We start from the raw sequence: 57,671 nt of genomic DNA, 5'->3' as shown, positions 1-57,671 counted from the left end.
TAGATCATTGACAATAAAATCATGGATTTGTGCGGCTTTTGCAGCCCGTTCAACAGCCTTGTCATCAACATTGGCGCACGTGACGCCGAATGCAATGTTTGCAGCTACGGTGTCATCTGCCAGATAAGTCGCCTGCGGCACGTAACCGATGTTCTTCTGCCACCCCCGCAAATTGGAGCCCTGCAAGAGCTGCCCATCGATCAGAATTCGCCCTTGCGACGGTTGCAAAAGGCCGAGAATAAGGTCGACCACGGTGCTCTTTCCAGCTCCAGTGCTGCCGACAAAGGCTACACTGGTTCCGCGTGGAATCGCCAAATTAAGTTCATAAACTGCCGGCCGGTCCATATTGGGATAAGAAAAGCTTACTCTCTGCAGATTGACAGCCCCATTTAAGCGAACAATCGAAGTTTTCGCTTTCTCCTCAATCTCAGTAATCTGCGCTTCCTTAGTGTTCATATCCTCGTAAAGGACTTCAAGCGCAGGCATAGCAAACCGGATTTTTGTCAGATTGCTGAATATTAGTTGGAATGCCGGCATCAAACGGTAACCCGCGAGGGCATATAAAGAAATCAGCGGCAAAGCTTCTTCAAGGCCGCCGCGCGTCGCCTTTAAATAGATCACGGTCAACAAACCACCACCAAATGCCAGCGCCTGTATCCCAAATTGCGGCAAATCGCTAATCAGCGTGCTTGTCGCTTGGTGGCGGGCAAAACGCTCGGACGGTTCACGAAAGCGCTGGAGGTAGGTCTCTACTCGCCCCATCAGCCGGAGTTCTTTAATTCCACTCAGCGCTTCATTTGCAAGGACAAAGCGTAGTTGGTTGGCGTTGACCCTATCATTACCGATTTTTTGAAGCATTTGGCGCGAAGTCATATATACAGCAGTAAATGCACCGCCAAGAACAAGTGCAACGGCCAAGGATAGCCAAGGTTCCAAAAACAGCAGTAACGTAAGAATCGCGATTGCCACAACGGCCCCAGACAGAAGGCGAAGCATTGGCATCAAAATGCCACTTGTCACTCGATTCACTTCGGACAGCACAGATTTGCCAAGGTCGGCGGTGTTTCGCCCAAGGAAAAAAGAATAAGGTTGCCGGAGGTAGGCACTTAACAAACGGCAGGAAATAGTGTGGAGCCGCATGGTGGTAAATCGCACCAACACATAAGTCGTCACAGCCCTGACCGCCATGGAAAACAGGAAAATACTCAGAGTCGCGCAGCCCAGAAGAATTAGAAACTTGTCAGGGCTGACAAATCCCAAAGTGTTGTAAACAAAAGAAAAATAGCTATTACTCTCAATGACTCCGGGACTAGCCAAAACAAGAACAAATGGCATTATCGACGCGACACCCAAGGTCTCAACCAGTGCCATCAACAGCATAAGTGCGAACACTTGAACAGCCCGACGCCGCTCGTGATAATTAAGCAGCGCATTGACCATCCGAACCGTACGTATCATTTCCTACTAACCTATAGCTGACAGAGCACCGACTGAAGAAGAACATCTTCTCAACACGGCCCTCACAAATTTGTCCGCCGACTTAGAAAAACACTCCGCAACTTTGTCTATCTCCATATGAAAACCGAAACCAATTGAAACAACGTCTTTGAGGCATTCCTTATCGCTGCAAAAATATCCGAAACAACTAGTGATCTCTACGTGTCGGAATATCACGAATGCCTATTATTGCGACAACTGAATTTCGTGCGCGCTCAAGCAAATAAAGGATCTTCGGCACTTCAAGAGGTCAAAGCAGTTCACCACCGCCCTGCATGAATGTCGCGCTTAAAAACAAGGGCAAGATAAGACTAGCGCCTGAATAGACGCTGGCACCCAAAACCGTCAAGGATTCACTTGTTCAAGGTGCTTGTGCACGTGAGCAATGGTTACGCCAATTTAGAACGTCGACTTGCTATAAGACCGTTAGGTTGAGAACACATGAACCTACACACAGAGACAAGCAGACTCAGCCTACAAATATGCTGAACCATACTGATTCATGAGCGCTGCACCATCACCGATAAAAATATACAAAAATCCAATATCATTGTAAAATTCGACCAAAATAAAAAAAGGAAAATACAATAGATTATTTAGAACCAATCAACCATCAGTATTTTTAATACAGTTTTACACATAAACAATATGTTTGTTTGTATAATTTTTACTTTTACCCATTGTTCATCTTTCGCTGAAATTCTGCGCCTCCTCTCAAAAGAACCGCGAGCGCAAAGAGATGTTTACATTGTCAGCCGGGGGGCTTAAATGGCTTCAACAGGCCGCCTATACATTCACCAAAGACCGTAAGGGCGCAGTCTCAGTTTTGTTCGGTTTTTCCGTCATCGCCGTGATTGGTTTTCTCGGCTTGGCAACCGACGCTGGCCGTGGATACATAGCTAAGGCACGCCTGGGTCAGGCTGTTGACGCAGCTGCACTCGCGGGCGGCAAGGCTATAAATCAACCCTATCGCGACGCGGAAATTCAAAAGTATTTCCAAGCAAATTTTCCCAACGACTACATGGGCTCGGTCCTAATCGACTTTGAAATCGAGACCGGAGAGGGGAATGAACAGCTGACAATTACTGCCACAGCCCGAATTCCAACGACCTTTATGCGCGTGTTGAGCGTTGACGACATGGAAGTTTCTGCCCGTTCCGTCGTGAAACGCTCGGTGCGCGGGCTGGAACTGGCTCTGATCATGGATAACACTGGCTCTATGCGGAGCAGCCAAAAAATCCAGACCATGAAGGCGGCGGCCACTGACCTCGTTAACATTCTGTATGGTGAGAAGGAAACAATTAACAATTTTTGGGTTGGTCTGGTCCCCTTTGTTGCAACCGTCAATGTAGGAAACCAGCATGTTGATTGGCTGCACGAACTTGCACCCACGACGACAATTGACGGGAACAAAGTCGTCATCGAGGACGGCACGTCTTTTGGAAACACGACAAGCGGGGGTGGCGTACCTGCGGTTTTCGATGGCAACAGAAATCAACTCATCCCCGACAGCGGCTACAGGCAAATCTTTCGCAAGGGATCATTCGAGAAGCGCTACATCGTCGTAGGAAAACAATGGGAAGATGAATCGAAAACGGTCGTAGGATACCGCCTTACCAGCCCGTCAAACTATGGTTTTTGGACTTTCGGAAGCCAGAAATCAATTAAGATGTTTGTTGTTCTCCAAGGTTCAGACGATGGCGTTTCCTGGACCAGACTTCACTTGGGAAGGGCCAAGTACAGTAATCGAGGTAAGAAGATTCAACGTGTCCTCACATTTACCGACGGTATCGACACGTCAACGGCCTATCGCTACCACAGAATAGTCATGGGCGGCAGGATCAAGAAAAAAGCCATCGTCTTGTTCTCCGAGGTCGAGTTTTTTGAGGAAGCCGAAGAGGATGTCGAAACGGTTTGGAAAGGCTGCGTAGAAGCACGCCCGTCTCCGCGTGACGAGTCGGACGATCCTCCTTCAGAGGAGCTATTTACCCGTCACTTCTGGCCGACAACAATTAACGATTATGACGACGATCAAGATGGCGACAACGACTGGCCTGAAATCGACGAGAGCAACGAGGCCCAGAACGAAGGCACCGGCCCCAACCTCGGTTGCGGTCCCGCCATCACTTCTTTGACTGCGGAGAAGACGAAAGTATTAGATGCCATCGACGAAATGCAGCCATGGCACCGCGGTGGCACGCACGCAAACCTCGGTTTGGCATGGGGTTGGCGTGTGATCTCCCCGCGCTGGCAGGGTCTCTGGGGTGGTGACACGCCGGATAACCTTCCGATGGCCTATGACGCGCCTTTGATGGACAAGGTCGCCATTGTTCTGACCGACGGCCAGAACGTCTACTATGACTGGCCGGGTGGCCTGCCAGGACGCCCCCTTTCCGGAACCTATCCTGATACGGATTACTCGGCTTACGGCAGATTGAGTGAAGGCCGGCTTGGCACCACAAACCAAGGTGCAGCGGTCGTTGAAATCAATAACCGTATGTCTCGGTTGTGCGAGAACATGAAGGATGAGGGCATCGTGATCTATGCCATCACATTCCAACTCAACGACGTGGCAACGCAGAACCTCATGAGAAACTGTGCGTCAGATCCGGAGAAGTATTACAATTCTCCGTCCAATGACGAATTGCGAGCGACCTTCGTAGCAATTGGTAACGAGTTGACCAACCTGCGCATCGCGGAATAGCCAAGTTGCAAGTGAGACCGTCTGATGTCGTGTCAAACCGATTTCAGGCGGTCTCGCTCCTTTTCAAAGTGTAGGCTCATTTTGGTACAGGCATCGCCCCATGCACGCGATTCGGTGTACAAATGCCACAAAAAAACAACCTTCAATCCGGCAGCTTCTCTGTCACACTCTGCCAACGGCGATGAGAACAGCTTTGGGCAAATCATTTGTTTCGGATGAGCGTCAAGGCCGTTATCAGACCGAACAGACTATGCTACATGTGGAGATCGTCCCGATTCTCCCAACGGCTTGTTAATGTTTCTAGCACACGGCACCTCCAAACAAACGTCAAACAAGGCCATAGCGTGGCACTGAAGGTACTCTACGTAACGATGCAGTTCCCGGTTCCCTCCGAAACCTTCGCCGCGGTAGAGATTCGGGCCCTTCTGGGTCAGGAGGTCGAGGTTGCGATCGCTACGTTCAAGCCCAAACCGAAGGACTGTAACGATGTCCTGCGCGACCGACGGCTGCCAAACATAGAGATCGATCATAATTCCCTATTCTCCAGCCTACGGGGTCTTTGGGTTGCCCTCCGTCCGCCATCACTTCCCTTAAGGCTGCTTGGATCGCTTTTTACGCGCGGCAACGTGACGGCAGGATCAGTACTCAAGAGTCTCGCTCTTGTTCCCAGAACTCTCGATCTCTTTGACAAAATTCGCCGCTCGCCTCCGGACATCGTCCATCTCTACTGGGGGCACTACCCGAGCCTTTTAGGCCTGCTAGTCCATGAGCTTCTTGAAGACGTGACTCTGTCGCTATCGCTAAGCGCCTACGACCTGCACAGCCGATATGGGCCAAGCATTGAACTGGCCAGACAAGCTCCCCTGGTTTTCACCTTGGCACGCGCCAACACACCTGCGCTCAAAAACTTCGGCGTTCTGGAGGGCCGGGTCCACGTCGTTTATCATGGCATCGACGTTGAACCGGAGACGTTCCGGGACGCTCAGGAAAAAACCCTCGAAGTCGTTATCGCAGAAAGACTTGTTCCACTAAAACGTACAACGGAAAGTCTGCGGGTTTTCCGCCGAGTCCTCGATAAATGTCCCGCTGCACGGCTATCCGTGCTCGGTGATGGACCGGAAAAAATGCACCTCCAGGAAATGGTAGATCATCTGGGCATCGGAGACGCGGTCCAGTTCTTGGGGCATGTGAGCCACGAAGAGGTTTTCGAACAATTTTCTAAGTCCAAGGTGCTGTTGAGCATGTCCTCATCGGAACGTCTGCCGAACACGGTAAAGGAAGCCATGCTGCGAAACTGCATCCCGGTGGTTTCACGCACCATGGGAATAGATGAACTGATCAGCAACCAAAAGACTGGCTTCATTATCGAACAAGGTGATATAGACCAAGCTGCCTATGCGGTTGTTCGATGCCTTCAGGAGTGGGAGAGCCTATCCAACCTCCGCGTCGCTGCACGACATCACATTACGGAGAATTTTAGCAGCCAGGCCGTTGCACTGCAGCGACGTGAAATCTGGAAAAAGACAATAGACAACAGGCGGCGCCCCTGAAGGGCTTGGCCACAAAGCGGAAAAGGTCTCATAATCTTAATCGCCTTCTAACTTTATGAATCAGCGCCAAACACAGCCTTTTCCAACGTGTCCGCAAAAAGCTTTGCTACATTTTTGTCTTCAAACCGCGGCGGTAGCAAATTCGGCCGGAGCTCTCTTGATTTACTCTCCTTCACCTTGTCAATTTCTTCAGCAAGCTCCTGTTCCGAAGATACAAGCGTCAGGGCATCACTGGAGATTTCATTCGACAACTCGATGACCCCGCCGGCGTCGCGCGTCGAAATGACCGGCGTGCCGCACGCAAGAGACTCAAGCACAATGTTGGGAAACCCTTCCCAACGGGAGGGTACAATCACTGCATCTGCACCAGCTAGAGCTGGTGCCAAGTGTTTTTCAAAGCCGGCAAATCGAACACGCTTGTCCAACCCAAGCTTGCGGCACAGGCTTCGCAATGCGCTTTCTTCCGGGCCGTCTCCATAGATTGTTAGAAACACATCTTCAGACGTCGCCGACAAGGCACCTAATAAAGTATCGAAACCCTTAGCGTGTGAAAGGCGCCCGGCTGCAACCAGGCGCCGCCCCGGACTCTCGTCGTGAGACAAATTTGCAGCCGACTGTCTCAACGACGCGACAGCAACAGGATTAGGCAACAGCACTAGCCGACTTAAATCGACGCCGTAGCCTGATGAAAGATCGCGTTCAACTTCACGATTCAAACAAATTACGGTATCTGCGCGCCGGAACAAAGCATGATAACCCAAACTCAAAAAGCGGCCGTAGTTGGTATCGGGCAGGCTTTTTGATGGAGTGCTTGGTTCCCGAACAACTACCCTGGTAAGCTTCGGTAACGCAACCCGGCTCGCCAGCAATGCAAGGTTAACGTAACTGTGCGACGAAAAGATCAGATCAGGGCGACGCTTCCTGATCACACACAGTAAAGGCCAAAGCGCCGATCTCAGGCGAGTCGCGCCCAAATCGTGCAGCATTATGTCCTTTGGCAATAAATCTGCGAACTCTCCCTTTCCATCAAAAACAACAAGTTCCGGCGCAAATCGATGTCGGTCGAGCAGTGACAAAAGGGTCAAAATCACCCGCTCAGCACCGCCCATTCGGAAGTTCGGCAAAACAAAAAGAATGGAGACTGGCTTTCTATCGCCTGGAGAGATCATCGATACGCCGCCTGATCATAACGCATTAGTTTCTTCGCGCTCGTTACCTCTTCTAGCGGCCAGATGCAAGCACGCCGCCGCTCCATGTTTCACCAATGCACGGATCTTATGCAGATAAACACGATGGACCCGCTTCTAAACCCTATCTGCTTTACAGCCGCCGGACTTCCAGATATGCGATCGAACCGAAGGGTTACGATGCTTGATCGCAAAACTCAAGAAAGCTAGAACGTCCTGCGAAGCCATCCACGTTGGGTGTAGAGCTGGCGGTGCTTGGTTGACAAATATTGAGAAGGCATTCCGGTTTATCACTTAACCGCGTTACCATTCTGACATGCCGTCTCTAGGCGCTCCCTTATCCCGCGTCGCATCGTAAGGTTCGCACCACAGTGCCCCTTGTTTCCGTAATAACGCCCGCCTACAACGCCGCGCGCTTCATCGGCGAAACCATCGCATCCGTGCAGGCGCAAAGCCTGCAGGACTGGGAGATGATCATTGCCGACGATTGTTCACAGGACGACACCTGCGAAATCGTGTCACGCTTCGCCAGCAAAGATCCGCGCATCGTCCTTGTAAAGCAGGACAAAAACAGCGGCCCGGCGGCCACACGCAATGCCGCGCTGCAGCGGGCCGGTGGGCGCTTTATCGCGTTTCTCGACAGTGATGATCTCTGGCTGCAGGAAAAGCTGGAGCATCAAACAAATTTTATGAACATCAAGGATTGCGCCGTCTCCTATACCTGGTACCGGCGGGTTTCCGAGGATGGAAAAACGCTAGGCCGAGTCATCGAAGCGCCCGCCAGCCAGACCTATCGCCAAGCCTTGAAGAACGCCGCGATCCCCAACCTGACTTCGATGGTCGACACGGCGAAAACCGGACCGATCCGGATCAACGAAGCCGGCTTCAGGGCCCACGACTACATTCTTTGGCTGTCGCTGTTGCGCCAGGGACACAACGCGCTTTGCCTGCAGGAAGACCTGGCACGTTATCGTTCCGTGGTCGGCTCGATTTCCAGCCCGCCCGCCCGCTCGGCCTACTGGGTCTGGCGCATCTACCGGGATATCGAGAAACTCTCGTTGCCCTATGCCGCCTGGTGCCTTTTGCACTACGCGGGGCATGCGCTGTTAAAACGCAGGGTGTTCTGAATACCATGGCTGCGCACAAAAGATCAGGATCAAAGCGTGTGCTGGTGACAGGCGCCAACGGCTTTGTGGGCCGGAACCTCTGTGATTATCTGTCGCGGCAGGGTTGGAACGTCCGGGCTGCGGTCCGTACGGGAGTCACAACATCGGAACCCGACCGCGTCGTGGTCGGAGAAATCGGCGGCAGCACCGACTGGCAGGAAGCGCTCCACGCGGTCGACGCCGTCGTTCACTGCGCCGCGCGCGTCCATGTGCTAGACGAAACAGAGCCAAATCCGTTTGAGGTCTTCCGGCGGATTAATGTCACCGGCACCGAAAATCTCGCTCGGCAAGCGGTAACTGCAGGCGTCAGGCATTTCATCTTTCTCAGTTCCATTGGTGCAAGAATTGCTGAAAACGATGGCCTGGCCACACCTTATCAACAGAGTAAGCTGGAAGGTGAGAAAGTGCTCACCGGCATCGCCACCGAGAGTGAGACGGCATTCACTTTTCTACGCCCGCCCCTGATCTACGGCCCGGATGCGCCTGGTAACTTTGCGCTGCTTGTGAAAGCTATCCAGCGTGGCGTGCCCTTACCGCTGGCCTCAATAAAAAACGGCCGTGCGTTCCTTTACATCGGCAATCTCTGCGATGCGATCCAGCGCTGTCTGGACCGGCCCGATCAAAGTCAACGCTGTTTAGAAGTGGCGGATGGCCCCAGCATCTCGACGCCGGATCTGATCCGGGAACTGGCTGCGGTACTGGGACAGCCAGCCCGCCTCTGGCCCTGCCCTGTCTGGTTGCTAAGCCTCGCCGGTAAGATGACCGGCCGCAGTGCAACCATTGAACGTCTCACCGGATCTCTCGAACTCAGCACGTCCGCTATGATGGAGGAACTCGACTGGTCACCGCCTTGGGATCTGAGGGCGGGTCTGACTGCCAGCTTTAACTCAGGCATCAGCGCAGGGGAGAACTGAAGATGTCAGCATCTCCCATAGCAAGTGCAGCCTTCGGGCTTTACCGAGCATTCGGTTTCCTGGCTGCACCGCTAATCGCGCGGCACATGGAAAAGCGCAAGGCCCGCGGCAAGGAGGATAGCGAACGCTTCGGCGAGCGTTTTGGGCAAGCGGGTCAGGCGCGCCCGAACGGCAATCTCGTCTGGATACATGGTTCCAGCGTTGGAGAGTCGGTCTCTGCATTGCCGCTGATCTCACGCCTCCGGGAAGAACGACCGGATCTCGCGATTCTGGTCACCACCGGCACTGTCACCTCCGCCCAAATGATGGCCGAGCTCCTGCCCGATAGCGTCATACACCAGTTCGCCCCAATTGATACGCCGAATGCCGTTCGCGGCTTTTTCAATCATTGGCAACCTCAATTGGGTCTGATGATTGAATCCGAGTTCTGGCCGAACCTGTTGCTTGAAGCAAAGAGACGGAAACTGCCGTTGCACCTGATCAACGGCCGCATGTCGCCGAAATCCTTCAAAGGGTGGAAACGCTCAGGCCCTGTGTTTCGAGCGCTGTTGGAGAGCTTCGAAGGCATTCAGGCCCAATCGCCGGAGGATCAACATCACTTTCAGGCTCTTGGTTTCGAGGCTTGCAGCATGCCAGGCAACCTGAAATTCGCGGCCCCTGCGCTGACTGCCGACCCCACGCTGCTCGAACAGTTCCAGGCCAATCTGGGCGAGCGACCGCGCTGGCTGTTGTATTCCAGCCATCCGGGCGAGGAAATCCTGGCCGCGCAGGCTCACCGTCTGATTGCGCCGGCACATCCAGGCCTACTCACCATGATTGTGCCCCGTCACCCGGAGCGCGGTCCGGATCTTGCTGAAGAACTCCGCGCGCAGGATATGAACGTCGCCCAACGAAGCACAAGGGAACCGCTCAACCCCGAAACCGAGATCTATCTCGCGGATACCCTGGGCGAGTTAGGGGTCTGGTTCCGTCTGAACCGGATTGCCATGATGGGTGGAACTCTGATTCCCAAGGGCGGTCAAAACCCGATCGAAGCCGCCCGGCTCGGCTGCGCCCTCCTCTGTGGTCCTCATACCGGCAATTTTGTGCGCATCGTCGAAGACATGATCGCCACCGGCGCGGTCAAGCGCATCAGGGAACGCCCCGGCGACCTCGGGGTCGCCGTTGGTAAGCTGTTGAAGAATCCAGACAAATACGACGAGATGAGCGCTGCAGCACGTGCGTTCGCCGATACCCAAGGAGAGGTCTTGGACCGGATCGTGGCGCAACTAAATCCGGCTTTCGACCGTCTGAGGCAGTCGTAGAGTCCGATCGCGCTCATGGAAAAATAGCCGGAAGATGTATTTTCTCGTCACAACAATCTTCGACCTATACCAGCGTCTCGCCTGGTGGGTATTTGTAACGACCTTTTGAGAACGGCATCGAAGGGTCCAACCTCACAAGAGAACCCAACCAAACAGATAAATAGGTTTCTAAGGATTTTGACCCATGCGATCTATTGGGAGAATCTGTCCTTCAGGCACAGGTCCCGCCATTGAGCACGGCACGGGCGTCCGATCCAAATGCGCCCTTCTGCACCGAGTGCACGCCGTCCTTATCAACAAAGGCGGCAATGACTATCGCCCCTTCGATTTCCGCACCACTGACCTGGGTTTGACCGTATTCGGAAACCGGCAGCCGGTCGTCCAGGTCAATGGTAAAGTCAAAGTTCTTGCCGGACCAAAAGGCTGCAAATTCCAGATCAAGAACCCGTGCGCCGTCATGCACGACCGGCGCCTCGATCAAGCGCACATCGGACGCGCGCGCCTGGAAAGGCTGAAAAACCGAAACGCCCTCACCGCCGGGCGCAGTATCGAAGACCAAGTCTCCTTTCGATCCGGCAAGTTGGATCTTCAATGACGTCAAGCTCCAACTTCCGGCACTGACGTTGCGGATCTCGAAGCTGTCCTCGGGCGCCCCTTCAAGGAATTCGATGACCACGGCCGGACCACAGGCCTGTGCCGAGAGCCCTGGCAGAAAAAAAGCAATCAGTGAAGGAATGACAACCAGCAGCACCTGCTTCGCCTTGCCACCCGCTTTCTTCACGCCCCCATCCTCCATCTTCCGCGTGCAGACTTAACGTAAAATTCCGCAACGCTTCGAACCAACCTCAGAATATCAGAAAACGGTGAACGCTGACAGCAACCCTGGGCGCAACCCCTTTTCTGGGTTACCGTTTCGCCTAAGTGAGCAAATACCTCGCAAAGGAAGTCCGATGCCCAATCATCAAACAAACTCGCCGCACCCCGTAAATCAAGACGAAGCCATTGGCCTGCGCCTCGGCATTGTCTCCGACGTGGTCTGCCCATGGTGCCTGATTGGGTTCAAGCAGTTCGAACAGGCCATGGGTGTAACCGGCGTCTCTATCCAGATCTTCTGGCATCCATTCGAGTTAAATCCGGATATGGCTGAAGAAGGTGAAAATCTCCGCGATCATATCGCCAGCAAGTACGGCACTTCGCCCGAAGACAGCGTCAAGGCACGGGCGCGCCTGACGGCCCTGGGGGCCGATCTCGGTTTCAGCTTTAACTATGCCGACGACATGCGGATGTATAATACCTTCCGCGCGCACCAGATACTCTATTGGGCCGGCACACAGGGGCGCCAGCACGATCTCAAGATGGAGCTCTTCAGCACCTTTTTCACTCATCGCCGGAATGTCAGCGATCCGGAGATCCTGGCTGATGCCGCGGCGGAGATCGGGCTCGACAGGAATGAAGCTCTTAACGCCCTAACCGAAGGCCGCTATGCGGAGAAAGTCCGCAATGAGGAAGTTTTCTGGACATCGCGCGGCATCCAGGGTGTCCCGGCCATGGTCTTCAACGAGCGTCATCTGGTAGTCGGAGCGCAGGGTACAGATAACTACGTCACAATCCTCCGGCAGCTCACCGAAGGTCAGGCTGCGTAAGGTTTACCCAATGAATTTCCCGGTGCCAGTCATATGAGCCTGAAAAACGTCAAAGCCCTCACCTTCGATACCGGCGGAACGGTTCTCGACTGGCATTCCGGCTTTCGCGATGCCCTCGCCGCAGCAGGCGCGCGGCATGGCATTAAACGCGACTGGCCGGCACTGGCCAATGACCTGCGGCGCCGGTCTCTCGGTGCCATGCTGAATCTGGGTGACCATGAGCCACCCGCTTACAATTTCGATCAGGCACATCGTTTCTCACTCGATGCCGTCCTGGCAGATGAGGGGCTCGACGTTTTTGACGAAAACGACCGGCACGCCATAGCCTGGGAGGCACCGCACAGTTTCCAATGCTGGCCTGATTTCCCAGAAGTCCTGCCAAAACTGCGGACAAACTACATCACGGTCTCCTTCACAATCCTAAGCTACCGTCTGGTGATCGACACCGCCAAACGTAATGGCTTGAGCTGGGATGCCGTGCTGTCCTGCGAAGGTTTCGGTGTATACAAGTTACTGCCTGAGGCCTACCGCAAAGCGGCCGCATTCCTTCAACTCGATCCGCAGGATTGCTGCATGGTTGCCTGCCATCCCTTCGACCTGGATGCCGCACGCCAAGTCGGCTTCAGAACCGCGCTGGTCCAGCGTCCAAAGGAATGGGGCCCGGAAGATCCACGCGAGCTCCACCCATACAATCCCGCCGATTACGATCTGGTGGTCAATGATTTCCCGGCACTGGCTGCCGAGCTCTAACCAATTGAGGCAGAGGCTGATTCACGATTTTCTTTAATACAGTGAAAAACGATCAGACTCGAGATTGCGACGTGGAACCATCCAACTGCTGTTGGAAGCAGGCGACATTGGTCACCAATCCGGGCAACAGCCACTGAAATAGCTGGACTACGGCTTCGACTTCGCCATCAGGCGCATCGTTCAACGCCGCGGCTTTAAGCTTTGCGGTGTCGAGCCCTCCGAGGTTAGGTAAGGAATGCACCAGCTTGACGGCTTCCTGGTGAACTGATTCAACACGCGGCTCGTAGTCCGGCGTAACAATCACGCTTTTCAGGTCCGCCCAGGCTAGCGCGAAATAACTTGGCCAGCGAGCCAGAGCACGATAGTCGGTGTTAACGAAGGGCAGCCCCAAGGTTGTTTGGATATCGTCGTAGACCTCGATGGTCTGTGCATCCGCGTGGTGCCGCTCCATTAAAACCAGACGCTGCACGGCCGCTCCGCCTCTTTCTTCAATATTGGCCGCAACGACTGTTGGTACCCCGGACAGCGTCCCATCCTGCAGCAGAAGACGCGCGATGGTCGCGATCAGTAGATAGGGGAAATTGCCGACCGCAAAAACCTCGATCACGTCCCCAATATCTGCGCATTCCTGCTCTGCAAAGCCTCGCGTACCTAACGCGCCTCTCAGGCCGTTAAGATCGAAATTCGCGACCTGTTGTTCGGTAAAGGTGCGCAACCCCTTGCAGGCCTCTAAAAACGCGCGGTTCTGGCAAAGCGGGCGCACGCCCGACCAGAGGCAATCATAAAACGTGGGATAATGGGAAAAAGCCATAGTCACAACGCCCATCCAGGGCACCTGCAGCACGGCTTTGGTATCTTCATAAACGGCCTTGCGTGGCCCTCGCGCCAGATATTCCGGCAAAGGATGAATCGCTGGGATCGGATTAGGCTTTTTACGAGCGAGATCTATCATGCCCGCAGGATAGCGATGAATGCGGGCAAGTCCATTGCGCAAGGAACAAATGACGCGACGCCGGCGCATCGTTCCCTGTCACGCACGCCTTGCACTCAACTCAGCAGAGAGCAACCTTGGCACGCTCTCACGCACCCTGCCCCGCGTCTTTGTCTCTCATAACGCCCGAATCGCTGCAATCTCACCCCCAACCGACCGAAAGCACCACGCTCATAAGTAGTTTCCCCGAATTGTATTTGGCGCGCGAGTTTGCGATGACTCTTGTCATGATGGCGGTCTCGGCCGCAGTGAACCTCGCGAAACTCGGCGGTTAGGCGTGACAATCAGATTGAGGGAGCTCTCGGCAGGAGAGTGACGGTCATGAAGAACGAATTTAACAACCAGGTACTCAACAACTTCGTCGCTCAGCGACTCAGGCAACACCGCGAGCGCACGGATGTGACCCGCGAAAATCTGGCGCGTCACCTTCGCTTGACCGTCGACGTAATCGAGCGGGCAGAGGCAGGTCTGGTGCGATTGGAGGCTCTGCAGCTCTTCGAAGCCTGTCAGGTCTTCGGCGTGTCCTTAAGATCTTTCTTCGAGGGTTACAATGAATTCCAGCAGCACACCCGCGTAGATCTCAACCAGACCAACGAACCAAATCACGCAGCCGCCGGATAAACATCTAAGGGCGCCGGGGCAATAAAATCAGGGAACAGGGAAGTGCAAATGACATCGAATAATGAAGAAACGATCACAGCCCATGTGGCGAGCAGGATCCGGTCGCGGCGCATGGAATGCGGCAAGACGCAGCAACAGGTCGCTGGTCTGCTAGGAATTTCCTTCCAGCAACTTCAGAAATACGAGCACGGCACCAATCGCATCACCGCAGGCCGTTTGTATCAGTTAGCCGAAGTGCTCGATACAAACATCGCTTACTTCTTTGCCGATTATGAAACCGGCGCAACCAAGCAGGGGCAGAGTCAGGAAGGTCAAATCGATGCCGCTGAATCGATGCGGCTTGTCAGGCAGTTCAATGCCATTCCTTCCGGCAATATCAAACGCAGCGTCCTCGGCCTCATCCGCTCGCTGGAGAAGGTCGAAAACGAATAGAACGCGACACATCGCTGATTTGGCGGGCTAAAGCCTGACCGCTTTTCCAATCCAGCGAAAAACGGTCAGGCCTCAACAAACCAAGTGCCGCAACTGACCGATAAAGAGACTCTCGGCTCATAGCAATTTCCGCCGACACTTTATCCTACGTCGTGCAAGGCGCGCCTTAAGGGAATTTGCTCCGCTCAGCGGTAAAACATTTCAACCCCGCAATACTTCACCGACCAACAAGCGTCGTCATTGGGTTTGCCATTTCTGCATACCCAATGCGTTCACCTGCGCAATCAAGTGCAAAACTGGCTTGGTTTGTTTCGCGGATAGGCGCAGCTCGAATTTGCCCCCTCCTCTTCCTTCGTGAATTTCACATCGAAGCAGCATGATCAGTCGACCGGCAATCAATGTATCAATTATAGGGACATATTATTTAATTATTTTACTCCGATAGCGAATCCACAATACTCCAGCCCTTAAAAAAACACGTCTTTTGAAACTTTTTTCATATGTATGCATCTAATCACATCTGGTCAGCCGTATCTCTTTTTACAGCCGCCAATCGATGTGCAACACGGCGGTAAATTGGATTGAATATTTATCAAGGAGATTGTGATGGCGACCTCAAAGTATTCGATTGGAATCGCAGGAACGCTGGTCGAACGCCGCCCAGGTTCCCCCTACCCGGCCTCCCCGCTCCGGTTTCTTAAGCAAGACACACCCAAGAACCCCGATACTCTCTTTTCCATGGAGCTTCCGGCACAAATCATTCGCTGCGACGACATCTATGCCGGTGGCATTACACCGATTGGCCGTATCGTTATCGACGGTCAGCATCCGGCGCCAGCCGCCTGTGTATCGGCGTCCGTCGTTGATGAAGATGCCGTATCGAAAGCCGCATTCGATCTTCAGACGCAACTCGGCGATGGACCAATGGCGGCGGCGGCTCTTCGCATCTCCTCGACAACGAAGTCCTTTACGGAGGTCGCGGAAATGGCAAATCACCTGGGATGTGGTTGTGGTGGTGCTGGACGCATGACCGGCACCCTTAGCCTGGGCGCCTCAATGCAAGAAGGTGGGGCCTTGAGCTGGTCAAAAGCCGTTCCTGCGGCACTGGTCGTCAAGTCCGCTTATGACGATTTTTCCGGAGATGTTGTCGCCAACACAACGGGCTTTATATTGGCGAGTTGTAATTCCGACTGGTACTGGAAGGGCTTCTTCCGCAAGCGGATTACACTCTGCGAAGGCGTGTGCAAGGGCTCAGGCAAAGGAAAACCCTGTACCTGCGATTCAAGCGCACCAAATGCCCCCAGACTCTGCCAGGGCTGGGTCAGTTGCGACTGCTGATTCTCATCTCTTGCGAAGTTTGTGACACCGCAGGGGCCTATAGAGTGCGATCGTTTTTGATATGCGAGAACAAGAGCGATTGCACTCTAACCGTACGATTACGAGTATGCTTTACAGTTATCGCTGATTTAAAGAAAGGCCATCAATCTCTGTGCTACGGCAGGACCGGGCTTGTCCTGGCCGGCCCGAGAGCTATTCCGACTGCGTCAAACGCTCAAGACGTGGGCGATAGCTAACCCCTTCGTCTTCGTCGAAGTACTCGGCCAGCTGCTCGCGGTAACGGGCAATTTCACCATTGCTTGGATCATGAAAATCTGATTCGCCCGACGCTTTTCCAACGACAACGGTGCCTTCCATCTTCATCAAGATATGAGGCAGGCAGTGATACTCATAAGTTCCTTCATCCTGAAACCTATAGGACCAGCGTTCACCTGCCACTAACAGATAATCGCTCTCGAAACCATCAGCACCTTTGGGAAATCCATCCGGATAAGTGATCATATTATGAGTAACATCCGCTGCATTTATCCAAGTGACCGTATCCCCTGGTTCGATATGCAGGCTACGCGGCTCAAAGGACATGCTCATACTGTTGAGATCCGACACGATCGAGACAACATGCTCTCGCGGCTCCTTCTGTTCCCAGGCGCATCCGCCTCCAAACAGCAACAGGCACAAGCTGAACTTCGAGATTTTTGGCTTCACTACACTTCCCATATCCGAGATGAGACCCTTCGAGCGTCTAACGGCTGCAAACCGGTCGAGCTCTTTTTAGTTGCGTTACATTGCAATCGTACTATCTATCCGGAAAATTTCAGACCCGTGAAGCTAGGTGGAATTAGTTTATCTTTTCCTAATGCATTCCCAACAATCATACGACGTACAAGCATACGGGGAGGGCGAACTGCTCCATCAAATTCGCGTCAAGGCCCTCGCACAAGTGAGCATCGCCTTAAATTGATTGAGGCTCGAACCGGTCACGCCCCTTCTCGGGTATCATATGCCGACGCAGTATCGAAGAATTCATTGAACTCGATGATCTTGCCGTCGCGCATACGGAAAAGATCGACCTTGTCCACCGCGACCAAGTTACCAGTGGATTTGTAGCGAAAGCCAACGTCGGCGTGAACCGCAACCAAGTCGTCTTGAGCAATCATGCGGTTGATCTCGTACTTTTCCAAATCATAATCAGCGTGGATGCGGGCAATGTTGTCGAGCACGTTACCTCGTCCATAACAGGGACCTGCGAAGGCGAAATCTTCGCAGCGGGCCACAGTATTGTAGCTCGCATCACCGTCGAAGAGACTCGCCAGAGGTGCAGGATCGCAGCGGGCGTAGGCGTCATAGCATCGCGACAGCAAAGCCTTGTTCTCTGTGGCACGTGTCGACGGCTGATCCAGTGCTTCAGCAGCTGTCTGATTGAGAGGGGAAATGCCGGCAGCGGAGGCTGCTTCCCCGACCCTGAGTTCCGCGCAGGAAGGTGTACCTGCGCGGTTCATCCAGGCCCGCAGGCCAGCCGAATCGAAGAACTCGATGAATTCGACAATTTTGCCACCCTCGAAGCGGATCAGATCACCCAGCTGGACCTCGGTCTCCTGATCGCTTTCCTTGTGGCGTAACAAGCCGCCAGTGATGGCAAAGACCGAGTTTCCGTCGACGACCAATTCGTAGACGTTATAAGTCTTCCATTCGAACATTTCCGAGATCGCGATCAGAGCATTGCGCGCGCCCTCTGGTCCGTAGCTCGGGCCAGCAAAATGCAGAAAGCTCTCCGGTGCCGTAAAGCGGATGACGCCTTCCTCAGAGAACAGCGCAAGGAGAGGACCGGCATCACCGGTATCGTAGGCCGCATAGGCTGACCTCATGGTGTCAAGCAACCCGGGATCCGACGACATTTTTGTCCCTCCTTCGTTTGGCTCCTTTCCACTATAGCAGAAACCACCCTTTCGGGTAACATACAATGGTATTTCCCGCTAAAAAGGCATGACACGCGGTCGGTTATACTCGACTCGAATGCCGGCATTACACGACTCAGGATCCTCCTGCCTGATATTGGCGGGTCTTTGCCAGCCAAAGGTTGAATAGCCTCCATTTCAGAGTGGAAAGAGTGGGCAATCTTCGCCAAACTCGCGCCGCTTAGTTTTACGCACCTGTCGATGGAGTCCTCTACAGCGATGGCAATGAACGTTCTTTTGATAACGGCCGATCAGTGGCGGGGCGACTGCCTCGGCGCAGTTGGCCACCCCCTACTTAAAACGCCTGCAATCGACAGCCTTGCCGCCGACGGTGTTTTATTTCGCAAGCATTTTGGACAGGCTACTCCCTGCTCGCCTGCCCGCGCGTCTCTGCTGACCGGGCTTTACCAGATGAACCACCGGGTCTGCGGCAACGGCACCCCACTGGACGACCGGCACGATAATATCGCAAAGGCCGTTCGCCGGCTCAGCTACGACCCGGTGCTGTTCGGCTATACCGACAGCAGTGTCGACCCGCGCAGTTGCGATGCCAACGACCCGCGCTTGCTGAGCTACGAAGGTGTGCTGCCGGGCTTTAGCCAACGCCAGGGATTGGATGAGGCCTCTAAGCCTTGGCTGAGCTGGCTACGCAGGAATGGCGTGAACGTGCCGGAGCAGGGTCTCGATGTCTACCTGCCGGAGGAGGGGCCTGCCGACCCGCCAACGAACGCGGCCGCACGCTATCCGGCCGAATTGTCCGAAGCCGCCTTTCTCACCGAGCGTTTCCTGGACTATAGCGACGAGATGGGTGCTGCGCCCTGGTTCGCGCATGTCAGCTTCCTCCGCCCGCATCCACCCTTCATCGCCCCGGCCCCCTATAACAGGATGTACAGTCCGGATTCGGTGCCGGATTTCGTTCGGGCGGCGTCACTGGAGGAAGAAAGCTCGAGCCACCCCTTCCTTACCTATACCTTTGACAGCCAACGCAAGTCGCACTTCGTCTATGGCGCGGACGGCCTGGCGAAAGACTGGGACGACGATGCCCGGCGGCAAATCCGCGCCAGCTACTATGGATTGATTTCGGAAATCGATGCACAGATCGGGCGGATCGTGGCACACCTTAAGGCGAGCGGCCAATACGACAACACACTGATCGTCCTGACCACCGACCATGGGGAGATGGCCGGCGACCATCACCTCTTCGGCAAGCTGGGCTATTTCGATCAAAGCAATCACATTCCTCTGATCATCCGGCATCCCGAAGCGGCCATAGCTGGTTCCCGAACGAAGGGTATGCAAATCGAAGCCTTTAGCGAAGCCGTCGACGTCACGCCCACCATCCTGGACTGTCTCGGTGCAAAGGTCCCGCGGTCGATGGACGGCCGCTCGCTGAAAGCCTTCCTCGAAGGTACGGAGGCACCCAATTGGCGGCAGGAAGTTCATTGGGAATACGACTTCCGCGACGTTGTCAGCGGCGCGGCCCAGTCGGCATTCGATTTGGAACTGGACGCCTGCAATATGTCTGTCATCCGCGACGACTCCTTCAAGTACGTCCATTTCGCCGGACTACCGCCACTGCTGTTTGACCTCGCCGCCGACCCCGGAGAGCTGAACAATGTCGCGGAGGATTCCAGCTATCTCCTCACCCGCGTGAGCTATGCAGAGAAACTGCTCAACTGGCGCGCTCGGCATCTCGACCGCACCCTTACTGGCCTGGCGCTGACGCCGGACGGTCTGCGCGGGACTCTCTGATAATGGCGGTCAAAATGACTGGATAACTCAGCGTTTCAGGATGGAGCAGTGGAAGATGATTTAACCGGTCTTGGTCGCCGGTTCACTCGCGTGAGAGTCCAGCCAACTTGCCAGTACCTTCTTCAAGTCGGTCTGTTGAACCGGCTTGGGAAGATAATCGTCCATCCCGGCTTCCAGACAGCGTTCGCGGTCGCCCTTCATTGTGTGGGCGGTCAGGCCGACGATCGGCGTGCGCATCAAATCTCTTCGGCGCTCTATTTGACGGATGGCATTGGTCGCTTCGTAACCATCCATCTGCGGCATGGAAACGTCCATCAGGATCAGATCCGCGCCCTCGCGTTCGTATAATTCAACTGCTTCCTTGCCGTTCGCGGCAATCTTCAAGGCGTAGGGCGACCGCTCCAGCATCTGCATGACCACGTAACGATTGATCTCGTTGTCTTCCACCAGGATCAGACGGAAAGTCGCAGCTTGTGCCATGGCCTCTTTATTGCCCACCTTTGGCGCAGCCTCTGTGCTGCGTGCTCCGACGTCCTCGGAAACAGCGTTAACGTCAGATTTTTGCGACAGTACGGTCGCAATGGTATCGAGCATCAGCGACGAACGGGCCGGTTTGACGAGAGTCGCCGCAACGCCGATCTTGCGAAACCGTCGTGCGTCGCCCTTTCCATCAACTGAACTCAACATAATAAGTGCAATGTCCCTGGTTGCCGGATCGTCTCTGATCCGGCGTGCCAGCTCTTCGCCATCCATGCTTGGCATATGGTAATCCAGAATCACGAGGTCGTACTGACGCCCCTGCGTATTCGACAGCGATTGAGCTTGTGGTTTCAAAGCCTCAAGCGCATCGGCCGCCGACTCTGCACAATCAGCGAGCATCCCCCAGCTTTCCGCTTGCTCAACCAGAATTTTGCGATTCACTTCAATGTCGTCGACGATCAGCAGTTTCAAACCACGCAAGTCCGGGACGACGACATTCTTCCTGACGCTTTGAGGATCGACGGGAAGATCAATGGTGAACCAGAAATTTGCGCCCACGTTCCGCCGCGAGGTCACACCGATGTCGCCCTCCATCAACTCGACCAGTTGTTTTGAAATCGCCAGCCCTAGCCCGGTTCCACCATATTGCCGGGTTGTGGTATTATCGGCCTGTTCAAACTTGTCGAAGATCCGGTTGAGCTCGCTGTCGCTGAGGCCGATCCCTGTGTCCTCGACTGAAATCTTCAGCGCGATCCGGCCATCCTTCAGCGTCCCGTCAACGTCGACCAGGATGTAGCCTTCCCTGGTGAATTTGACCGCATTGCCGACAAGATTGGTCACGATCTGACGAATGCGACCGGCATCACCAACGACATTGTCGGGAATGTCGGGATTGAAACGCACAATCAGTTCCAATCCCTTTTCCACCGCACGGTTCGACATCAGGATCGCGACATCCTCCATCGCCGAGCGCAGATTGAAGGGCTCCGGATCGAGTTCTAGCTTGCCGGCCTCGATCTTCGAGAAATCGAGAATGTCGTTGATGATGGTCAGCAGCGCAGAACCGGAATCGGAGATGATCTTGACGTAGCTGGACTGATGCTCGTCGAGCTTTGTATCGGCCAGTAGTTCTGCCATCCCGAGGACACCGTTCATCGGGGTTCTGATTTCATGGCTCATGTTGGCCAGGAATTCGCTCTTCGATCGGGACGCGGCTTCTGCTTTGTCGCGCGCTTCTTCCAGTTCCCGTTCGTAGCGCAGGCGTTCGGTTACGTCCCGATAGGCAGTGACAACGCCTCCCGTCGGCAAGGGCGCTTTATAGATGTCGACGGAGCGCCCGTTGGTCAGGTGCCTGCGCTGGGTCTCATTCTTGTGGACCCGTGCCGTTTCGAGGCGTTTTTGGATTTGTTCCTCACGATCACCTTCACCATAGTGCCCAAGGTCCGCATAGATGCCGCAGAACTTCCGCAACGGATCGCCTTGTTGGACGGCGTCACTGGGAATACCGAAGAGTTCCAGGTACTTCTGATTGAAGGCGACCATATTGAGATCGTCATCCATCAGGGACACGCCCTGATCGAGATTTTCCAAAATGGTTTCAACCACGGCCTTCTGACGGCGGACCCGTTCGGTCTGTTTGCGGAGTTCTGTAATGTCTGTATAGGTTGCGACCATTCCTCCGCCAGAACGCCGCCGGATGTTCACGCGAATTGCACGTCCGGTCGACAACACACGATCCACAATGGATTCGGTCTGATTTCTGTGCTGTTCGATAATCGAAGCAATGTCCTGGTCGCTGGCATTACCATAATCGCCCCGTGCACGCGCGTGCTCGATCTGTTCTTCGAGCGTGAGACCCGTGCGCATGAAATCTGACGGCAGATCCAGGAGTTCGACAACCCGGTCATTGAAGATCTCGACTACACAATCGGCATCCCAGGCAACAATCCCTTGGTCCATTGAAACCAGAACGTCATCGATGTGCGCCCTACCACCGGATACCTTAGTCAATTCGCCGTCGGATTTGCTCCGTGCCGCCGGCCCACTGGACTTCAAGCTTGCAAGAACCATGGCAATAACGGCGAGCAGCCCGGTGGCGAGAACAGCCACGCCTAAAATCCGGAAGCTGCTGACAGCATGATTTTGCGGCGAAGACTCCTCGTCCGCCGCACGTCTGAGTAACGGTATCAGATCGCTATTCAGAAAACTCTCCAGCCGTTTCGCCTGCCGGTGGCGCTTTACCGGATCACCATCGCTTTGAGTCAAAGTCGTTGCATGATGCTTAAATACAGTCCGCAAGCCGTGCACTTGGTCCGCCAATGCTGCGTCAAGCTCATGAGAAGCTAAAAGCGTCTCGAAGCTTGCTACAGCCCGGTGGAACTGGAGCAGTCCGGTGTTGGCTGTTGCGTAAGTGGCGGCGTCATCAGAGAGGTTTTCAGCGCGAAGCAGCACAAGCTGCAGATCATGCGCTTTTGCAGTGTGGTCATTGATTTCGGCCAGCTGCCGTTCAGCCACCGCAAATACGGCAAGCATCGCAACAGCGACAAAGATCATAGCCATCAGGTACCGTTTCCGGCCGACAAGCGTCGTAACGTCAAACATTAACTACTTCGCCCCAAAACCTTCGGACACAACTGGGATCAACCAATCACAAAATTCTCATCGCTCTCCGCCGAACCAATGAAAGCGAAAACCAGGCTCTCCGTATGCCACCGTGCCCAAGGGTCGTTGCCGTGCGCTATGCCTTTGAAAAAGATACTCAGCGTGTCGGCCCGATATGCGGGCTTCTTGAACCGCCGACTAAAATCACTACCCGCAGTTTCTCACCTCTGAGTTAATCTTCCCTTTATCCAAACACACCAAAAAGGATGAGTGCGTCAGCTATGCGCCGAAATAAACTGGTGAGCCGTTGCAAATCAGCACAGGTGTACACTGACACCACTTCCGTCATCAAAAGCCTGTGACGACGGCGCTTAGAAAGTACGGGCGTCAGGTCTCAAATCGATTGCAAGGCACGTTCACTAACGTTAGTGATAGAAGAATTTTGCAGAGATATATTCCATCCGTGGAAGGACACTTGAATGTTTTCGCCTGAAGTTATCAGGACTCACGAAAAAATAATGTACGGCCTGAAGGATAAATTAAATATAATTACTGAAGAAATCCCAAAATCCTCTCGCGTTGTTCGTTTAGACTTACCAATGCACCTGAATATCGGAGATCAATTGATTGATTGGGGAACCGAGACATTTTTGGAAAGCCAAAATATTCACCCCTCATTGCGTTTGTCTGCCCTTGACTATCAAAGATATAGACACAAAATACGCCCATCTGACATCCTACTTCTTCATGGCGGCGGCAATGTAAATGATATTTACAAATGGCACGAAAACCTCCGTCAGGATGTACTTAAACGTTTTCCGCAAAATAAAATCATTCTGTTTCCGCAATCTGTATTCTTTTTCGACAGCGAACGCGGCAAAGAATTGATGAAATCCTATCAAAATCATGAAAACTTCATGATGTTTGTCAGAGATCAGGAGTCCTATGACTATATCCAGCAGCTTGGAGGGATCCGTTGCGAGCTATGTCCGGATATGGCGCATGCCTTGTGGAAGTCCAAGAAGGGCGTGCACCCCCACTATGACGGGCAACAAAAACTGCTGTTTCTACGCAAGGACGTAGAAGCAGCAGAATCGCAAGAAAAAAACGGACAGAGCATAGATTGGGTAGACATCACCCATCCTCTCGACCGCTCGATAAGCCAGCATCTCTTCGCGGCTATTGAGCGCTGTCCGTCCTTCGTGATGCGTAATCGGATCGTCGATGTCTGGAACTTCAGAAAAAACCGTATTATCGCGAAAAGTATTAAGACCTTCAGTGCATACGAAACGATCGAGACAGACCGCCTTCACGCAATGATCCTGGGTTGCCTGCTTGGTAAGAGCGTGAATTACATCGACAACAATTATGGAAAACTCTCGCGGTACGAAAGCCTGTGGCTGCGCGATACCGCTTCCAAAATGAAGAAGCAGTGACGGCACGCTGCCAAGTCATGAAGGACCGGCCTTCGCCCATAATGAATCAATAGAGTTTGTTGAGCATCGATTCCACGTTGGACAGGAAAAAAGCAATGTTTTCAATAGGCAAAAAGATACTGGGAAAGCTGACGCATCGCGACCCTCCCAAGCCTTTGCCGCCATTGGCGAGTAAGATTAAGAGCTGTAACCTGACATATCTTTCCGCCGACAAATTCATTTCTCTTGAAAAGGAAATTTGTCGGATTCAGCAAGAGAATGTCGCTGGAGAGTTCGCGGAATTCGGGGTCGCTCTTGGGGGATCCGCGATTTACCTTGCTCATCGCGCCGAAGAGAAGAGATTTTTAGGCTTCGATGTTTTCGACATGATTCCGCCGCCGTCCGAGCGGGATGGTGAAGATACGCATGCGCGCTACGAAATCATCAAGAGTGGCGAATCAAGCGGAATAGGCGGCGATCTTTACTATGGCTATGAGGAAAATCTCTACGACAGGGTCGTCCAAAATTTTCGCGACTTTGACCTTCTTGTAGACGGCAAAAAAATTAGCTTGGAAAAAGGCCTGTTTGAGGACACGGTCAAGTTTGGTGCGTCCGACCGCATCAGCCTCGCACACATCGACTGTGATTGGTACGATCCGGTTAAATTTTGCGTCGAGACTGTATCCCCGGTTTTGAGCCGGAGGGGCGTCATTATTCTCGACGACTACAATGATTATGGCGGATGCCGCGAAGCAGCGAACGAGGTTCTAGCGTCGGACCAATCGCTCAAACTCGACCGGCATGAACCGCACGCAGTCATCCGCAAGATTTAATGAATTGCTGTGGCAGTTTCCGGGAAGCCGCAAGAGCTGGAAAAGATGCTGGTCTGATAGATGTTTTACGCTTTGGTCACTTTGATAAAGCTAAAATCGATCGACCGAGAAGACGGTAAATCAGCAACATTGTTCCACTTGGCCCAAAGACGGATTTTCTTAGTATCTTTAAAGTTCGGGAATGCTGCATACTTCGCAAATCAAGTACATAGATGTTGTATTGGGAAAGCTCTATAAAGTGGCGAGCAATTGCCCAGACATCAGTTGAACGAACAAGTGCAGGCAAATACCAGCCTTTGTGTTTGAGATAGATTGTCAGATGGATTTACAGGTAACACAACAAACCACAGATGACGGTACAAGGCGGACAATGCGTCTTGAGAACCTGACGGATCCGGAAAGATCCGACGTCGAAATCTTCTTCGATCTGGTATCTCAAAAGAATGTCCCGGAACCGGTGGTGCTCGACGGCTTTGTCATGGGTATTTTATTTTACGCCATGCGCACAGAGCAGGATATCCACGTTCATGGCGCGATGAGCGTGAGTGCGCTGCGCAATTTGAATGAATTTCAGGAGGCTTGGCGCCTCTGGAAACAGCCGCTTTACAGAAAAATAAAAATAATTCCGGAACGATCCGTTGAGCAAACGCATCTGCCGTTGAAAAATGATGCAATCGCAGCCTTTTCGGGGGGCGTCGATTCGACCTTTACGCTTCTCAGACACACTGGCGATCGATTGGGAACCGGCTCCTACGGTCTGAAGAAATCGGTTCTGATGGTCCACGGCTTCGATGTCCCACTGAACAACAGCAGCCAGCTTGATGCACTGGTCGAACGGACGACCCCCCTGCTCGACGAGTTAGGGGTCGATGTTCGGATTATCAGAACCAACCTGAAAGAAGTCGACCTTCAGATTTGGGAAGACAGTTTCCTTTCGCAGTTGGCCTGTTGCATGCACAACTACGCCCACGAATTTGGCTTTGGATTGGCCGGCAGCTCTGAACCCTACGACGCCCTTCTGCTGCCCTGGGGTTCAAACCCGGCGACTGATTATCTGCTCTCCGGTGACGGCTTTAGGGTCGTACATGACGGTGCGGGCTACAGCCGCACCCAGAAAGTGGAGGAAATTGCCCGGCATGCGACGGCAGAGCGTGTCGTCAAGGTTTGCTGGGAAGGCAAGGAAACCCATAAAAATTGCGGCTCCTGCGAAAAGTGTATCCGCACACGCCTCAATTTTCTTGCGGTTGGCTCAGAAAACCCGCCTTGTTTCGACACACCTCTGAAAGTCGATCAAATCAAGGGCGTCCGTTTCCGCAGTAACGTTCACTGTATGGAGATGGAATCGGTCATCCGATACGCAAAGGAGAAAGGCAGAAAAGGCGCTTGGCTCGATGCGATTGAAAGGGCCGTGTTCCTGTACAAAATCAAACGCCCGTACCGGGATACGGCACAGATCGTTAAGCCGAAGCTCCGAAATGGGTTCCGCTTGATTCTCAATGGTGATTGGCAGCTGTTGTTTGATAAGATTCGAAAGAACGCCAAACAGCTTCTCGCGCATTCGTAGCGCAGATTCCGGCGCACTCGGCAACTGACCTCAGCCAAATACAGGTCAGTTTGAAGAGCCTTGGGTGCCACCTCTCATGCGTTCGATTGCAAGCCGCACAGCATTGGTTATTTCATCACTAAAGCTGTGATTGAAACCGTAGATCCCGGCGAGCCAGCCCACGCCCATTCCAAAGGAACCAACCAGCAATGGCATCCAAAGGTTGCCAGGGCCAGGCTGCATATAGAAGAGCGCAAAGGCTGGAACGATAGAACTCGACAGAGTCACCAGCAGGCTTTTCCAGGTCGCTAAGATCATGTCCGTATGACTGAACTTGAGAAGCGGTTTGAGGAACTGGAAAAAGACAAAGTATCCCAGGACAAAATAAACAACCTGGCTCGCTGCAACATGCGCGATGCTGTAATTGGCCGCCCAGACAATACAGATGACCCGAACCGTCAAAGTGATGACGCGCGCCTTTAAAAGCTGATCGATCTTGCCCATTCCAAGCAGAACCTGACCGGCCAACGACCAAAGGGCCGTTATCATGCCGCCAACTGCGAGGATTTGGACCAGCGGGACAGCCGCATCCCACTGATCACCGAACATGATCCGGATAATCGGATAGGCCATCAGCGCAAGAAACGCGTAAAAGGGCCAGGCAAAAACCGTCAGAGTGCCGATTGCCTTGAGATAGGGAGCCTTGAGGTCCAACCCTGCGCGATGCCCGGACGCAAAGGCCGGAAAGGCGACCTGAATCACCGCATTGGTAAACTCGCGTTCGAACATTGAAACCAAGCCTTTGGCCCGGCTGAAGATACCAACAGCGGTAAAGCCCAGCATGCGTCCTGCAATGATGTCTACCGCGTTTTGACCGATCTCGGTGATGAGGGCCTCAATGCTCGACTTACTGCCGAACGACGCAACCCGGCGCCACTCAACAAAATTCGGCCAGATGATACGCTGCCCAGGCCGGTGGAGCGCGGCAATAATCGCCGTCGTCGTCACGCCGGCCAGCGAAGCCCAGGCGAGACTCGCGAAACTGTAGCCCTGCCAGGCCAGAACCACGGCTACCGTGGAGTGGATCACCGCGCTGATAATCCTGATCTGATAGAGCGCTTTGAAAGACATGTTGCGCCTGAGCAGCGCCAGAGTTGGCGAACTAAAAGGAATCACCACAAAACTAAGGCTCAGGATCAGCATCACCGAGCGTGTTTCCGGCTTGTTATAAAAGTCTGCGATCCAGCCGCTACCTAACGCCAGCAACAGCGCCAATGACCACGCCAGCAGCAGTGTGATGCCGGCAGCCGTCCGGATCCGGTCTTGCGTCAGTTCTTTTTCCTGGATCAGATAGTTGCCAATTCCGAAATCACGCAGAGTATGGGCCACGGCAACAAAGGCCATACCGACTGAGTAAACCCCGATCTCTTCTGGCGACAGCAGCCGCGCGATGATGAGGGTGGAGCCGATATTGATGACCGTGACGGAGTACTTCTCCGCCAGGGAAATCAGTAATGACATCCGGACACTGGTCATAAAAATCCCCGCGGTGCCTGCAGCACCTCTTACCCTCGTGTCAGGCCGTCGAAGCAACTCTGCCGGTAGAACCGGTAAGCCTGAAAATCGCCCTTAACTGACGGTATATCGGCCGTCGGCAGAAAACCCTACTTGGTCCTGAAAAACATCAGCCCCAGGCTCAGCTTTGCACAGGTCTCCTTAACATAGTCCTTGCGGTGCCAGTCGATTATTTTCCAGTAACTCCGTGCTTCCCAGCGCGAAAATGACCGGTCATGCTGCTGCACGGCCTTCCTGGACCGCGTGGACCCGCTCCAGCGCATTAAGAATAACTTGTGGTCCGGCACCGGAATGGTGGGCGTTCTCACTCAGATACCGCCGCCAAAGCCGTGCGCCCGGCTCGCCGTTGAAGAGCCCCAGGATGTGCCGCGTCAGATGCTTAATTGCGATGCCTTGAGAAGCCAGCTGCTCGGCATAGGGCAAAAGTGCCAGTACGATCTCGGCGCGGCTGGCGACTGGGCGATCTTCGCCAAAAATCGTTTGGTCCGCATCGGCCAGAATATAGGGCGACTGATAAGCCGCGCGTCCAACCATGACGCCATCGACCTGTTCCAGATGCGTGAGAGATTGATCCAGATCCTGTACGCCGCCGTTCAGGACGATGGTCAGGTCCGGATTGTCCCGTTTCAGCCGATAGACAACATCGTAGCGCAGCGGCGGAACCTCGCGATTCTGCTTTGGACTCAAGCCGCTTAACCAAGCTTTGCGGGCATGGACGATAACGGTCGTGCAACCGGTGCCCGCAATAGCTTCGACAAAGGCTTGGAGTTCCTCATAGGAATCTCGTTCGTCGATCCCAATCCGGGTTTTCACGCTCACCTCAATCGGAGCCCGCTTCATGGCTTCAACACAACGGGCCACCAGATCCGGCTCGGCCATTAAGCAGGCGCCGAACCGGCCGCGCTGCACCCGGTCGCTCGGGCACCCCACATTGAGATTGATCTCGTCGTAGCCATATTCGGCCGCAACCTTTGCACAAAGCTCCAGATCCGCCGGATCCGAGCCCCCCACTTGCAGCGCCACAGGATGCTCGCTGGCATCAAACGCCAGAAAACGATCCCTGTCGCCATGCACAATCGCACCGGCCGGGACCATTTCGCTGTAAAGCAAAGTCCGGCGTGTCAATTGCCTATGGAACACCCGGCAATGCCGGTCGGTCCAATCCATCATGGGCGCAACGGAAAACATTTTCTCAATATCTATCAACTACTTACAACATCCTTCGACACACAAAAGCTTGAACATTCGCGCCTGAAATTAGCGCAATCTACGCAACTTTAGACCCAGTTTGACCTCCTGACGCATAGCTTATTGCCCACAAATCCTCAGGGTGCGCAAGTGCGTCAAGCATCAGAAAACTACCCTCGAGCAACTGGTGCGCACAAGCGTATCGCACACGAGGTTGCGCATCGCTCAAACTTTGCCGCGTGAACATCGCGGCCGAAGTATTCGGTGCCAAGCCGCCCCCTGCAGTCAACACAATCCGGTTTTTGTTGACAAAGGCATCACAGCGAGACAGCCTCTATTCCATAATAATGTGTTTAAGTCCATAATAGTGGAATAGATAAATGAGGAGGAAATTATGCTGAGGAAACTGTCAACATTCGGAATGGCCGCCCTCGTTCTTTGCTCGTCGGGCAGCATCGCACTTGCAGACAAGTTGCAGGACGTGCTGGACCGCGGTTACTTGATCGCCGGTTCGGGCAGCACTAACGCTCCGTGGCACTTCAAAGACGAAAACAACGAACTGGTTGGTTTTGACATTGATATGCTTCGCTTGATTGCGAAGGGCCTGTTTGATGACCCGACCAAGATCGAATTCGTGAACCAGTCAGGTGATGCGCGAATTCCGAATCTGGCCACTGACAAAGTAGATGTCACTTGCCAGTTCATGACCGTAACGGCCGGTCGCGCTCAGCAGGTTGAATTCACGCATCCCTATTACCGTGAAGGTGTCGGCTTGATGTTGATGGCCAACGGTGACTATGCAAATCACGCAGAGCTTCTGGCGGCAGGAGACGACGTCACGGTGTCGGTTTTGCAGAACGTGTACGCAGAGGAAATGGTTCACGCCGCACTTCCCGAAGCTTCAGTTGATCAATATGAAAGCGTTGATCTGATGTATCAGGCGCTTAACTCCGGGCGTTCGGCAGCGGCAGCAACCGACCAGTCCTCGCTGAGCTGGTTTATAGCACAAAATCCAGATCGCTACCTTGATGCAGGCTATGGGTGGAACCCGCAAAGCTACAGCTGTGCAGTCAAGCCAGGCGATCAACGCTGGCTGAATTTCGTGAACTCCGTTCTGCACGAAGCAATGACCGGGGTGGAATTTAATACCTATGCCGCATCTTTCAAAAAATGGTTCGGTGCAGAACTGTCACCACCGAAGATCGGTTTCCCCGTCGAATTCAAGTAATCGGCGCGAATTCCCCGAGGGCTTTCAATGGACTATAATTTCAACTTTGCGGCGGTGTGGCGTGACTTTGACCTACTGATGTCGGGTCTTGGATTAGGTCTGATCCTGGCAGTCATCTCCATCGCCATTGGTTGTTTTATTGGTCTGTTGGCCGCCTTCGGGATGTTATCAAAAAACAGAGCGATCCGCTGGGTGTCAGCAGGCTATGTTTCTGCGATCCGGAATACACCGATTCTCGTATTGATCCTTTTTACCTTCTTCGCCTTGCCACAGCTGGGCATCCGCTTTGGCAAGATAGAATCGTTTATTGTAACGCTTTCAGTTTATTCCGGGGCCTACCTGACCGAGGTTTTTCGGGCTGGTCTCATTGCATTGCCGACCGGCCTTCGAGAGGCAGGATTGTCGATCGGACTGACCGAATTCGGGACGAAGCTTAATCTCATAATTCCAGTCATGTTCCGGAATGTGCTTCCGTCTCTCAGCAACAATTTCATCTCGCTTTTCAAGGATACCTCGCTGGCCGCGGCCATTGCTGTGCCGGAGCTTACGTTTTATGCGCGCAAGATAAATGTCGAAACATTCCGAGTGATCGAAACCTGGATGATCGCCAGCTTGATGTATGTATTGGCCTGCTACGTGATTGCAGCTGTCCTACGGCAAGTCGAAACACGCCTTGCGATCCCTAGATAGGCCGAATCCATGGAAATAGTTCGGGCATTTGATGCTATTTGGGCCGCACGCTGGCCGATCCTCGATGGTATCGCCAACACGCTTTTAATCTCAGGTCTCTCAATTCTGTTTGGTACGGCTCTGGGCGTTGGCGTCGGGTTGCTGCTGTCTTACGGCGGTCGAATTGTCCGGTTTTTTGTTCGTGTTTACTCCGATTTTCTGCGCGGAACGCCCGTCTTTGTGCTGATTCTGGCGTGCTTCTATATCCTTTCGGTGATTGGCCTCCAGCTAACGGCCTTTCAGGCCGGCATCTTTGCGCTGATGCTCTTTTGCAGCTCGCACGTAGGAGAGATCGTGCGTGGTGCTTTGCAAGCCATTCCGCCAGGTCAGACTGAAGCCGCAAAATCAATCGGATTGACGTTTCGGACCACGTTCTTTTCAGTGCTGTTGCCACAAGCCCTGCGTCAGATCCTTCCCACCTGGGTCAACACGGCCACCGAAATTGTCAAAGCGTCGACGCTTCTGTCGATCATCGGGGTTGTTGAGTTGCTGCTATCCGTACAGCAAGTGATCTCCCGGACATATCTCAGCTTGGAGCTGTATTTTTTTGCTGGCTTTGTCTTCTTCCTGATCAATTTCGTGATTGAAAAGGCCGGGCGCATTGTCGAGAGAAAAATTGCAATCCCCACCTAAGGTTTCCAGATGTCATCACCGGTCTTAGAAATAGTAGATCTGCACAAACGTTTTGGCGCCCTGGAAGTTCTGAAAGGCATCAACCTCACAATGCACCAAGGCGATGTTGTAAGCCTTATTGGGTCCAGCGGCTCCGGAAAGACCACGCTGTTGCGTTGTGTAAACCTGCTTGAAGAATACGAGGACGGTGTCGTCGCGGTGGCCGGTGAACAGATAGGCTACACAAAAAAAAATGGCAAACGGGTGCGGCTTTCCGAAAGAGAAATTGCGCGCCAGCGCGCTATGACCGGTATGGCGTTCCAGCATTTCAATCTGTTTCCGCATATGACTGCGATGCACAATGTCATGCTGGGCCTTATCAAGACACGGCGCATGAAAAAGGACGAAGCGCATTCCGTTGCAGAAAAATGGCTTGAACGAGTTGGCATGCTCGCTCGGCGCGACCATTACCCTGGGCAACTATCAGGGGGACAGCAACAAAGGGTCGCGATAGCGCGCGCTATCGCAATGAACCCACAACTGATGCTATTTGACGAAGTGACATCTGCACTGGACCCGGAACTGGTGAACGAGGTTCTGTCAGTTGTTCGTGATCTAGCCAAAGACGGAATGACCATGCTGCTTGTCACCCATGAAATGCAGTTCGCACATGATGTCTCAAGCAAGGTGATTTTCATGGATGATGGCCGAATTGGTGAAGAAGGGCCGCCTGACCAGCTCTTTAGACAACCAAAATCCGAGCGGCTTGCGGCATTCCTGAAAAGCTCAAAGTTTTCGTGAGGAGAAAACATGACGATTAAGAGGCACGGTCTAAACGAGTCCAAAGGGTCTGGTCAGCAGGTTCTGCCATTTGCCCAAGCCACTGAAGCCGAAGGATGGTTGTATGTGTCCGGCCAGACGCCGATGGTGAGTGGCGAAGTGATCGACGGGGGTATCGTCCCACAGGCGCATCAGGCGATCAGAAATTTAGTAGAGATTCTGGAGAATGCCGGCTACTCCATCGCCGATATCATGCGTATCGGGGTTTGGCTGGACGATCCAAGGGATTTTTGGAGCTTTAACAAAGTGTTTGCTGAGTATTTTGGCGAGAACCCACCAGCAAGAGCCTGCGTTCAGTCGGCAATGGTAGTCGATTGCAAGGTTGAAGTTGACTGTATTGCTTACCGCAAGACAAGCTGATCGCAGGGCTCTATATTGGCTGAATGCTGAATATTTAAGGAAATGAAATGCGCGATGATGACACCAAACCGGCCAAAAAGAGCCGAGCCCGCGGGTTGGAACGCGCATTTGCAATTATTGATTATCTGCACGCAGGCAAGGAGCCCAAGCGCCCTTTTGAAATCGCTGTGGGCATGGAAGCACCAAAATCGTCTGTTTACGAGTTAGTGGGGATTCTGACAGGCCTCGGTGTGCTGGAGCGCACAGACGACGAAGGTCGCGTTTTTTTGGGGCGCAAGCTACATTTTTGGGGTTTAGGCTATCTCGATAATTTTGACCTGACCCGACTGGCCCTACCTGTGCTGGAACGTCTTACGGATAGGACCCGCGAGACCTCTCAACTGTGCATGATTGACGGTAATAAATATACGGTAGTCATGATGAACGAGGGGAGCCGCCAGTTTAGGATCAGTGCGGACGTTGGAGAAAGGATCCCAATTCCATGGACGGCATCGGGGCGTCTGCTTCTTGGACATATGACTGACACTGAAATTCTCGAGTTTGTTCCTGATGAGGACTTTGTACTGCCCGACGGCACGCACCTGGACAAATCGGACTATATTACGAGCATTCGAGCTGCCCATGCAGAGGGGTTTTTTTCTTTCGACAGTGTAGCCGACACTTACACACACTGTTTCGCGGCTCCCATCAATGAAAGCAATGGACACTGCGTAGCGACTGTTTGCCTCATTGCGCCCAAGCAGGACGCCCAATCCAATTTTCCGATGTATCGGGACGTCCTTATCCAGGCCGCAAAAGATCTGACCAGTGAATTGAAGCTCGATCCTATATTCAATGGGTTGGCCGCAGAGTAGTAGCTTCGACGACGAACTCGACGAATGCTGACTTCACGGACAAAACCAGTAGTTGTTCATCGGCGAATTGACAATCTTCATAGGAAATCACTGTACTTGCTTCTCAAAGGTGCAGTGTCAGTCGGTAGTAAAAAACACCTTTCATCGACGTTAAAAAGACTCTGGTACTACGGGTGTTAGACGCTCAGCGCGCGCAGGCGTGTCAACGATCAGATTTTACACAGGGGATTTTTGGTCGTCGCGAAAATGCAGGTTACCAGCAAAGCCATAAACGGCGCGCAGAACGAAAAACCGAAAGAAACCATAGGAGCAATATCGTAGAGGCCGCCCAAGGCAGCGCCGATGGCGTAGCCAATGGTTTGTGCTGAGCCGAACGCGCCCATCACCCTGCCAAGACGATCCCGGGCTGCCGACACCGAGATAAGGGCTGCACAGGCCGGCAGGGCGGCAGCCATGGCCGTGCCCGCAAATATTGCCCCCAAGACGAACAGCAAACGGGCCTCACCCCAGAACACAAGCACAACTGCGCCACTCGCAATCATACTCGAGGCCACCAGGGTGCCGAGTGCGCAATCCCGCAAGTGCTTGACCACAAAGACCTGAACCGCCAGGGCCGCTAGGGCGGCGGCGGTCAGGAGCAACCCAACAAACTGGCTGGCGTGGACGGCATCAAGACCTAGGCGCACCTGTACGTGAGGTCCCATCGTGAACTGAAGCTGTCCAACCATTAGCGACAGCAGGACCACAACGGCAAGCAGCAGGGGAACGGCAACAGTAGTTGAGCTGCCGCTTGACGATTGTTCCGCTGTCCGCCGCTTTTCCGGGTCACTGCACATCGATACAAGGAAAAAAGCGGCCAACGCGAAAACACAGAGGAAGTAGATAGGGGTCAATGGCGCCAGAAGCATCAGGACGGCTGCAAGGGGGGGACCTGCGAGTCGCCCTGCCGTCATCGACAGCCGCAGGACGCCAAATTTTGACAAATGCGCTGACTCATCGTGGATATCGGCAACCCAGGCCTGGGCAATTGGCATGAGCGCCGCTGCTGAAACACCGTGGACCAGCCGGAAAGCTGTCAAGAAGACAAGTGACAGGTCCGGTTCTGCGAGATCACGCGCCGCCATCTCAACTGTCAGAGCAACGCCCCCGTGTCCCAAGACCACACCGGCGCAGCCAAATAGCATGACTTTGCGCCGGCCAATGCTGTCGCTGATCCGTCCCCACATTGGAGCCGCGATAGTAAACGCGAAAATACCGGCCGTTATGGCCAAGCTAATTCCGCCAAGTCCGATTTTAGTGATTTCGCCAATTACGGGAACCATAACAAACAGAACCGTCTGGCCGATGGTGGTTGCAATCAATGCCAGACACAGCGCCACCATCGTCGTAGAAGCCATTGACGTCGAGCTATCGATTTGTCGTTTGGATATTCCTGAAAATTCAATCAATTTAATATGATATCCGTTCTCTATGCCTTGAAAAAATCACTATAAAAAGGAAACTTCATTATTGCAAATAAGAATCATTTGCATTATTAAACTGCCCATCGGCGACATCTTTTTTCAGGTTGTATGATGCGCATCTCCCTAAATTCCGGCCCCTCAATATCGGCATTTCTCAACGCATTGTTGCGGGAATACTCGAACTGGACGGTTCACCGCCGCACGCCGCCGCGGCCAGATATCTTGTCGTCGGGTGAAAAGGCGGCGGATGCTGGCCTCCTGGCTCTCCCCCTCACCTCTCTCGGCATGACCGTCTTTATCGGCTTGAAATACTGTTCCCGAGCTGGGCGGCACAGCTTCTCGCCACCGCTTCTTCTCGGGGCAACTCGCGACACGGCACACCCGATCGATCTCTTGAGCCTCGCTGTCTTGATCAGCCATGAAGAAGACATCGTTGGCGCGGTGTCACCCGCGGTGCGCAATCTCTTTTTGAGCCGGCTTCTCGACAGCATGCACAGCCTGTCGGATTCAATCGAATTTCGGAATAACGACCTGCTACGACTCTTCAAGGAACCGCTGACGTTTATCGAATCGGAACAGTCTCTCCTGCTGGGGCATCCGGTGCATCCGACACCGAAAAGCCACGACGAGCTTACGGATGAAGAGGTCCGCGCCCTAACGCCGGAATTCGCCACCTCCTTTCCTTTGCGTTGGATGCTGGTTCACCGGCACCGCCTGGATGCAGAGGGGACGAACGACCTGCCCCTTCGGCAGGCTCTCGAGGACCTTATTGCTTCCGACTTTGAGTTTCCCGAACACGCACTCACCCTGATCGAAAATGCGCCGCAGCACTTGCCGATGCCGATGCATCCCTGGCAGGTAAAGCACTTGTTGTCCCAGCCAAAGATCAGGGCAATGCTCGCCAACGGTGATCTTATCGATCTTGGCGAGGTGGGTTCAGTCTTCAAACCAACATCGTCTGTGCGCAGTATCTACAACGCAAACGCCCCTTATATGCTGAAGTTTTCGCTCAGCGTCCGCCTGACCAACTCGGTACGCGTTCTGTTGCCCAAAGAGTGGGAGCGCGGAAAGCAGATCCACCGGCTCTTTTCGACACCGCTCTGGCAGGAAATCTCGGATCGCTTCCCGACCTTCGGAATTCTGAGCGAGCCTATTCACATGGCATTGCGCGATGACAACGGCGAGACGATCCGCGAGAGCGCGGTTCTATTCCGTCAAAATCCCTTCAGAGGCGATGCCGTCACCAACACAGAAGTCCTCGCCGGTCTTTGTCAGGACCATCCTCATGGCGAGAACAGTCGGCTTGCAGAGCTGATCCATCGCCTCAGCCAGCGCGAAGAAAAGTCTCCCGAGAACCTGGCCTTGCAATGGTTCAACCGCTTCCTTGAGGTTGCGATTGGCCCCTTCCTGCAGATTCATGCGGACTACGGCCTGCTGTTTGGCGCGCATCAGCAAAATACGGTTCTGGTGTTGGAGAACGACTATCCGTCGCGCGTCTACTACCGGGATTGCCAAGGCACCGGGCATAGCAGCAGCGCCCATGACACACTGAAACAGTTCCTTCCTGAGATCGGTGGTAACGCGCAGAACACGGTCGACGATGACCTCGGCCATCGTCTCTTCGGCTACTACCTGATCGTCAACAACGTCTTCAACGTGATTGCTTCGTTGGCTCAGACCCGACTGGTGGAAGAAGCAACGCTCTTCGTGCTGCTCAGGGAATTTCTCGTCGGCCTGCGCCGCAACGGCCTACGCGACCCGAGTTTCGTAAACAAGCTGATCGACGAACCGGTGATCTGGTCGAAAGGCAACTTTCTCACCTGTCTCCGTGACATTAACGAAAGCCACGAAGGCGAAGATCAACTGGCCGTTTACGTGCCTATGCCCAATCCCATTGCCTTGACTGCTGACACGGGCGTTGCCTGCACAGAGACGAGCGATATGGGCCTCTCCGAAACCGGCTTCGCCAAAACGGGATAAGCAAAATGCAGATGCTGCAAACCAGACTTCAAGACCTCTCTCACCAAGAGGCTTCCCTCGACGTACATTCCGAGCAGAGTCTCTCGCTCGATTCCGACGGCACGCAACGCGTCGACGTCCGGCGCAACACGGCCAAGCCCAATTCTGTTGCGCTGTCATTACCCGACACTCCCGCCTCCAACACCTGGGTGACGCAACCGCCGCTATTGCTGCGTCTGATCGAGCGCGCCTTCGCCGCCTTACGGGACACCAATTGTATTTCACTTGACCGGGACCTCATCGGCCTGACGCTTCACGGCGATCACGAGCTGGCATTGTTGTCGCCGGACTCAATGTCGGCAAAAGATGGCGCACTCAACTGCGAACGAAAGACCTTTTTCCAGAGCGCTGCCCCCTGGCTGCGCAGCCGCTGTTCCAGCAGCTATCCGCTGACCAGCACCACCGAGATCGGCAAGATCAAGCACCCCCTTCGTCCTCCGGAGCCCGCGGGCTTGGTCTACGAGCGTTTCGATCCCACGCTCGGCATGACGGTATCGTTCCGAGCTATCGACCGAGAGAGAGATCTCGGCACATTTCACAATTGGATGAACGACGGACGTGTCGCGTTCTTCTGGGAACTTGCGCAGTCGGAATCTGCATTGGCGGAGTATCTCGACAACCTGAAACACGACCCTCATGCCTTCGGACTGATCGGCTGCTTCGATGGCGATCCCTTCGGTTACTTTGAGATCTACTGGGCCAAGGAAGACCGGCTCGGTTCTTACTACGACGCCGACGATTTCGACCGAGGCTGGCACGGCCTTGTCGGCAACCGCCGGCATCTGGGTCACGCCAAGACTTTGGCCTGGCTGCGCGCGGTAACTCATTACCTCTTTATAGATGACATCCGAACCCGAAAAGTGGTCGGCGAACCCAAGGCTTCGCATACGAAGCTGCTGCGGTACGCCGACGCCGTTGCCTATTACAAGGTCAAGGAATTCGATTTCCCCCACAAGCGCTCTGCGCTGATGCACTGCGATCGGGAAACCTTCTTTGAAACGGTACAACTATGACCGCGCTGGCAGTCAACATGCCGCAAGATGCGGAGGCGGACTCCGGTATCGATCGGCAAATCTGGTTGCTGATACAACGCAAGCTCGTCGCCAAGGCCCTCAGTGAACTGGCCTATGAAGAGGTTTTTATCCCGGCACTGCTTCCGGACAAGAACGCCTGGCTTCTTACCTTGAGCTCGGGCATCCGATACCGCTTTCGGGGCGTTGAGAGAATCTGGGGCAACATTTCAGTCGATCCCGCGAGCATCGAACGGGTCGCGGACGATGACAGTGCTGGAGAGATCAATATCTTCCGCTTCGTTGCCGACGCCCGGGAAGAGATCGCAATGACACCCGCGGACTTGGCCTGGTACCTGCGTGAACTGCAAAACACTTCGATCGCTGATCATCAGCTTGCGATTCTGAACGCAGGCGTGACCACCGGCGCAATGGCAGAAATGACAGAGATCGACCTACAGGCCCGCCTCGAAGGACACCCCAAAGCCGTCACCAGCAAGGGTCGCATCGGCTGGGGACAGGACGACTTTCGCGCCTACGCGCCAGAGTTCGGCGCCGCCTTTCAACTGGTCTGGCTGGCAGTCTCCCAAGAAATCACAAAAGCGGCACACGCAGATGGGTTTACGGAGAGCGAGCTATTCATAGACGCGATGGATAATGCGGATGCTGAGCGATTACACGGCCTTCTGACGGAGAAAGGCGCCTCGACCGAAACGCATGCGCTCGTCCCTGTCCACCCTTGGCAATGGGACAACGTTATCTCGCATTGGTTTGCGGAGGATCTCGCCAGGAACCGCATCCTTTATCTCGACGCAGTTGGTGATCGTTTTCTCGCCCAGCCTTCATTGCGCACACTGACCAATTGCAGTCGTGCAACGCGATACGACATCAAGCTATCACTGACGATCCTCAACACCTCTTGCTATCGCGGCATTCCCGGACGCTACATTCCCGTCGGCCCCCGCCTATCAGACTGGCTTGAGAATCTGGTGGCCGGCGACCCTTTCCTTTCGCAGGTTCACCGCGCATTGGTGTTGCGAGAAGTTGCAGGGTCACATGTCGAAAATGCGACGTTTAAGCGAATCGAAGACCTGCCTTATCGCTATCACGAAGGGCTCGGAGTGATTTGGCGGGAACGAGTCGATGCCAAGCTCGGAGAAAACGAGCGTGCAATCATGCTGTCTGCCCTACATCACTCTGACTCCGATGGCCGCCCGATGATTGCAGAATACATCGAGCGGTCAGGCCTGGGCCCTGAGGCATGGCTAACCAAACTCTTCGACGAGGTTACCGTCCCGCTCTATCACTTCCTCTGTCGGCACGGGGTATCCTTTATCGCTCATGGCCAGAACATTTCAGTGGTCCTACGCGATTGGGTTCCGGCGGCGCTGATCGTCAAGGACTTTCAAGGCGATCTGGATCTCGTCGACCGGCCCTTCGAGGAATTGGAGAGCCTGCCCGAAGACATCCGTCGCGTCCTGCCCAGAAAACGGCCCGAAGTCATCATCCACAATATCCAGACGGGGCACTTCGTGACGGTCCTACGTTTCGTGTCGGATGCCACCGAGGCTTGCGGTCTATTAAAGGAGTCAGAGTTCTACAGACTACTGGCCGGCCGGCTGCGCGCGTATCAGCGCGACCATCCAGATTTGAAACTGCGTTTCGATCTTCTGGATCTCTTTACGCCGAAGATCCCGCGCGTGTGTCTCAACAAGGCCCGCTTCGAGATCGGCTACGCCGACTCGAGTCAGCGGCCGACACCAGCGGTCGGAAACGATCTCGACAATCCCCTGTACCATTTCGATGAAACCTTGGCCCACAAGGTCTGAATAAGAGGAACATTTTCTTCCATGACACAGCCATCCCATGATCTGATCGGTGTCGGCATCGGCCCCTCAAACCTCAGCCTGGCGGCACTGCTGGTGCCGGTCACGAATTTCAGGACTCGCTTCTTGGATCGCCGGTCGCACTTCAACTGGCATCCCGGTCTCATGCTGCCCGGAGCGCGCCTGCAAACCTCGTTCCTGAAGGACCTGGTCACAGCCGTCGATCCGACCAGTCCTCACTCCTTTCTTTCCTATCTCGTGGCGAAGAAGCGCTTCTACGACTTCGTCAACGCCGCATTCGACAACATCGGCCGCAGCGAGTTCGCTGACTATCTTGCGTGGGTGGCAAAAAGACTCGATGGGCTTCATTTCTCCTGTCCAGTACGTGAAATCGATTTTGACGGGACAAGATTCGTCGTGCGCAGCGATCAGGGTACTGCAACCACGGCCAACCTCTGTATCGCCACGGGCAACACTGCAAACCTTCCCGACTGGGCCAACACGCATCTCGGTGAACGCTGTTTTCATGCCAGCGAGATCCTCCAGCAATCGCGGGATATCACCGGCAAGCGGGTCGCCGTCGTCGGTGGTGGTCAGACCGGCGCCGAGGTCTTCCTCGCCCTGGCGCAAGGCCTCTTCGGAACGGCAGCTTCGGTGAACTGGATCAGCCGGCGACCGAACTTCGACCCGCTCGACGAGACACACTTCGCCAACGAGATTTTCACGCCGGATTACCTGCAACGATTCTTCGATTTACCCGAGGGGCGAAAGCCATGTGTCGTGGACGAGCAAAAGCTCAAGAGCGACGGCATCTCTCCGTCCACCCTGCGCGAGATCTATCACCTGCTCTACCAGCTGCGGCATCTCTCCAACGGAAAGAGCAATCTTTCACTGATGCCCGGACGCGAGGTCTTCGCACTCCAGAAACAGGCAGACGGCATGTCTCTTTCTACGCGTAATCACATGGTCGGCGAAGACGAATCTCTCTCCGCCGACATCGTTGTTCTCTGCACCGGCTACCGCACTCTCGTTCCCGAATTTCTCGAACCGCTTGCAACCCGCATAGAAAGCGACAACCAGGGCAGGCCTCAATTGAATCGTAACTTCGGAGTGCTCTGGGACGGGCCATCGGACCGTCGGATCTATATGCAGAACTGTGCGCGTCACAGCCACGGTATCGCTGATCCTCAGCTTAGTCTCATGGCTTGGCGTAGCGCGGCCATAGTCAACGATTTGATTGGACGGCGGGTCTATGACATCGAGCAATGTCCTCCCGTCGTAAACTGGCAGAGCGCGCGTCAGGCACAAGAATCCGACACGGTCGCGGCATGACATTGGTCTCGCACGTTTACCTGTGAGAGACCAACGTTGATATTTTTTCCTCTTTTGACAAATTGCGATTGATTCTTATTCGCATATCTGGAATAAGCGATTGAGCATTCGATGACGGCTGCGCTGATGAGCAATCACAGCGCGGACTCACGGCCAACGCACTGGCACAAATCGCAAAATTCCGGGGGATAACATGGGTAGACGCCTAACCTATCAGGCATCGATGATCGTTTTGGCCGCGAGCCTTGTATCAGTAGCAGAAAGCAGTCGGGCGCAAGAGGAGCTAGGCAAAAACAAGACAACGGCCTCGAAAACCACGGCACCCGTCGAATTGGAGCCGATTGTCAACACGGCCACTCGTGCACCCCGCCCCGTCTCGGCCATCCCCGGCTCGGTCGTGGTTATCGACCGGGAACAGATCGAGCAACAGCTTTCGATCTCCAGTGACCCGGCGGACATCCTGTCGAAATTCGTACCCGGCTATTCTTCCAGCAATCAGACCGTTTCCGGCTCGGCCGAGAGCTTCCGGGGGCGCGGTGTGCAGGTGCTTGTCGACGGCGTTTCCCGCAATACGCCTTTGCGCAACGTATCGCGGATTATCTCCCTGATCGACCTCAATCAAGTTGAACGGATTGAAGTGGTCAACGGCGCCAGCAGTATTTACGGCAACGGCGCCACCGGCGGCGTGATCAACTTCATCACCAAGAAATCCACCGACGGGAAACCCTCGCTCGGGTTCAGTACCGGCCTGCGCGCCTTTACCGCAGACGTCAAGGACTCTCTGGCCCCGGAAGCCTCAATCCGGCTGTCCGGCGATAACAGCCTGTTCGATTACCTCGCGGTCGTCTCGGGCGAAATGACCAGAGATACTTTTGACGGCGACGGCGACCGTCTGCCCGACGATCCACTAATCGGCCAGGGTGCCTTTGCAAATGGAGATTCCTACAACGGACTGGTGAAGGTCGGCCGGGATTTCGACTCAAAACGCATTGAATTGACCGCCGAGTTAACGCGCTTCGATCAACGCCCCGAATTCTACAGCGACTATTCGACTGACCCGGTCAGTGTCGACTTCGCCGATCCCTACAATGCCAAGAGTATCTACGAAGACTCCAACTATCAGGCACTGAAATTCGACGACACGGAGTTCGCCCTGGGCAACCTCTCAATCCAGGCCTTCCGTAACGACATCGAAAAACGCTTTGCCGATGCGCGGATCTCGGTTGCCAATCCGGCGGTCTATATCAACCCGGATGAGGGCCAGACAACCTTGACCGCCGACCAGCTCGGTCTACGCACCACGGTCGATACAAAACTGGACAGCATCTACGACAGCTTAAGCCTGACCTGGGGTTTCGACTTTACTCATGATGAGACCAGCCAGCACTTTCAGGACGGCGTAGAGGCCATCGCGCCCATGGAACAGGATAGTTATGCCGGTTTCGTGCAGGCGGAGATTGCGCCTATGGACTGGCTGCAACTGCGCGGCGGCATTCGTTATGAGCGATTCAAGCTTGAACTCGAAGATTTTACCCGGCCGAGTTATTCCTTCCTGGTCGCCCCAGGGGTCGCGGTGCCGCTGCCGGCTGTTGATGTTACCGGCGGCACAGCTACCTACAGCGAGACCGTGTTCAATATCGGCGCCGTTGTCTACCTGAGCGACGAAGTCGAGGTCTTCGGTGCCTTTTCTCAAGGCTATTCCCTACCCGACGTGGGTGGTTTTACGCGACGTGCCGGTCTAGGAGCAGTCGGCCCTGTTGATTTCTCCGACATCGCACCTGAAGCACAGTTAGTGGACAACTACGAAGTCGGCATGCGCGGTGAATGGGAGCGGGTGCGCGGCAGCCTCAGCGCCTATATCAGCGAGTCCGATCTCGGGACAACCTTCGACGTCTCGACCAACCAGGTCAGTCAGCAGAAGGAGCGCGTCTATGGCTTGGAGGCAATCGCTGAAGCGGACATCACCGAGCAGTTGGTGTTCGGCGGCGTCTTCTCCTGGAGCGAAGGCAAGCGAGATACCGACGACGATGGCGATCTGGATTCCTATCTACCTAACAACCGCATCGGTCCTCCGTTGCGCCTCACTGGCTACGTCAATTACGAAACCGACTTTGATTTGAACCTTCGCCTGGAAGGCGTCTACACCGGTTCGCGCGACCGGAACGACGGTGTCCAGCAAGTCAAGATCGACAATGCCTTGACCTTCAACCTGGCCGCCGACTATCCGCTTCTGGACGGCACGCTCAGCCTGGGTGTCGAAAACATCCTAGACGTTGAATACGAAAACCCGACGGCAAGCGCTTCGCGCAATCGTCCCGTAAACGGGTTCGGCCGGGTCGTTTCCATGCGTTACAGCCGTACATTTTGATCGATCTCAAATCCTCGAGGGTTTAACAGGCATGTTCGTTTTCGACACTACGGGAGACCCGTTTCTTTGGATGCGGCTTACTGGAGCCGTAACTCAGCAAGATGAAGAGTATTACCTCCAAGCTCTCGCGCTGCTCGGTGAGAGGTCTGCACCCTTCGGCCTCATATCGGTCATCGATATCAACAGTGGAGAAGTCAGCCCAGAGACACGCCGCGCCCAGGCACTGTGGTTTAAGCGGAACCGCGATCATCTGGCCCGACTCTGCTTCGGCTTGGTCAGAGTTCGACCGAAGATCGATCCGAACCAGAACGACGATAACTTCGTTCGCGCCATGCCCTTCCCCACGCAGCGTATCCCACAGGAAGACCAGGCCATACCGATCCTCGTGAATTGTCTTGAGGCACATGAACAAAGCTCAAAACAAGCAGAGATTTCATGACTGTAACCCACAGTTTTCCACATCGGAGGATTCTTACTGTTCTGACCGGCCTGTACGTCGCACAGGCCATTCCAATTTACCTCTTCATTGCCGCCCTGCCTGCCATCTTCAGGGAAGTGGGCGTATCGCGGACCATGATCGGTGCAATCGGTGTCCTTCTGATTCCCTGGATCCTGAAATTTCTCTGGGCCCCCTTCGTCGACCGTTATCAACTCTCTCGCCTGGGGCGGCGGCGCTCCTGGATTCTACCCATGCAAGCGATAATTATCGGGTTGATCCTGATCCTGTCACAGCTTTCCCCGGCCGACGACATCGGCATCATCTTCGCCATCGCCTGCCTAGTTGCTTTCGCCGCTTCGACGCAGGACATCGCAACAGACGGCTATGCCGTCGAAGTCCTCGCTCCCGAACAACGCGCATACGGAAATGCCATTCAGGGGGGCAGCATCGCGGCAGGCGTTCTGATCGGAAGTGCCTTCGCATTGATCCTCTACGATCACTTCGGCTGGAAGGTAATGATGTTCAGCATTGCCGGGCTTTCAAGCATTGCCGCTCTGCCTATCTGCTGCATGAAAGAGGATGTCGCTGACGATAAAGCGCTAGATGGCCAGAACGCCTCCGCTAAATCTCGCCCTTCCCTATTCGCCTTCCTGCGTCGCCCGGACGCGTTGCAGGTCTTGTCCTTTGCCTTGCTCTATCGCTGCAGTGAAGGATTCGTGAAATCCATGGAGCAGCCATTTCTCGTGGACAAAGGTCTGTCCTTAAGCGCCGTGGGCCTGACCAGCGGTGCGTCAGCGGCAACGGTTGGCTTGGCGGGATCGCTTTTGGCGGCGCTGGTGATCCGCAAATTCGGACTCTTCACCTGTCTCTACGGGCTGGGCCTCGCACGCACGCTGTGCTTTGCAGGTTTTGCAATTGCCGCCATGACTCAAACGGTCACAGCGAGTTTTCTGATCGGCCTTGCCTTCTTTAACACTGTTATCCGCTACATGGAGGTAGTCGGGCTTTATAGCTTGTACATGGGGGCAAGTTCGCGCAGTCAGCCGGCCACCGACTTTACGATCCTCTCATGCGCCCAATTGGTGATTTACATGATGGCTTCCATGGTCAGCGGAGCACTGGCGGACCTCCTGGGATACGGGCCGCTGTTCGCCATGGCGACCCTCCTCTCTCTGATCGGCTTGATCTGGTGCATGCGCCAAATCCCACGCAACCATCCCGCCTACGCAAATTCGTAATGCCGGGACCAATCGATCATTGAAGTGCCGGCTGATTCACGTTTGACTTTGTTTCCGCACTCAAAGTCCCTCAACGGAACAGCCGCCATCATGAAGCCAATCAAAATCTGGTATCAAAGCTACGTCGACTACGAGAACGGCAAATCCTATTGGGATGTGCTCGGCCAACATTTAGACGCAGTTGTCACGCCCGGCACCACCGTCGACATCAGGGGTATCACCCCCTTCGATTCCTACGCCCACCCGCTTGTTGAATTCCGCTGCGCGCGCGAAATGATCTGCAATGCGGTTCAGGCAGAACGGGAAGGGTATGATGCCTTTGTCGTTGGGCATTTTCAGGATGCGGGGCTTTACGAAGTACGCGCCGCGGTCGACATTCCGGTGATCGCGCTGGGGGAGGCCACGATGCTCTATTGCTGCCAGCTCGGCCAGCGCATCGGGATCGTGACGATCAACCCACGCTTCATCCCCTGGTTCCATCACCAGATCGGCAAATATGGCCTGAAAGAACGGATCTCTGGCGTCCACGCGATGACCTTCGAACCAGGGCAGATACTCGAGGCCTACAATTCGGCCGAACGCGCTGCAGAGGTCAAAGTCCTATTCGAAGAACAGGCCAAACCGCTGATCGCTCAGGGAACCGACGTGCTGATCCCAGGTGGCGGTATTCCCATGCTGCTGTTTTCCAAGTTCCACAACCATCTGGTCGATGAAGCCCCTGTGATCAACGGAATTCCAATCGCTGTCAAAATGGCAGAGATGGCGGTCAGTCTGAAACGCCTGACCGGCCAGGGCGTCAGTCGCGTTTCCGACTACGCCAAGGCCCCGCCGGAAGTCATCGAAGAATTCCTGATCCATCCTAAAGGCCTCTGACCACAACGATACGGCTGCGCCCATCAAGGCTGTTTCACGTTTTTCACTAAAGCGGTCAAAAACGATCAGACTTTGGTCGCAGCCTACTTACCCAGGCTCGGAAGCCAGAGTGCGATATCCGGCCAGATCAGCAGCAAGCCAACCAACAGAATTGCGCAACCCATGAAGGGGATCGCCGCAACGTAGATGTCGCGCATGGTCGTTCCCGGCGTGGACACGCCTTTCATGACGAATAGCAACAGACCGAAGGGCGGCGTCGTGAAGCTGATCTCCAGCGCCAGCAGGATGATCACGCCAAACCAGATCAAATCGAACCCGAGTGTTTCTGCCAGGGGAAAAAACACCGGCACGGTCAAAAGCATCATAGACAGCTGGTCCATGAACATGCCGAGCACCAGAAGGATGCCGAACATCACAAGCAGCATTACGATCGGATCCAGATCGAACCCCGTGGCAAAACGGATCAGGCCCGAACTGGCACCGGAAAAAGCGAGCAAGGCGGAAAAGGTCGCTGATCCAAAAATGATGAGCAGGGCCATCGTCGTGACCCGCAGCGCCCCGGTGACCGATTTGACGAAGCTGTCCCAGGTCAGTTTTCTGTAGAGAATTGCAAGCAGCAGGACACCCATGCATCCGAAGGCGGCGGATTCCGAAGGTGTCGCCCAGCCGTTTAGAATGAGCAGGATCACGCCAACGACAATCGAAATCATGGGTACGACGTCAAAGAAAAGCAGTCTTGCGCGTTCCACCCAAGTGGCGGATTCAACGTCGTAAGAGGGCGCCGCCTCGGGGTCGATAAGGCACATGATCAGGATCAAAACGGCATAAAACCCGGCCAGCACCAGTCCCGGAACCACCCCTGCAATCAGGAGCTTGCCGACATCCAGGTTGGCAAGTGTCGCCAAGAGCACTGCAAGAGCCGATGGCGGGATCAGCATGGCCAGGCCGCCGGTGCCCAGGATCGGACCGATCGCCATATGCTTTTTGTATCCGCGCTTTTGCATTTCGGGGACCATCAAGGATCCCAGCAGCGCGGTCGAACCCATCGACGACCCGGACAGCGTGGCAAAGGCAGTGCCGCCCGCGACCGTTACGAAAGACAGCCGGCCCGGAATACGCCCCATCAGCCGGTCGATCGCTCCGAACATCTTGTTGGCAAGGCCGGTGTGGAAAAAGATTTCCCCCATCAGCAAGAACATCGGCACGGGCATGAGATTGAATGTGGAAACCGTCGGAATGGCGTTGTTCGCCAGTTGGCCGATACCGCGCGACATCTGCACGAAGAGACTGCCGTTTCCACCCATGAAATAGGTAGCGCCGATCATATTCGCCGCGAGAAACGCCAGCGCGATCGGAACGCCGACGAACATGAACGCGAGAACGAGCCCCAAAAGAAAAAGGAGGGCAAAATACCACTCCATCAGCAGGCCCTCAGTGGAGCGATATCATTCATGCACGCCCGCCTCTCCGGAATGCAGGGTTTCCGCACCGAATACAAAGCGCGAGAACTGAACGGCCATAAGCGAAAAACAGATGGGCATGGCGCCTAGCAACAGCCACTTGGGCATATCCAGGGACCGCATGTCCGTGTCGCCGAGGCGGTAGGCCTTAAAGGTTGCTTCACCGGTGTACCATACCAAAAAGACGCAGATCAGAATGCAAAGGCCGGACACGATCCGCGAAAACAGGGGCGTAAAGCTGTTGGGAAGCACTGCCGTGAACAGTTCGATGAAAACGTGTCCCTTCAGGCGCACGAGCCAGGGAGACGCCGCCATTGCGATGTACAGCAAACCGTATTCGGAAAAGGTAAAGATGTGGGATGAGCCGGAGAAGCCGAAGGTTCGAAGCGTGGCCTGCAGAACGATGGCGAACATGATGAGAACCAGGCTCACACCGGCAAAAACCGCCAGCACGTCGCAAATCCTGTCAACCAGCCGCATACAATTCTCCAAACCCGGCCGGGCGATGATCATGAACACCGCACCGGCAAGGGTCGTCCCGTTTTCTTAGTTGTTGCTACTCTTTGTAGTAGAGCTTGCGCAGCTTGTCGTAATTTTCCATGCCGCCCATTTCTTCCAGCCGGCCCTTCATGCGTCCCCAGGCCGCATCGTCCGCTAGGGTGAGGTACTTGGCTGATGCTTCAGGGCTCATGGAAACAAACTTCATGCCGCGTTTTTGCAGCTCGGCGGCATCGCTTGCGACATCCAGTTGCCGCGCGTCATAGGATTTTTGCTCCCACTCGGCGACCACATCCTGGATCAGTTTCTGAGATTCCGGCGACAGGTTACCCCAGGAATCCTTGTTGAAGATCACACCGATGTCCGTGTTGTAGAACTGTGGGTCGATCCGGTATTTGACGAACTTGTCCCACTTCAGATCCATGATGCCGATCGACGTCCAGGCGGCGGCATCGACCACGCCTTTTTCAAGAGCCGCGTAAACTTCAGTGGCCTTCATCGACGCGGTCGTGGCTTTCAGCGCCTCGAAGAACGCGTGATAAATCGGATTGTCACGCAGTTTGACACCGGTGAGATCAATGACCCCTTCACTGTCGAACTTGAATTCCTTGGTGCTGTAGATGTGAAACTGGATGCCACCGTCGATCCAGCCAAGATGTTTGACGTTAAACCGCTGCTGGTGAACTTCATCCATCAGCGCCGCACCACCATTCGCGCGTGCTTCCATCGGCGTCACGCGGGCTGCAACCATGGCATCGATTTCTGGCACCGAAGCGCCGTAGAAACTGCCTGGCGTATGCACCATGTCAACGACGCCATCGCGGACTGCCTGAGGCTGTTGGAACATGCCAATGGCTTCGGGGCCGCCCTTGACCTGGATTTCCACAATGCCCTTTCCGCGGGCGTTGATATCTTCGACCATGGCCAAAAATGTCTTGGTGTAGACGAGAAACCCGGGAAAGGCGTGAACCGCCGTGACTTTGTCCACGGCAAACGCGGTTCCTGAAGCCAGGATCGTGGCTAAACTCGCGGTCGCGGTAAAGCCCAGGATCTTCTTTGCTACTGCACGCAACTCTCTCATGCTTGATACCCCCTGTTCATTGTTTTTTCGGCAGATCGCCCTGCCCGTTATCCTTCAGGCACCAAATTCCGATCAGCAGGTTGATGATGCATTGGACTGTTATCATGTGCAAGACTTTGAAAATTATCAATTAGAACAATTGATTAGAAAGAACACAATTCCCATGGTTGCATAATATTCAGCAATTTATTCCCTGGGTTTATCCACGAGTTCTTCACGCCGCATGGCATGGTGTGTGGAGTGGCCGAAGGGCGGAAATCTGGCCGAATCTGCCTTCAGTAGGGGGATAACATCAGATGCGAGCGCCATGTTCAGGCCCGCAAGGTCGTCGAATACAACCTCATTGATTAGGAGGATCTCGCTTGCGGGAAGCTCAAAATTTTGCAGTTTTTCAGGTAGATAACAACAAACGTTCCGGATATCCGGAAATTGCGCCAGGATCGGCGGATGATTGGTCGTGTAGAAATTCTGGAAGGCTGTTTCGTCGGGCATCGGACCGTAGTAGCGCACAATAAACGACAGCTTGGCCCGCCTCGGGTGGGCAACCTCAGCACCGGCAACCGGAGTGGTCAGCGAACGAAACGCGCCAAACGTCACGGCAAGTCCTGGCAACAGCTCCGCCGGTCTGCGAACGAATTGACACCCGAAACTATCCTCGGCGATCAGACGCTCGAGCGTCGCGAGTTTTTGACAGGAAATCTCCAGGATTGCCGCCGGGCCAGGGCCATCATCGAACAAAAGCACGGGCGCCGGCTCGGGCAGGAAAAGATCAAGGCTGAGGTCTCGAGGCTGGTTCTCCGCCCATCGCGCGGAGGTCTCGCGAAAACAATCAGCCAGAACTGATGACTGTGCGGTCGCGCCTTCGTAAACCGCAAAAATACTGTAGTTCAAGGACTCAAAACTCCTTTTCTTGGGTGATGTACCCGCCCGCAGACCGCCCCTCCGGTGTTGGGCCGATGGACTCGATAGCTGCCAGCTTATCGCACAATTGACTTTTTTGTGCCGGTGATCCCCACTCCTTAATCTGATAATCAGCGTGTCGTTGCAGTTGGAAGGATTGAGGTTCGATATGGAAATTGCGGTGCTTGGTGGAGGAAATGGCTCACACGCAGCGGCAGTCGACCTGAGCGAACAGGGTCATAGAGTTCGATTTTGGCGTCGGAACGCCGATGCCGTCGACGCCTTGAACGAGGCAGGAAACACCCTGACCCTTAAGGACAGCCGGGGCGAACGCAATGTCCGCATTGGCCTCGTCACTGCTGATATAGGAGAAGCGGTAGAGGGCGCGGCATTGATTGTCTGCCCTGCCCCCGCGACCGCGCAAAACGACATCGCCATGGCCCTTGCTCCTTACCTCCGCGACGAGCAGGTGATTTTTTTACCGCCTGGGAGTTTCGGCAGCTACCTAATGGCGCAAAGGGTTCATGCCAATGGCAATCGCGCGCAGCCGGCCTTTGCTGAAGCAGGCACCCTCCCGTATCTCACCCGCAAGCACGGTACCTTCAAGATCGCAATCACAACCCGTGCAACGCGCCTACCCACCGGCGTATTCCCGCTTACGCGGCGCGATCAGGCGTTGGAGATAATCCGCCAGGCTTTTCCCGCAGTCGAGGATGCGGGTGACGGGTTGTCCGGCGCCCTGATGAATGCCGGCCCAATCATCCATCCTCCATTGATCCTAATGAATGCCGGCCCGATCGAGCATTTTGACCATTGGGATATTCATAATGAGGGCACACAACCGGCGATCAGGCGCGTCACGACACGTCTTGACGACGAACGTATGGCGATCCGCGAGGCACTCGGCTACGGCGCGCCCCACTTTCCACTTGCCGATCACTACGACGATGCCCGCGACGAATGGATGTATGGCAATGCGGCGCATGAAAAGCTGGTTGATTCCGATGACTGGCGGGAACAGTTGGTCCTGACCGAACACCGCTACATGCTCGAGGACGTGGCAACCGGACTGGCGTTCCTTGTCTCCGTGGCGGATTGGGCGGAGGTTCCCGCGCCGACCGCAACCGGGCTGCTCGCAATCGGTTCGGCCGTTTGCGAAGATAACTTCAGACAAAGCGGACGGACGCTGGAGGCGCTGGGCCTGGCGAATCTCGACCGGCCTGCAATGAACAGTCTTCTCGCAAAAGGCTTTTGAGATGAGTGGAAAAGCAGTCATCGCTGCCGTTGGCGCAGGACGCATGGGGCGTGGAATCGCTATTGCTTTTGCCTACGCCGGGCATCCGGTCCACCTCATTGACGTCAAACCGCGGTCCGATAGTGAATTTGAAGCGTTGCGCGAAGCCGCAGCATCGGAAGTCGCCGCCACGCTTTCCATGATGGCCGGTTTCGGCATGCTGCCGACATCGGATGCAGAGACGACGGCCGAGAGGATCACTTATCACGCCGCAGCGGACTGCTGCTCTACCCTTGGCGATGCAGAGGTCGTGTTCGAGGGTGTGCCGGAAACACTCGATGCCAAACGTGACGCCTTCGCTCTCATCACAGCGTATGCCGACGTAGATGCGATCGTCGCATCGACGACCTCGACGATTCTTTCTGACGACCTGCAGGCCTTCGTAACACCGCCAGGCCGCTTCCTAAACGCCCATTGGCTCAACCCGGCATTCCTCGTTCCCCTGGTCGAGCTGTCGCCTGGTGCTAAAACCGACCCTGAAGTGACGGAACGCCTCAAGACCCTGCTGGAAGCCATCGGAAAAGTACCCGTTGTCTGCAGCGCCAGTCCGGGATACATCGTGCCGCGCATCCAGGCCCTTGCTCTGAACGAAGCAGCCCGAATGGTCGAGGAAGGTGTGGCCTCGGCAGAGGATATCGACAAGGCAACCAAGTACGGTTTCGGGTTTCGCTTCGCGATCCTCGGCCTGCTCGAATTCATCGATTGGGGCGGCGGCGATATTCTCTACTACGCAAGCCGCTACATGACCGAAGCCACGGGTGAAGACCGATTTTCCTCCCCGCCCATCGTCGAAAGCAACATGAAGGAAGGCCGCATTGGCTTGAGGACACAGCAGGGCTTTCTCGACTATTCGAAGCTGGACGTTCCCGCCTATCAGCGTGAGAAGTTGTCGGCCTTTGTCGCGATGTTGCGGCACCTGGACAAGATGCCGGTGCGCGGCGACTGAAGAGGGACTACCTCAAAAAGCGTTTTACCGACTGAACCAACGCAGTGTTGTGTTCCGGCAAGGACAGCGAAAAACGGATGTAGCGCTCCAGGCCCTTTTCCCGCGTGCGGTTGACGACGATCCCGGCATCGTCAAATAGATGTGCGACGAGGGCTTCGGCCTGTTCCGGATCACCGTCCGCCAGCATCGTCAGCATAAAGTTCGTCTGGCTTGGGAGACAGGACAAACCAAGTTCAGACAATTCGCTGGCAACACGGTCCCGCTCCGCGATGATCTGTGCAATGCGCGCGTTTACAAGGTCCGGTTCCCGCAGAGACACAAGCGCCGCAGCCTGCGCGACCGCATTGACGCTCCCCATACCGCGCGCCGCGTAGAGCCGCGGAATCATCCAGTCCGGCGCATGACACCAGCCGACCCGCAAACCGGCCAAACCGTAGGCTTTTGAAAAGGTCCGGGCCACGACGACGTTTTCGAAGCGCCTGACCAGATCATGCACCCGCGCGCAGTAGTCGAAACCGGTAAATTCGCCGTAGGCGAGATCGATAACCAAAACGACGTCCTTCGGCATTTTTTCCGCGAGTTGAACAACGTCTTTTTCCGGCATCATCGTTGCAGTCGGGTTGTTGGGATTGGCCAGAAAAACCAGCTTGGTCTTCGCTGTAATCGCAGAAAGTAGCCCCTCAACATCTGTCGTAAACTCGATTTCCGGCACCTTCACCAGACGCGCCGCCAAGCGGTTGGCAATGATCGCGAACTGAATATAGCCAAACTCGGAAATGACGATTTCATCGTCATAACGGACGAAGTTGCGGGCGATGACATCCAACAGCTCTTCCGACCCGTTGCCGCAAACAATCGCTTCAGGGTCAAGACCGTTGCATTGACCGATTTCTTCGCGCAGTGCCTGGCAGGAAGGATTGCCGTAGAAATTTGCCTTGGTCGTTACAGCATCAATTGCCGCCGAAACAGCCGGGGACGGGCCGAACGGCAACTCATTGAAGCTCATGTTGATAACTGGAAGACCCTTGGGCTGAGCACCGGACATCCGGGCCCGAACCTCCAGGGGCGAAATATATCCTTGCGGTCGAACTTTTGACGTGCCGGCGGTGCTCATAGATGATCGGACCTGATTGTTGGGGAATAGTGTCGGGCGCGACCGGCACTATTACACAAAACAGGTAAGCACCAAATCTATCGAAATTACTTAATCTTAGATGGCCGGAAACACTTATCGGCGAAGTTATAGCAAGATCCGATTAAACCGCTACCCTCGAAGATGACGTATTCGATCACTCTGCCGTGCCATGGACCCCACCACTAGATCGGATCTTTTTTTGTCGGAACCACTTTGTGGTTTCGTCAAGTCATGCGAACCCGCTCATAAACCCCATGGTTAGAGTAGAGTCACCAGAACGACAGAACGCCCAGTGCGATTCCGTCTAACCTGGATCTACTTTCGGCTCCAGTCGACCACCCACGTGCGACTGCGGTATCGCAATTGTACTGACCTACCCGTAAAACTCAGCTCTCAGATAAAGAGAATCGACCAACAGCAGCGACATCAATCTGTTTCGAAGGACAGCATACCCGACTAAGCCTGCCGCAAAGGCGATCGAAGCTTCATCGGGCTGCCATAACGGACCGAACCGAGAGCGGGTTTATGCCGGTCCTGATCTACGCGACTGAATAATCGGTGATACTTGCGCTATTCTGTTCCCAGATTGAGAATCTCAACGCGCCGGTTTGCACCGCTATCTTCAGATATTTGTGGCAACAGCTTGCTTTCACCGCGGCCCGTTGCTGACAGACGGCTTGCGTCCATGCCATGTTCCCGAACCAAAAAACTCACGGCGGCCTCAGCTCTCAACTTGGAAAGCTGCTGATTATATTCCGCAGTACCGACTGCATCCGTATGGCCGGCGATCACAAACTTCGAGTCCTTGAATGCGGACATCGAAAGGGCCTTACCCACTTCAGCCAACTGTTTCTTCGCGGTCGGCGTGAGTTGAGCCGAGTTGAACTCAAAGGTCACATCCGGCAGGTTGATGGATGTCGGCTCGGCTGCGGTGATTTTTAATCCACGCTTGGGCGCGAGCTGATACGCGATTGTATCGGCATTTACGACAGGATCTTCTGCCGAAACGCTGGACGGCGCCGCTAGAATTGTCCCAATCAACGCCAAGGCGCAAGAAACGCCTCCGATGTAGCGAAACATCTCAAATCTCCCAACACTTTACGTGAAACACAATTTAACCACTGCAAAAGCAACCGATCAAGCCGCGCGAACACCTCTTGAGACTGATCGTTTTTTACTGTCTCAGCGAAAAACGTGAACCAGCTTCCGCCTCGTATAGTTAGGGTGTGGCTCGATAGGCTCCCTTCGTGGCCGTTGGTCTAAGATATCATGAAGCGCCTGCGTTTGGCACACAAAGCAGCGCGGGCAAACGCGATTTACAGTGAGCGCGGATCCGGTGATTGGCAAACCGGCCGCAGTTGGTCTCCACAGAGCTGAATCAAGCCGTTGAACAAATGGGGATGGTCACACAATAGTGACATTGTGCCCGCGCCGAAGCCACCTATACCAACGAACTTTTCTTTGCTAGCCTGTTGCAGCTCCGCAGGGCATGGCAATAGACCGAAAACCTGCGGGCAATATTTGTTCGGGTAAAGACGGCCTGCGGGGAGCACACCACCATATGTCGAGAACGCTGGTTCGAATTTTGCGGACGGCCATGATGTGCATTTGTCTGGCCGCAGCGACCCAAATCTCCACTGCTTTAGGCGCTGGTAAGGATGCGAAAGAACGCGTCGCACTCATCATCGGCAACACCGCCTACCAATCCCTGCCGCCTCTCGTCAATCCGGGTAATGATGCGGCTGACATGGCTAAAGCGCTGACAGCGCTCGACTTTAAAGTCATTGTCAAAACCGATCTCGACCTTGCGTCCATGCGCACAACGATCCGGGAGTTTCGAAAAGCACTCAAAAGAGGCGCCATCGGCCTGTTTTATTATTCCGGGCATGGTCTGCAGGTTGACGGCATCAATTATCTTCTCCCGGTCGATGCTGCCGTGGAGTTTGCCGAAGATATGCCGAAGGTCGCGGTCGACGCAAACGACGTACTTAACACTTTACGGGCCAAGAAACTGGACTTCAGTTTCGTGATCCTGGACGCTTGCCGGAACAATGGCATGAAGCGGCGGGACAACCAGACGGTTCAGGGTCTGGCACGAATGGACGCGCCGCAAGGCTCTCTGATCGCTTATTCGACTGGCCCCAATCAGCTGGCAAGTGACGGTTTCGGGCGCAATTCCATCTATACCGGCGAGCTGTTGAAGGAAATCGATCAGCCGGGCCTGCGTGTCGAAGACGTCTTCAAGCGTGTCCGTTCCTCGGTCAGCCGAACTTCCGGCGGAAACCAGGTTCCAGTCGAGTTTACGTCTTTGGTTGCAGACTTTTATTTTAAGAGTGCCGGTGCCGGTTCGGTGCAGACTGCCAACGCTGTCGCACTGCCCAAGTTGAATATCGGTGAGGAATTCAAAGACTGCGAGACTTGCCCCCTTTTAGTCGTGGTCCCGAAGGGGAAATTCGTTATGGGTTCCGAACGCGGTAAACGCGAACAAAGGCCTGCACGCGAAGTGACGATCGCGCAGGATGTGGCCGTCGGCAAGTTTGAGGTCACCTTTGACGAGTGGGGAGTCTGCGCGACCGAGGGGGCCTGCCCTGCCATCCAGTCAGACGAAGGCTGGGGAAAGGGAAAGCGGCCGGCAATCAACGTTTCATGGGACGATGCGCGGCAATACGTGCGCTGGCTGAGCCGAAGAACCGGCCAAGCCTACAGTCTTCCATCTGAAGCACTATGGGAATATGCCGCCAGGGCTGGCACTGCGACCAAATACTGGTGGGGGGATGCAGTCGGAACTGATCTGGCCAACTGCCGCAACTGCGGCAGTCAGTGGGACGGCCAGACGGCTCCCGTAGGATCTGGCAAGCCGAATAGCTTCGGACTGCACGATGTGCACGGGAACGTCTGGGAATGGGTCGAAGACTGCTGGCACAGCTCTTACCGCAAGGCGCCAAGTGACGGCAGTGCCTGGACCACGGGATCCTGCACACAAAGCGTCCTGCGTGGCGGGTCCTGGCGTGATAACGACAGAGCGGCGCAAGTCACTACGCGCGGACGCTTCGGCCTGGGCACACGCAACGACTTCGGCTTCCGGGTCGTGCGGAAAATTCCCCAATAGATTTAACTACTGCGTTTTGCGTTTTTCCGGAACCGCAAGATCTCATAATTTGTGTTTGAATTCAGCAATATGCTGACTGCAATTCAGCAGGTTTCGAATCGACTTAAGCGCAAGCTGCTTTAGAGACTGATTTTTGTAGGACGATCCCCATTTGCGAGCTCACTTTGCCGCGGAGCGGCGGTTTTAGCTCAGGACGATCGAGATAACAGCAACACCGTTGGTAATTTGCTGGGCTGGAATCACAGCCGCCATGGCCCGGCCGGACCGCCGCGCATAATCGTCTGCAACCGACCGTCCAATGACGCAGAGCTGCTCCAAGGAAATTTCCTCGCCCAGGAATGGCCTCCAGTGGCGGGATGGGTCCAACTCCCTTGCAGCCACCTCGGTTTCGAGGATAATCACCATCAGAACGAAACGATCCGCTGAATTGGTGACTTCACTGCCGCAGTCGATGTCGCGGAGAACGGCTGCTCCCTGGCGTGGCGGGAAAGCCGGCAGCAGCCGCTGCTGCTGTATTCCAGGATCCACCGTCGGCGGGAGGGACTGCGCCAAGCCGGTACCCCCTGCACAGACGGTCCAGAAAAACGTAACGGCTATGGCAACAAGTTCGGATCTCAT

Annotated in this window: 48 protein-coding genes (1 of these 48 only partly in view); 31 read left to right on the top strand and 17 right to left on the bottom strand. The window is 54.7% G+C overall.

Annotation, left to right across the window (positions count from 1 at the left end):
- Positions 1-1,458, bottom strand: the 5' portion of a protein-coding gene (locus QMZ18_RS18960; protein WP_282607900.1) for an ABC transporter ATP-binding protein. The gene continues 348 nt to the left of window position 1, outside the view; only the first 1,458 of its 1,806 coding nucleotides appear in the window; its start codon is at positions 1,456-1,458; the stop codon falls past the left edge of the window.
- Positions 1,459-2,236: 778 nt separating this feature from the next.
- Between QMZ18_RS18960 and QMZ18_RS18955 the strand changes: the two genes are divergently transcribed.
- Positions 2,237-4,201, top strand: coding sequence for a Tad domain-containing protein (locus QMZ18_RS18955; protein WP_282607899.1), 1,965 nt, complete (start codon positions 2,237-2,239; stop codon positions 4,199-4,201).
- A 344-nt stretch (positions 4,202-4,545) separates the two neighbouring features.
- Positions 4,546-5,751, top strand: a complete 1,206-nt coding sequence (locus tag QMZ18_RS18950; RefSeq protein ID WP_282607898.1) for a glycosyltransferase — start codon at positions 4,546-4,548, stop codon at positions 5,749-5,751.
- Between the two features lie 53 nt (positions 5,752-5,804).
- On the opposite strand, the gene QMZ18_RS18945 is transcribed toward QMZ18_RS18950, so the two are convergent.
- Positions 5,805-6,920 (bottom strand): glycosyltransferase, encoded by a 1,116-nt coding sequence (locus QMZ18_RS18945; RefSeq protein ID WP_282607897.1) that lies wholly within the window; start codon positions 6,918-6,920, stop codon positions 5,805-5,807.
- Between the two features lie 389 nt (positions 6,921-7,309).
- Here QMZ18_RS18945 and QMZ18_RS18940 point away from each other — a divergent pair, with 389 nt between their 5' ends.
- Genes QMZ18_RS18940 through QMZ18_RS18930 form a run of 3 tightly spaced genes read left to right on the top strand, consistent with a single transcriptional unit; the run spans position 7,310 to position 10,322 of the window.
- On the top strand, positions 7,310-8,065 hold the full coding sequence (locus tag QMZ18_RS18940; protein ID WP_282607896.1) for a glycosyltransferase family 2 protein: 756 nt from the start codon (positions 7,310-7,312) through the stop codon (positions 8,063-8,065).
- Between the two features lie 5 nt (positions 8,066-8,070).
- Positions 8,071-9,018: an NAD-dependent epimerase/dehydratase family protein gene (locus QMZ18_RS18935; RefSeq protein WP_282607895.1), complete on the top strand. Its 948-nt coding sequence runs from the start codon at positions 8,071-8,073 to the stop codon at positions 9,016-9,018.
- 2 nt (positions 9,019-9,020) lie between these two features.
- Positions 9,021-10,322, top strand: a complete 1,302-nt coding sequence (locus QMZ18_RS18930) for a 3-deoxy-D-manno-octulosonic acid transferase (protein WP_282607894.1) — start codon at positions 9,021-9,023, stop codon at positions 10,320-10,322.
- A 211-nt stretch (positions 10,323-10,533) separates the two neighbouring features.
- Here QMZ18_RS18930 and QMZ18_RS18925 read toward each other — a convergent pair whose 3' ends face one another.
- Positions 10,534-11,103, bottom strand: a complete 570-nt coding sequence (locus tag QMZ18_RS18925) for a hypothetical protein (RefSeq protein ID WP_282607893.1) — start codon at positions 11,101-11,103, stop codon at positions 10,534-10,536.
- A gap of 169 nt (positions 11,104-11,272) precedes the next feature.
- On the opposite strand from QMZ18_RS18925, the gene QMZ18_RS18920 reads away from it, so the two are divergent.
- Together QMZ18_RS18920 and QMZ18_RS18915 are read left to right on the top strand one after the other, a co-directional pair.
- Entirely contained in the window at positions 11,273-11,965 is a 693-nt protein-coding gene (locus QMZ18_RS18920) for a DsbA family oxidoreductase (RefSeq protein ID WP_282607892.1), read from the top strand.
- Positions 11,966-11,998: 33 nt separating this feature from the next.
- Positions 11,999-12,715: an HAD family hydrolase gene (locus tag QMZ18_RS18915; protein WP_282607891.1), complete on the top strand. Its 717-nt coding sequence runs from the start codon at positions 11,999-12,001 to the stop codon at positions 12,713-12,715.
- Positions 12,716-12,767: 52 nt separating this feature from the next.
- Here the strand turns inward: QMZ18_RS18915 and QMZ18_RS18910 are convergent, their stop codons facing one another.
- Positions 12,768-13,736, bottom strand: a complete 969-nt coding sequence (locus QMZ18_RS18910; protein WP_282607890.1) for a halocarboxylic acid dehydrogenase DehI family protein — start codon at positions 13,734-13,736, stop codon at positions 12,768-12,770.
- Between the two features lie 291 nt (positions 13,737-14,027).
- Here QMZ18_RS18910 and QMZ18_RS18905 point away from each other — a divergent pair, with 291 nt between their 5' ends.
- The 3 genes from QMZ18_RS18905 (at position 14,028) to QMZ18_RS18895 (ending at position 16,097) form a co-directional block, all read left to right on the top strand.
- Positions 14,028-14,327, top strand: coding sequence for a helix-turn-helix domain-containing protein (locus QMZ18_RS18905; protein ID WP_282607889.1), 300 nt, complete (start codon positions 14,028-14,030; stop codon positions 14,325-14,327).
- A gap of 48 nt (positions 14,328-14,375) precedes the next feature.
- Entirely contained in the window at positions 14,376-14,759 is a 384-nt protein-coding gene (locus QMZ18_RS18900; RefSeq protein ID WP_282607888.1) for a helix-turn-helix domain-containing protein, read from the top strand.
- 606 nt (positions 14,760-15,365) lie between these two features.
- Positions 15,366-16,097, top strand: coding sequence for a hypothetical protein (locus tag QMZ18_RS18895; protein WP_282607887.1), 732 nt, complete (start codon positions 15,366-15,368; stop codon positions 16,095-16,097).
- Positions 16,098-16,289: 192 nt separating this feature from the next.
- On the opposite strand, the gene QMZ18_RS18890 is transcribed toward QMZ18_RS18895, so the two are convergent.
- Positions 16,290-16,802: a plastocyanin/azurin family copper-binding protein gene (locus QMZ18_RS18890; protein WP_282607886.1), complete on the bottom strand. Its 513-nt coding sequence runs from the start codon at positions 16,800-16,802 to the stop codon at positions 16,290-16,292.
- 272 nt (positions 16,803-17,074) lie between these two features.
- The gene (locus QMZ18_RS18885; RefSeq protein ID WP_282607885.1) at positions 17,075-17,992 is read right to left on the bottom strand and encodes a nuclear transport factor 2 family protein; all 918 of its coding nucleotides are present in this window, start codon (positions 17,990-17,992) and stop codon (positions 17,075-17,077) included.
- A 279-nt stretch (positions 17,993-18,271) separates the two neighbouring features.
- Here QMZ18_RS18885 and QMZ18_RS18880 point away from each other — a divergent pair, with 279 nt between their 5' ends.
- Positions 18,272-19,804: an alkaline phosphatase family protein gene (locus QMZ18_RS18880; RefSeq protein ID WP_282607884.1), complete on the top strand. Its 1,533-nt coding sequence runs from the start codon at positions 18,272-18,274 to the stop codon at positions 19,802-19,804.
- Positions 19,805-19,864: 60 nt separating this feature from the next.
- Here the strand turns inward: QMZ18_RS18880 and QMZ18_RS18875 are convergent, their stop codons facing one another.
- A complete protein-coding gene (locus QMZ18_RS18875; protein WP_282607883.1) occupies positions 19,865-22,885 on the bottom strand; it encodes a PAS-domain containing protein in 3,021 nt (1,006 codons plus the stop codon).
- A gap of 479 nt (positions 22,886-23,364) precedes the next feature.
- Here QMZ18_RS18875 and QMZ18_RS18870 point away from each other — a divergent pair, with 479 nt between their 5' ends.
- From QMZ18_RS18870 to QMZ18_RS18860, 3 genes are all read left to right on the top strand, one after another.
- Positions 23,365-24,321, top strand: coding sequence for a polysaccharide pyruvyl transferase family protein (locus QMZ18_RS18870; RefSeq protein ID WP_282607882.1), 957 nt, complete (start codon positions 23,365-23,367; stop codon positions 24,319-24,321).
- 95 nt (positions 24,322-24,416) lie between these two features.
- On the top strand, positions 24,417-25,133 hold the full coding sequence (locus tag QMZ18_RS18865; protein WP_282607881.1) for a TylF/MycF/NovP-related O-methyltransferase: 717 nt from the start codon (positions 24,417-24,419) through the stop codon (positions 25,131-25,133).
- A gap of 370 nt (positions 25,134-25,503) precedes the next feature.
- A complete protein-coding gene (locus tag QMZ18_RS18860) occupies positions 25,504-26,697 on the top strand; it encodes a DUF6395 domain-containing protein (protein WP_282607880.1) in 1,194 nt (397 codons plus the stop codon).
- Positions 26,698-26,742: 45 nt separating this feature from the next.
- Here the strand turns inward: QMZ18_RS18860 and QMZ18_RS18855 are convergent, their stop codons facing one another.
- On the bottom strand, positions 26,743-28,212 hold the full coding sequence (locus QMZ18_RS18855) for a lipopolysaccharide biosynthesis protein (protein WP_282607879.1): 1,470 nt from the start codon (positions 28,210-28,212) through the stop codon (positions 26,743-26,745).
- 252 nt (positions 28,213-28,464) lie between these two features.
- Positions 28,465-29,439, bottom strand: a complete 975-nt coding sequence (dusA, locus tag QMZ18_RS18850) for a tRNA dihydrouridine(20/20a) synthase DusA (protein ID WP_282607878.1) — start codon at positions 29,437-29,439, stop codon at positions 28,465-28,467.
- Between the two features lie 421 nt (positions 29,440-29,860).
- Here dusA and QMZ18_RS18845 point away from each other — a divergent pair, with 421 nt between their 5' ends.
- From QMZ18_RS18845 to QMZ18_RS18820, 6 genes are read left to right on the top strand one after another with little or no spacing between them, the layout of a single operon-like run.
- Positions 29,861-30,667 carry a transporter substrate-binding domain-containing protein gene (locus tag QMZ18_RS18845; protein ID WP_282607877.1) on the top strand — a complete coding sequence of 269 codons (807 nt, stop codon included), beginning with the start codon at positions 29,861-29,863 and terminating at the stop codon, positions 30,665-30,667.
- A gap of 27 nt (positions 30,668-30,694) precedes the next feature.
- Positions 30,695-31,357 carry an amino acid ABC transporter permease gene (locus QMZ18_RS18840; RefSeq protein ID WP_282607876.1) on the top strand — a complete coding sequence of 221 codons (663 nt, stop codon included), beginning with the start codon at positions 30,695-30,697 and terminating at the stop codon, positions 31,355-31,357.
- 9 nt (positions 31,358-31,366) lie between these two features.
- Positions 31,367-32,029 carry an amino acid ABC transporter permease gene (locus QMZ18_RS18835; protein WP_282607875.1) on the top strand — a complete coding sequence of 221 codons (663 nt, stop codon included), beginning with the start codon at positions 31,367-31,369 and terminating at the stop codon, positions 32,027-32,029.
- A gap of 9 nt (positions 32,030-32,038) precedes the next feature.
- Positions 32,039-32,809, top strand: coding sequence for an amino acid ABC transporter ATP-binding protein (locus QMZ18_RS18830; RefSeq protein WP_282607874.1), 771 nt, complete (start codon positions 32,039-32,041; stop codon positions 32,807-32,809).
- A gap of 9 nt (positions 32,810-32,818) precedes the next feature.
- Positions 32,819-33,208, top strand: coding sequence for a RidA family protein (locus tag QMZ18_RS18825; RefSeq protein ID WP_282607873.1), 390 nt, complete (start codon positions 32,819-32,821; stop codon positions 33,206-33,208).
- A gap of 47 nt (positions 33,209-33,255) precedes the next feature.
- Complete coding sequence (locus QMZ18_RS18820; protein WP_282607872.1) at positions 33,256-34,062, top strand: IclR family transcriptional regulator; 807 nt, start codon at positions 33,256-33,258, stop codon at positions 34,060-34,062.
- 209 nt (positions 34,063-34,271) lie between these two features.
- Here the strand turns inward: QMZ18_RS18820 and QMZ18_RS18815 are convergent, their stop codons facing one another.
- Positions 34,272-35,459: an MFS transporter gene (locus tag QMZ18_RS18815; RefSeq protein ID WP_282607871.1), complete on the bottom strand. Its 1,188-nt coding sequence runs from the start codon at positions 35,457-35,459 to the stop codon at positions 34,272-34,274.
- A 177-nt stretch (positions 35,460-35,636) separates the two neighbouring features.
- On the opposite strand from QMZ18_RS18815, the gene QMZ18_RS18810 reads away from it, so the two are divergent.
- The 8 genes from QMZ18_RS18810 to QMZ18_RS18775 all read left to right on the top strand — a co-directional run bounded on the left by QMZ18_RS18810 (position 35,637) and on the right by QMZ18_RS18775 (position 46,630).
- Positions 35,637-37,505, top strand: a complete 1,869-nt coding sequence (locus QMZ18_RS18810; protein ID WP_282607870.1) for an IucA/IucC family siderophore biosynthesis protein — start codon at positions 35,637-35,639, stop codon at positions 37,503-37,505.
- A gap of 5 nt (positions 37,506-37,510) precedes the next feature.
- Positions 37,511-38,557, top strand: coding sequence for a GNAT family N-acetyltransferase (locus tag QMZ18_RS18805; protein ID WP_282607869.1), 1,047 nt, complete (start codon positions 37,511-37,513; stop codon positions 38,555-38,557).
- A complete protein-coding gene (locus QMZ18_RS18800) occupies positions 38,554-40,383 on the top strand; it encodes an IucA/IucC family siderophore biosynthesis protein (RefSeq protein WP_282607868.1) in 1,830 nt (609 codons plus the stop codon). Before QMZ18_RS18805 ends, QMZ18_RS18800 begins: the two co-directional genes overlap by 4 nt.
- Positions 40,384-40,404: 21 nt before the next feature.
- Positions 40,405-41,712 (top strand): lysine N(6)-hydroxylase/L-ornithine N(5)-oxygenase family protein, encoded by a 1,308-nt coding sequence (locus QMZ18_RS18795; RefSeq protein WP_282607867.1) that lies wholly within the window; start codon positions 40,405-40,407, stop codon positions 41,710-41,712.
- A 193-nt stretch (positions 41,713-41,905) separates the two neighbouring features.
- Positions 41,906-44,080, top strand: coding sequence for a TonB-dependent receptor (locus tag QMZ18_RS18790; RefSeq protein ID WP_282607866.1), 2,175 nt, complete (start codon positions 41,906-41,908; stop codon positions 44,078-44,080).
- 70 nt (positions 44,081-44,150) lie between these two features.
- A complete protein-coding gene (locus QMZ18_RS18785; protein ID WP_282607865.1) occupies positions 44,151-44,519 on the top strand; it encodes a hypothetical protein in 369 nt (122 codons plus the stop codon).
- Positions 44,516-45,757, top strand: a complete 1,242-nt coding sequence (locus tag QMZ18_RS18780; RefSeq protein WP_282607864.1) for an MFS transporter — start codon at positions 44,516-44,518, stop codon at positions 45,755-45,757. Before QMZ18_RS18785 ends, QMZ18_RS18780 begins: the two co-directional genes overlap by 4 nt.
- 90 nt (positions 45,758-45,847) lie before the next feature.
- Positions 45,848-46,630 (top strand): aspartate/glutamate racemase family protein, encoded by a 783-nt coding sequence (locus QMZ18_RS18775; protein ID WP_282607863.1) that lies wholly within the window; start codon positions 45,848-45,850, stop codon positions 46,628-46,630.
- 83 nt (positions 46,631-46,713) lie between these two features.
- Here QMZ18_RS18775 and QMZ18_RS18770 read toward each other — a convergent pair whose 3' ends face one another.
- The 4 genes from QMZ18_RS18770 to QMZ18_RS18755 form a co-directional block, all read right to left on the bottom strand.
- On the bottom strand, positions 46,714-48,051 hold the full coding sequence (locus tag QMZ18_RS18770) for a TRAP transporter large permease (protein ID WP_282607862.1): 1,338 nt from the start codon (positions 48,049-48,051) through the stop codon (positions 46,714-46,716).
- Positions 48,052-48,075: 24 nt separating this feature from the next.
- Positions 48,076-48,570 carry a TRAP transporter small permease gene (locus QMZ18_RS18765; protein ID WP_282607861.1) on the bottom strand — a complete coding sequence of 165 codons (495 nt, stop codon included), beginning with the start codon at positions 48,568-48,570 and terminating at the stop codon, positions 48,076-48,078.
- 76 nt (positions 48,571-48,646) lie between these two features.
- Positions 48,647-49,669: a TRAP transporter substrate-binding protein DctP gene (gene dctP, locus QMZ18_RS18760; protein ID WP_282607860.1), complete on the bottom strand. Its 1,023-nt coding sequence runs from the start codon at positions 49,667-49,669 to the stop codon at positions 48,647-48,649.
- A gap of 186 nt (positions 49,670-49,855) precedes the next feature.
- The gene (locus QMZ18_RS18755) at positions 49,856-50,560 is read right to left on the bottom strand and encodes a hypothetical protein (protein ID WP_282607859.1); all 705 of its coding nucleotides are present in this window, start codon (positions 50,558-50,560) and stop codon (positions 49,856-49,858) included.
- A gap of 178 nt (positions 50,561-50,738) precedes the next feature.
- On the opposite strand from QMZ18_RS18755, the gene QMZ18_RS18750 reads away from it, so the two are divergent.
- Together QMZ18_RS18750 and QMZ18_RS18745 are read left to right on the top strand one after the other, a co-directional pair.
- Complete coding sequence (locus QMZ18_RS18750) at positions 50,739-51,824, top strand: NAD/NADP-dependent octopine/nopaline dehydrogenase family protein (RefSeq protein ID WP_282607858.1); 1,086 nt, start codon at positions 50,739-50,741, stop codon at positions 51,822-51,824.
- Position 51,825: 1 nt separating this feature from the next.
- Positions 51,826-52,809 carry a 3-hydroxybutyryl-CoA dehydrogenase gene (locus QMZ18_RS18745; protein ID WP_282607857.1) on the top strand — a complete coding sequence of 328 codons (984 nt, stop codon included), beginning with the start codon at positions 51,826-51,828 and terminating at the stop codon, positions 52,807-52,809.
- A gap of 7 nt (positions 52,810-52,816) precedes the next feature.
- Here QMZ18_RS18745 and QMZ18_RS18740 read toward each other — a convergent pair whose 3' ends face one another.
- Both QMZ18_RS18740 and QMZ18_RS18735 read right to left on the bottom strand, forming a co-directional pair.
- Positions 52,817-53,854 carry a histidinol-phosphate transaminase gene (locus QMZ18_RS18740; protein WP_282607856.1) on the bottom strand — a complete coding sequence of 346 codons (1,038 nt, stop codon included), beginning with the start codon at positions 53,852-53,854 and terminating at the stop codon, positions 52,817-52,819.
- A gap of 660 nt (positions 53,855-54,514) precedes the next feature.
- Complete coding sequence (locus QMZ18_RS18735) at positions 54,515-55,024, bottom strand: OmpA family protein (RefSeq protein WP_282607855.1); 510 nt, start codon at positions 55,022-55,024, stop codon at positions 54,515-54,517.
- Between the two features lie 481 nt (positions 55,025-55,505).
- Between QMZ18_RS18735 and QMZ18_RS18730 the strand changes: the two genes are divergently transcribed.
- Complete coding sequence (locus QMZ18_RS18730; RefSeq protein WP_282607854.1) at positions 55,506-57,053, top strand: SUMF1/EgtB/PvdO family nonheme iron enzyme; 1,548 nt, start codon at positions 55,506-55,508, stop codon at positions 57,051-57,053.
- A gap of 183 nt (positions 57,054-57,236) precedes the next feature.
- Here the strand turns inward: QMZ18_RS18730 and QMZ18_RS18725 are convergent, their stop codons facing one another.
- Positions 57,237-57,671 carry a hypothetical protein gene (locus tag QMZ18_RS18725; protein WP_282607853.1) on the bottom strand — a complete coding sequence of 145 codons (435 nt, stop codon included), beginning with the start codon at positions 57,669-57,671 and terminating at the stop codon, positions 57,237-57,239.

The organism is Pelagibius sp. Alg239-R121 (genome assembly GCF_947331435.1).
Classification (GTDB): Bacteria; Pseudomonadota; Alphaproteobacteria; order Kiloniellales; family Kiloniellaceae; genus Denitrobaculum.
The sequence above is the reverse complement of the archived record's forward strand: the minus strand, read 5'-3'. Positions and strand labels throughout refer to the sequence as shown.

Excerpts from the sequence above, each read along its gene's own strand:
- QMZ18_RS18775 (WP_282607863.1), top strand. The coding sequence starts at position 45,848 with ATGAAGCCAATCAAAATCTGGTATCAAAGCTACGTCGACTACGAGAAC.
- QMZ18_RS18955 (WP_282607899.1), top strand. The coding sequence starts at position 2,237 with ATGTTTACATTGTCAGCCGGGGGGCTTAAATGGCTTCAACAGGCCGCC.
- QMZ18_RS18895 (WP_282607887.1), top strand. The coding sequence starts at position 15,366 with ATGGCGACCTCAAAGTATTCGATTGGAATCGCAGGAACGCTGGTCGAA.
- QMZ18_RS18770 (WP_282607862.1), bottom strand. The coding sequence starts at position 48,051 with ATGGAGTGGTATTTTGCCCTCCTTTTTCTTTTGGGGCTCGTTCTCGCG.
- QMZ18_RS18815 (WP_282607871.1), bottom strand. The coding sequence starts at position 35,459 with ATGGCTTCTACGACGATGGTGGCGCTGTGTCTGGCATTGATTGCAACC.
- QMZ18_RS18840 (WP_282607876.1), top strand. The coding sequence starts at position 30,695 with ATGGACTATAATTTCAACTTTGCGGCGGTGTGGCGTGACTTTGACCTA.
- QMZ18_RS18740 (WP_282607856.1), bottom strand. The coding sequence starts at position 53,854 with ATGTCCGGTGCTCAGCCCAAGGGTCTTCCAGTTATCAACATGAGCTTC.
- QMZ18_RS18730 (WP_282607854.1), top strand. The coding sequence starts at position 55,506 with ATGTCGAGAACGCTGGTTCGAATTTTGCGGACGGCCATGATGTGCATT.
- QMZ18_RS18920 (WP_282607892.1), top strand. The coding sequence starts at position 11,273 with ATGCCCAATCATCAAACAAACTCGCCGCACCCCGTAAATCAAGACGAA.
- QMZ18_RS18885 (WP_282607885.1), bottom strand. The coding sequence starts at position 17,992 with ATGTCGTCGGATCCCGGGTTGCTTGACACCATGAGGTCAGCCTATGCG.
- QMZ18_RS18725 (WP_282607853.1), bottom strand. The coding sequence starts at position 57,671 with ATGAGATCCGAACTTGTTGCCATAGCCGTTACGTTTTTCTGGACCGTC.
- QMZ18_RS18805 (WP_282607869.1), top strand. The coding sequence starts at position 37,511 with ATGCAGATGCTGCAAACCAGACTTCAAGACCTCTCTCACCAAGAGGCT.
- QMZ18_RS18855 (WP_282607879.1), bottom strand. The coding sequence starts at position 28,212 with ATGACCAGTGTCCGGATGTCATTACTGATTTCCCTGGCGGAGAAGTAC.
- QMZ18_RS18825 (WP_282607873.1), top strand. The coding sequence starts at position 32,819 with ATGACGATTAAGAGGCACGGTCTAAACGAGTCCAAAGGGTCTGGTCAG.
- QMZ18_RS18915 (WP_282607891.1), top strand. The coding sequence starts at position 11,999 with ATGAGCCTGAAAAACGTCAAAGCCCTCACCTTCGATACCGGCGGAACG.
- QMZ18_RS18880 (WP_282607884.1), top strand. The coding sequence starts at position 18,272 with ATGGCAATGAACGTTCTTTTGATAACGGCCGATCAGTGGCGGGGCGAC.
- QMZ18_RS18780 (WP_282607864.1), top strand. The coding sequence starts at position 44,516 with ATGACTGTAACCCACAGTTTTCCACATCGGAGGATTCTTACTGTTCTG.
- QMZ18_RS18765 (WP_282607861.1), bottom strand. The coding sequence starts at position 48,570 with ATGCGGCTGGTTGACAGGATTTGCGACGTGCTGGCGGTTTTTGCCGGT.
- QMZ18_RS18830 (WP_282607874.1), top strand. The coding sequence starts at position 32,039 with ATGTCATCACCGGTCTTAGAAATAGTAGATCTGCACAAACGTTTTGGC.
- QMZ18_RS18790 (WP_282607866.1), top strand. The coding sequence starts at position 41,906 with ATGGGTAGACGCCTAACCTATCAGGCATCGATGATCGTTTTGGCCGCG.
- QMZ18_RS18745 (WP_282607857.1), top strand. The coding sequence starts at position 51,826 with ATGAGTGGAAAAGCAGTCATCGCTGCCGTTGGCGCAGGACGCATGGGG.
- QMZ18_RS18865 (WP_282607881.1), top strand. The coding sequence starts at position 24,417 with ATGTTTTCAATAGGCAAAAAGATACTGGGAAAGCTGACGCATCGCGAC.
- QMZ18_RS18945 (WP_282607897.1), bottom strand. The coding sequence starts at position 6,920 with ATGATCTCTCCAGGCGATAGAAAGCCAGTCTCCATTCTTTTTGTTTTG.
- QMZ18_RS18910 (WP_282607890.1), bottom strand. The coding sequence starts at position 13,736 with ATGCGCCGGCGTCGCGTCATTTGTTCCTTGCGCAATGGACTTGCCCGC.
- dctP (WP_282607860.1), bottom strand. The coding sequence starts at position 49,669 with ATGAGAGAGTTGCGTGCAGTAGCAAAGAAGATCCTGGGCTTTACCGCG.
- QMZ18_RS18820 (WP_282607872.1), top strand. The coding sequence starts at position 33,256 with ATGCGCGATGATGACACCAAACCGGCCAAAAAGAGCCGAGCCCGCGGG.
- QMZ18_RS18750 (WP_282607858.1), top strand. The coding sequence starts at position 50,739 with ATGGAAATTGCGGTGCTTGGTGGAGGAAATGGCTCACACGCAGCGGCA.
- QMZ18_RS18795 (WP_282607867.1), top strand. The coding sequence starts at position 40,405 with ATGACACAGCCATCCCATGATCTGATCGGTGTCGGCATCGGCCCCTCA.
- QMZ18_RS18835 (WP_282607875.1), top strand. The coding sequence starts at position 31,367 with ATGGAAATAGTTCGGGCATTTGATGCTATTTGGGCCGCACGCTGGCCG.
- QMZ18_RS18800 (WP_282607868.1), top strand. The coding sequence starts at position 38,554 with ATGACCGCGCTGGCAGTCAACATGCCGCAAGATGCGGAGGCGGACTCC.
- QMZ18_RS18860 (WP_282607880.1), top strand. The coding sequence starts at position 25,504 with ATGCGTCTTGAGAACCTGACGGATCCGGAAAGATCCGACGTCGAAATC.
- QMZ18_RS18870 (WP_282607882.1), top strand. The coding sequence starts at position 23,365 with ATGTTTTCGCCTGAAGTTATCAGGACTCACGAAAAAATAATGTACGGC.
- QMZ18_RS18935 (WP_282607895.1), top strand. The coding sequence starts at position 8,071 with ATGGCTGCGCACAAAAGATCAGGATCAAAGCGTGTGCTGGTGACAGGC.
- QMZ18_RS18875 (WP_282607883.1), bottom strand. The coding sequence starts at position 22,885 with ATGTTTGACGTTACGACGCTTGTCGGCCGGAAACGGTACCTGATGGCT.
- QMZ18_RS18905 (WP_282607889.1), top strand. The coding sequence starts at position 14,028 with ATGAAGAACGAATTTAACAACCAGGTACTCAACAACTTCGTCGCTCAG.
- QMZ18_RS18810 (WP_282607870.1), top strand. The coding sequence starts at position 35,637 with ATGCGCATCTCCCTAAATTCCGGCCCCTCAATATCGGCATTTCTCAAC.
- QMZ18_RS18900 (WP_282607888.1), top strand. The coding sequence starts at position 14,376 with ATGACATCGAATAATGAAGAAACGATCACAGCCCATGTGGCGAGCAGG.
- QMZ18_RS18785 (WP_282607865.1), top strand. The coding sequence starts at position 44,151 with ATGCGGCTTACTGGAGCCGTAACTCAGCAAGATGAAGAGTATTACCTC.
- QMZ18_RS18845 (WP_282607877.1), top strand. The coding sequence starts at position 29,861 with ATGGCCGCCCTCGTTCTTTGCTCGTCGGGCAGCATCGCACTTGCAGAC.
- dusA (WP_282607878.1), bottom strand. The coding sequence starts at position 29,439 with ATGTTTTCCGTTGCGCCCATGATGGATTGGACCGACCGGCATTGCCGG.
- QMZ18_RS18735 (WP_282607855.1), bottom strand. The coding sequence starts at position 55,024 with ATGTTTCGCTACATCGGAGGCGTTTCTTGCGCCTTGGCGTTGATTGGG.
- QMZ18_RS18930 (WP_282607894.1), top strand. The coding sequence starts at position 9,021 with ATGTCAGCATCTCCCATAGCAAGTGCAGCCTTCGGGCTTTACCGAGCA.